Raw genomic sequence first — 42,545 nt, 5'->3', positions numbered from 1 at the left:
GTGGTGTGGTGGGCGGGAGGGGACAGGGCACATGAGGTGGGAAGAGATGGGCGAGACGCCCCGGGAGGACAGGCGCGGAGGCAGGGACGGCGGTACGAAGGCGTCCTCCGGTCGCCCCTCCCTGCTGGCCGTGCTGGCGGAGAAGCCCTCGGTGGCGCGCGACATCGCGCGGGTGCTGGGGGCGAACGAACGCGGTGAGGGCTGGCTGCGCGGCAATGGCTACGTGGTGACGTGGGCCATCGGGCACCTGGTGGGCCTGGCGCAGCCCCATGAGATTCGCGCGGACTGGAAGAAGTGGAGCCGCGCGCTGCTGCCCATGCTCCCGGCGGACTGGCCGCTGGTCGTCTCCAAGGAGACGCGCAGTCAGTTCGAGGTGGTGAAGCAGGTACTCAACGCGCCGGAGGTGTCCTCGGTGGTGTGCGCCACGGACGCGGGGCGCGAGGGCGAGCTCATCTTCCGGTACATCTACGACGCGGCGAAGTGCCGCAAGCCGGTCCAGCGGCTGTGGGTGTCGTCGCTGACGGAGCGGGCCATCCAGGACGGCTTCCGCCGGCTCGCGGACGGCCGTGAATACGAAGCGCTGGCCGCCGCGGCCATGGGGCGCAGCCGGGCGGACTGGCTGGTGGGGATGAACCTGTCGCGCCTGTACACGCTGGCGCACGGGGGCCACGGAGAGATGCTGAGCGTGGGCCGGGTGCAGACGCCCACGCTGGCCATGGTGGTGGAGCGCGAGCTGGCCATCCGCGACTTCGTGCCGCGTGACTACCTGGAGCTCGTGGCCACCTTCGCGCCCAGGGCGAAGGGGGTTCCGCCGGACGCGCTGTACAAGGGCACGTGGTTCCGCTCGGGCCCGGATGGCAAGCCCGTGGCGCCCCCGGGCTTCGAGGGCGTGCGCGAGGCGCGGCGGCTGGATGCGAACGGCGTGGAGGCGCAGGCCATCATCGACCGGGTGCGCGCCGGGCGGGCCATCATCGAATCGCTGGAGTCGGAGGAGAAGCGGATGGCGCCTCCGCTCCTCTACGACTTGACGGAGCTGCAGCGGCACGCCAACCGGCTCCATGGCTTCAGCGCGCAGCGCACGCTGGAGGTGGCGCAGGCGCTCTACGAGAAGCACAAGCTGTTGAGCTATCCGCGCACCGCCAGTCGGCACCTGTCGCGCACCGTGGCGGACACGCTGCCGGAGGTGGTGAACGCCATTCGCGGGCCCTACGAGGAGGACCTGGCCGTCGGTACGGGGGCTCGGGCGCTGGGCAAGCGCTATGTGGATGACGCGAAGGTGACGGACCACCACGCCATCATCCCCACGCCCACGTCGCCAGGCGGGGTGCGGCTGTCTCCGGACGAGCAGCGCGTCTATGACCTGGTGTGCCGGCGTCTGCTCCAGGCGTGGCACGAGGACCACGTCTGGCGGGTCACCACGGTCATCACCGCGGTGACGTCGGCAGGGGCGCCGCCCGTGGTGGACCGCTTCCAGAGCACGGGCACCCAGGTGGAGCAGGTGGGCTGGAAGGTGCTGGACATTGGCGGCGGACAGAAGGCGCCGCGGCTGAAGTCGGAGGGGCGCAAGGGCGAGGACGCGGAGCGGGAGCCGGAGGACGAGCCCCAGACGCTGCCGTCGGGGTTGGCGCGCGCGCAGCCGCAGTCCGTGGAGGACGTGGAGGCGGTGAAGAAGCGCACGCGTCCGCCTCCGCGCTTCACGGATGCGACGCTGCTGACGGCCATGGAGTCGGCGGGGCGGGCGCTGGATGAGAAGGAGCTCGCGGACGCGATGCGCGAGACGGGCCTGGGGACTCCCGCCACCCGCGCGGCCATCATCGAGGTGCTGCTGGACCGCGAGTACCTGCGCCGCCGGGGCAAGGTGATGGAGGCCACGGAGAAGGGCATCCACCTCATCCAGGTGGTGCACCCGGATGTGAAGACACCGGCCATGACGGGCCAGTGGGAAGCGTGGCTCCAGCGTATCGAGCGTGGCGAAGGCCAGCTCGATGAGTTCATCCGCGGCATCGAGGCGTATGTCATCGAGGTGGTGGGCCATGGCGCCACCGCGCCGCAACGGCCTCCGCGCAACGATGTGTTGGGGGCTCCACCTGGAGCAGGTTGGGGGCAGGGCGGTGCGGCGCAGGTGGCGAGCGAGGGCGCGGCGCACGGCGCTGGCGCGGGAGCGCGTGGCCCTGGCGGGCAGGGGGCGTTCGCGGAGTCCTCTGCTGAGGGCTTCGGGGATGCTTCGGCGGGAGTGTCGGGGCGTGGCCGGCAGGGGGCGTTCGCGGAGGCTTCTGCCGAGCGCTTCGCGGATGCCGCGCCGGGTGTGCCGGGACAGGGACGCCCGGGTGCGTTCTCGGAGGCTTCGGAGCCGCTCTTCGGGACGCGGCGGAGCAGGACCTCGGGCTCCGTGGGGCGCTCGGAGCCTCATGGCGAGCCGCTGTCCTCCACCATGTCACCGGGCGGAGGAGCGGCCTCACGCCTTCCGCGGGCGGACGGCGCGGGCTGGAACGCCGGGGCCTGGGAGAACACGGGCGCCGCTCGCGCTCCAGTGAACCGTGCGAGGACCCCGGCGTCTGCCGCGTCCACCGGGCAGCGGCCGGAGCGCGTGCGGCGCGCACCGACGGCGCCCGAGGCGCTGCGTCCGCTGCTGAAGGAGGCGTTCGGCTTCTCGGACTTCCGGCCGTATCAGGAGGCCGTGTGCCGCGCGGCCACGGCGGGAGAGGACCTGCTGCTCGTGATGCCCACGGGCGCCGGCAAGTCGCTCTGCTACCAGTTGCCGGGTCTGGCGCGCGCGGGCACCACGCTGGTGGTGAGTCCGCTCATCGCGCTGATGGAGGACCAGGTGGCGCGGCTCCAGTCGCTCGGCTTCGCGGCGGACCGCATCCACTCCGGAAGAGACCGGGCCATGTCGCGGCAGGTGTGCGCGGACTACCTGGAGGACCGGCTCGACTTCCTGTTCATCGCGCCCGAGCGGCTCGGCGTCCCGGGCTTCGTGGAGTTCCTGGCGCGCCGCACGCCCGCGCTCATCGCGGTGGACGAGGCCCACTGCATCTCCCAGTGGGGACACGACTTCCGCCCGGACTACCGGCTCCTGGGCGCGCGGTTGCCCCTGCTGCGCCCCGCGCCCGTGGTGGCGCTCACCGCCACCGCCACGCCGGACGTGCAGCGGGACATCGTCCAGCAGCTCGGCCTGCAAGGCCCCGGGGGCAAGGCGCGCACCTTCATTCACGGCTTTCGCCGCACCAACATCGCCATCGAGGTGCGGGAGCTGAACCCCGGCGCGCGCGGCGACGCCATCCAGGGCCTGCTCGAGGACGAGGAGAACCGGCCCGCGATTGTCTACGCGGCCACGCGCAAGCATGCCGAGCAGCTCGCGGACCAGCTCGCGGGCGAGTTCCCCGCGGCCGCCTATCACGCGGGGCTCCAGCCTTCGGAGCGAGACCGGGTGCAGGCCGAGTTCCTCCGAGGCTCGCTGGAGGTCATCGTGGCCACCACGGCGTTCGGCATGGGCATCGACAAGGCGGACGTGCGCACCGTCATCCACGCGGCGCTCCCCGCCAGCCTGGAGGGCTACTACCAGGAGCTGGGCCGCGCGGGCCGCGATGGAAAGCCGTCGCGCGCGGTGCTGCTGCATTCGTACATCGACCGGCGCACGCACGAGTTCTTCCACAGGCGCGACTACCCGGAAGCGTACGTGCTGGAGCGGCTGTTCAAGTCCACGGCGCCGCAGCTCGAGCCCAAGGCCGTGCTCCAGGGCCGCGTGCGAGGAGACCCCGAGGTCTTCGACAAGGCACTGGAGCAGCTCTGGATTCACGGCGGCGTCGTCATGACGCCTGACGAGACGGTGATGCGCGGGAAGCCGGGCTGGTCCGCGTCGTACTCGGCCCAGCGCGATCGCAAGCTGCTGCACCTGGAGCAGATGGGGCGCTACGCGGAGGCCCATGGCTGCCGCATGAAGCAGCTCGTGGGGCACTTCGGTGACACCCAGGATTCGGGTGAGCCTTGTGGCCTGTGTGACGTCTGCGCGCCGGAGGACTGTGCCACGCTGCGCTTCGCCGAGCCGACCTCCGCGGAGCGGCACTGGCTGGAGCGCATCCTGGAGTCGCTCCAGGAGCGGGACGGACAGGCCACCGGACGGCTCCACCGCGAGTTGTTCGGAGAGTCCCTGCCACGGCGCGACTTCGAGCGACTGGTGGGGGGACTGGTCCGCGCCGGGCTGACGCGCTTGGAGGTGGACTCGTTCGACAAGGACGGGCAGGTCATCTCGTTCCAGCGCCTCGCCCTGACGGACGAGGGCCGGCGCACGCGTGCGGTGGACCCCCAGCGGGTGGTTTTGCCGTTGCCCCTGGAGAAGGCCGCGAAGCGCAAGCGGGGCAAGGGCGCGGAGAAGGGCACCGCGAAGCGGGCCACGGCCAAGAAGCGCACGGTCCGCGCCAAGGCCGGGGCCGCGACGCGGCGCACGGCATCCGAATCCGATGAGGAAGACTCGCCGACGCACTGGCGCGCGAACGCTCCCGCGAAGAGCACCGCCGGGGCGCCGCGTGCATCCCGGAGCACGGGGGCTCTGAGTGCCTCCGCGCCGGGCCGCCGCGCCGCGGCCGAGCCTTCTCCGAAAATGGTGGAGGCCTTGAAGGCCTGGCGGCTCACGGAGGCGCGCAAGCGGCGCGTGCCTGCCTTTCGCATCCTCACGGACCGGGTGCTGGAGGCCATCGCGGCGGCCTGTCCGGAGAATGGCTCGGAGTTGATGGCCATCCACGGGGTGGGGCCCTCCCTCACGGAGCGCTACGGCGCGCAGATTCTTTCCCTCGTGGCGCGCAGGAGCTGAGCCCGGACGCCTCGCGGAAGGAGGCGGCCTTCCCATGAAGGGAAGGGCGCTTCCCTCCGCGCGCCACGGAGATTCCAGCGCAAGTCCGAGGGCGGGGCGCAAGGGGCCGCGTCTCCACGCCCGCAGGAACGGGCAGCGTGCGTCCAGGCAACGAATCATCTTCACCGTGCTGCCGGGCAGTGCAGGCGGCGTCCGCCCATCGTCACGTTGGACCGGCCAAACCAGCGGACTTGTGCGCGGACGCAGGGCGAAGGGGGGCACGCGATGGAACTGGGCTTCGAGACGATTGGAAACGCCACGCTCATCTGCCACGACCACGGTCCGGTGCTGGTGACCGACCCGTGGACGGACGGCAGCGCATACTTCGGGAGTTGGACGCTGTCGCATGAGATTCCCGCGGCGCAGCGCGAGGCCATCCAGGCCTGTCCCTACGTGTGGCTGTCTCATGGCCACCCGGACCACCTGAGCATGGAATCGCTGGGCGCGCTGCGCTCGCGTACGCTGCTGGTGCCCAACCATTTCGGCCACCGCATGCGCGATGACCTGCGCGGGCAGGGCTTCAAGGTGCACGTGCTGGCGGACCGGGTGTGGACGCAGTTGTCACCGCGCATCCGCGTCATGTGCCTGCCGGACGTGAACCAGGACGCCGTCCTGTTGGTGGACATGGACGGGCGGCTGCTGGTCAACCTCAACGACGCGGGGGACCGCGGGGCCAGCCACTTCGTGCGCAAGGTGGTCAGCGGGTATCAGGAGTCGTATCTCCTGGCCCTGTCCGGGTACGGCGACGCGGACATGATCAACTTCTTCACCGAGGATGGGCAGCGCATCGCGCCCCATGCCGCGGCGAAGACGCCCGTGGGACGGACCATTGCCCGGCAGGCGGAGTTCTATGGGGTGCGCTACTTCATCCCCTTCAGCTCCATGCACAAGTACCAGCGGGCCGACAGCGTCTGGGCCTCCGAGTACACCACCCGGCTGGAGGACTACGGCCGGGGCTTCGAGTCGCGTACCTGCTCACTGCTGCCCGCGTTCATCCGCCACGACTTCATCCGCGGTCAGACGGAGCGCATCCAGCCCCGGGAGCGCGTCCTGCGCCCGGTGGACCCCAAGACCTTCGGTGACGACTGGAGCGATTCACTGGACACGGACGATGTGACGGCGCTCACCACCTACTTCCTCGGCGTGGAGCACCTGGGGCGCACGCTCGACTTTCTGCGCTTCCGCGTGGGCGGCCGGGAGCACGTCATCGAATTCCAGAAGCGCCGCTTCCGCCGGGGCATCACCTTCGAGGTGCCACGCGGCTCGCTGATGTCGGCCGTGCGCTACCAGGTCTTCGACGACCTGCTCATTGGCAACTTCATGAAGACGACGCTGCACGGCGACTTCGGCGCGGGGCGGCTCTACCCGGACTTCAGTCCCTATGTGGCCAAGTACGCGGACAACGGGCAGGCGCGCACGCGCAACGAGCTGCGGACCTATTTCGCGGACTACCGCAAGCGCGACCCGCTGGGCTTCCTGCGTGCCAAGGTGGAGACGCATTGCGTGCGGCCCCTGCAGACGCAGTCCGCGGAGCTGCTGCGCATGCTGCTGCCCCAGGACTCGCGGGGCTACCGTGCCGCCAAGGAGACCTTCTGGCGGGTCCGGCGCGCCCTGCTCTAGAGGTACGGCGACAGCAGCCGCGCCAGCCCATCCCGCAAGCGGATGGGCAGGGCGCGCGCGTCCACCTGCTCCAACGTGAGGGGCCGCGCGTTGCGCAGCCGCGCGGCCACCACGCCCTCCAGCTGCGTGGCCAGCGCGGTGTCGTAGCACTCCACGTTGAACTCGAAGTTGAGCCGCAGCGAGCGCGGGTCCCAGTTGGCCGAGCCGATGAGCGACCACACGCCGTCCACCACCATCAGCTTCGTGTGGTCGAAGGGCGGGGCGGTGAGGAAGATGCGGCAGCCCGGCCGCAGCACCTGCCACAGCTGCGCCCAGGCGGCCCACTGCACCAGCGGAAGATTGCCCTTCTCGGGAAGGAGGATGTCCACCTGGACGCCGCGCAGCGCCGCCACGCTCAGCGCGGTGATGAGCGCCGTGTCCGGGAGGAAGTAGGGCGTGACGATGCGCACCGACGTCCGCGCCGTGGCCAGGGCCCCCAGCAGCACCGTGCGCAGCGTCTCGAAGTCCTCGTCCGGGCCGTCCGCGATGCCCCGCGCGAGCACGGTGCCCACTTCGGTGAGCGGCGGGAACCAGGCCTCGCCTGTCAGCCGCTCGCGCGTGGTGAAGGCCCAGTCCTCCGCGAAGGTCTCCTGGAGCTGCCCCACCAGCGGTCCTTCGACGCGGAAGTGCAGGTCCACGGCGGCATGTTCGCCGGGCCAGAAGGCCTTGCGGATGTTCATGCCCCCCGTGAAGCCCACGCGCCCGTCCACCACCATCAGCTTGCGGTGGTTGCGCAGGTTGGCGAAGGGCAGCCGGTAGGGCATCAGCGACGGCAGGAAGCGCGCGGCGCGGACGCCGGCTCGGCGCAGCCGGCCCAGGATGGGCGGCCACGTGTAGCGCGAGCCCACCGCGTCCACCAGCACCCGCACCTCCACGCCTCGCTTCACCGCCGCGCTCAGCGCCTCCACGAAGTGCCGGCCCGCCACGTCATTGTCGAAGATGTAGCTGCACAGCGACAGGGTCGTGCGCGCCGCGTCAATCGCCTCCAGCATGGCGGGGTAGGCGTCCCGGCGGGACTCCAGCACGGTGAAGCGGTTGCCCGGCAGCAGCGGCCGTCCCACCACCGCGTCCCCCAGCCGCACCAGGGGTGTCAGGGGAGCGGCCTCTGGGTGGGGGCCGCTCACCGTCTCCGCCTTCATGGGCGCCACCTGGAACAGCGGCGGAAAGCGGCCGTGCTCTTGTTTCAGCATCAACGAGCGCGCCCGGCGCCGGATGCGGTTGATGCCCAGGAGGACGTACAGCACCCCGCCCAGCACCGGCACCAGCCACGCCAGCCCCACCCAGCCCACCGCAGCCCGCACGTCCCGCTTGTGCAGCACCGCATGGGCGCTGGCCACCACGCTGATGAGCACGGTCAGCGCCGCCACCACATGGGGCCAGGCCACCTCCAACCAGGCGGGGATGTCGAACAGGTGCATAGCGAACGGCGGGGTCCTCCTGTTCCGCCTATCACGCCCGCAAGGAGCGCGCAGTCCTCAGCGCCCCCGGGCGTCGGGAATCAACCCCCTCGGCCGCCATCCCCCGTGTGCCGGCGCTGGCTGAATGAATCCAGCCCTGCTGCGGTGAGAGGGTTGACGCAGGCTGTCTGGGAATGCATCTTGCCAATGTCTGGCGTTTTGCAACGGGTGGTTTTCCCCCCGGGCGCAGCGGACCTGACCCACGGGGCAGGTGACCGACAACCAGACAGCACTGTCTGGTTTGGATGCAGCTCCCTCGGAAGACGCGATTCCTCCGTGCCGACGCCACGTTGCCGGGCGCGCCGTCAGGAGCGTTTACGTCCTTTGACTCCAAACATGGAATGTCTTTAGTCCATGCAATGTCGTGAAAGCTTGATTTGTCCTCTGGGCGTCGGATTGGCGCGGCGGTTGCTCAAGGGCGGAGCGCTCCAGGCCGCGGCTGGCGGAATCGCCGGGCGGCGGGTGCGTCCCCCGAAGTAGGCGTCAGAGGAAACCCCAAGATGCTCAAGTTCCGCTCCGTTGCGCTGGTTGCTGGTGTGGCCCTTCTCGGTTCCGCGTGCGGTGGCCCGGAGGCCTCCGAGTCCGAGCCGACGAAGATGACGTGGGAGGAGTTCCGGGCCTCGGTGTACGAGGATCCCGAGGGCAAGCTGATTTTCGACGGCGACATGGCGCTGGACAGCGAGGAGGAGCTGCGCGCCTTCTTCGACAACCACGTCGCGGCGGAGACGGGCACCAGCCGGGGTGGCCTGGCCGTCTACAACACCAGCCCCACCAAGGCCCTCAGCGGGGACGTGAAGTGGAGCGCCACCCAGGCGCGCAACCTCACGTACTGCGTCAGCAGCACCTTCTCCGGCAACAAGTCGCGCGTGGTGACGGCGATGAACAGCGCCACGGCGGCCTGGGAGGCCACCGCGAACGTCAACTTCACCCACGTGACGGCGCAGGACGGGGCCTGCACCGCTTCGAACAACAACGTGCTCTTCGACGTGCGTCCGGTGAACTCGGGCGGCCAGTACCTGGCGCGCGCCTTCTTCCCGAACTCGGGGCGCTCGGGCCGCAACGTGCTGGTGGACAACACCGCCTTCGGCCCCATCTCGCCCTGGACGCTGGAGGGCATCATGCGCCACGAGCTGGGCCACGTGCTGGGCTTCCGCCACGAGCACACCCGCTCCACGGGCAGCGGCTGCTTCGAGGACAACGCGTGGCGCGCCCTGACGTCGACGTATGACCGCGCGTCCGTCATGCACTACCCGCAGTGCGCTGGCACCCAGACGGGCGACCTGGTGCTCACCACCCTGGACAAGCAGGGCGCTCGCGCGCTGTACCCGTAGTCCCACGATGCAGGACCGCCGCCCTGGCCGCGCCGTGAGGCCCGGTCAGGAAGGCGCGCTGGCTGGAGGGCACCCCGTGCTCGGGCGGGTGCCTTCCGGCCTCATCGTGCTCACGTGGGGCCCGTCGTCAGGACGGCGCGCCGATGCTCGGCTCCTCGCCCGCGCGTTGCGACTCGAAGAAGATGAGCGTCTTCACGTGGTCCGCGTCCTCGATGTCCAGGCACTCCAGCTCGCCGCTCTCGCTCTCGTCCGCGTAGATGTGGTCGGGCTTGAGGATGCGGTGGGTGACTTCTCCGCCCGGCCGGCCCACGATGATTTCCACGGAGCCCTGGTCGCTCCCCTTCGACTCGAGGGCAATCTCCACCAGCGGCAGCCTGCCGGCGAGCGGCTGGTCGCCGAAGTCGACGCTCTCCGTCTCGATGCGCACCCAGTGGTCGCGCTCCAGGTTGCTCAGCAAGGCGAGGTAGTCCCCCCAGCCTTCCCTGGGTATCTCCCGAGTGTGATGCATGTGTCTGCCCTCCGGATTCCGTTGCTCAGCAAAACCGTAAGGCTTGTGCGTGCGGGGTGTGGAACGGGCCTGCTTCCCTGGCACGTCACCTGGCCGGGAGGCGCGCGGCTACACCCGCCGCGCCTGGACCTCGCCGCCCTCCAGTGTCAGCCGGAGCGTGCCGTCGTTGTCTCGCTGGCCAAAGTGCTCGTAGGCGGCCCGCTCCAGCAAGGGGGCGAGCGTGGTGCGCAGCCCTCGCGCGCCCGTCTCCCGCTTGAGCGCGCGGGCCACGACGAACTCCCGCACCTCGGTGTCCACCTGCAGGCGCAGCCCTTCCTGCTCGAACTCGCGCTCGTAGGCACGCAGCACGTTGTGCTGGAGGATGTCGCCCAGGGTGCCCGCGTCCAGGGGCGAGAAGGAGACCAGCCGGTTGAAGCGGCCAATGAGCTCCGGGATGAAGCCGTAGCGCGCGAAGGCGGTGGTCTGTTCCAACTGCTCCTCCGTCACTCGCGTGGCGATGCTCTCCGCCCGCGCCGGGAGCGGTTCGCGGCCGAAGCCCAGGTGTTCGCTCCGGGCCAGCCCCTCCGCGGTGGCGCCCAGGCCACTGAAGGCGCCGCACGCGATGAAGGTGACGCAGGCCAGCTCCATGGTGTCGGGCCGCTGGCGGCTGGTGAAGCCGAAGTCGGGCGGGAAGTCCGCGCTGGGGGCGGACAGCATGTGCAGCAGGCTGCGCTGCACGCCGAAGCCGCTGACGTCCTTCGTGGTCTGCTGGCCGGCGAAGCGGCTGTCGGAGCGGCTGGTGGCGAGCTTGTCGAACTCGTCCATGCACACCACGCCGCAGCCGGCCCAGGCCGCGTTCCGGTCCGCGGCTTCGTACAGGCGCGACAGCAGCGTGCTCACGTCGTCGCCCACGTAGCCCGTTTCGGAGAACTGCGTGGCGTCCGCCAGCACGGTGGGCACGGCGAGGATTTCGCGGAACAGCAGCTCCACGAGGAACGTCTTCCCCGAGCCGGTGGGCCCCAGGAAGAGGCAGTTCTCCCGCATGCCCGGTTCGGGGGCGAGCCCCTCCAGGAACAGGTGACGGATGCGGCGCAGGTGCCGGTACGCCAGCACGGATGCCGCGCGGCGCGCCTCCGTCTGCCCCCGGTAGCCCAGGTCCGACAACCGCTCGTCGATTTCGCGGGGAGAGAGGACCTCGATGGCGGCGACGCGCGCGCGCACGTCCTCGTCAGGCGATTCGGGCAGCGGCTCCAGGCCAGGGTGGGTGATGCTCATTCCAGGGGACTCCAATCAGGGGCGGGTGGCCGCCGGCGGGCGCATCATCCTGGCGGGGAGCGGGGCCGACAAGACGGCCCGTGCGCCTGCTCACGGTCATCTTCCAGCCGGGGTGTCGTCGTCACGAACACCGTCGGCCGGTTCCCATTCCTTTCGGGCGCCATGCCTACCCGTGAACATCCGCCGCGCGGCGGGCGCGGCTGGCCTCACGGAGTGCTCCTCAAGGACAGGGGTGACGCATTACAGGGACATGCCCATGGGTCCAGCGGATGAGTCTCGGGCAGCGCGGTCGAAGGCCCCTCTCTTGGGGGCGTGGGTGGAGGCGGACGGGCGGGTGCGGTGGCGTGTCTGGGCGCCCGGCCACCAGCGCGTGGAGGTGGTGCTGCACGACGCGCAAGGCAATCCCGGCCGCGTCTTGCCGATGACGCCGGAGCCCGGCGGCTGCTTCGGCGCGGTGCTGGAAGGGCAGGGCGCGGGGCTTCGCTACAAGCTGCGCGTGGACGGAGAAGGCCCCTTCCCGGACCCGTGGTCGCGTTCGCAGCCCCAGGGCGTGCATGGGCCGTCCGAAGTGGTGGTGCCCGACTTCGCCTGGACGGACGCGGGCTGGAAGGGCGTGGCGCCGCAGGCGCTGGTCATCTACGAGGTGCACGTGGGCACGGCCACGCCCGAAGGCACCTTCGAGTCGCTCATCCCGCGGCTGGCCGGCCTCAAGGCGCTGGGCATCACCGCGCTGGAGCTGATGCCGGTGGCGTCCTTCCCGGGACGCCGCAACTGGGGCTACGACGGCGTGAGCCTGTTCGCGCCCCACCAGGCCTACGGCGGTCCGGAGGGGCTGCGCCGGTTGGTGGACGCCGCGCACGCGCACGGGCTCGCGGTGCTGATGGACGCCGTCTACAACCACTTCGGACCGGATGGGAATTACCTGCGGGTGTATTCGCCGCACTACTTCACCGGCCGCCACCACACGCCGTGGGGCGACGCGGTGAACTACGACGGCGAAGGCAGCGCCCACGCGCGGACCCAGGTGCTGGCCAACGTGGAGATGTGGATTGCCGACTACCACCTGGACGGCCTGCGCCTGGACGCCGCGCACGCCATCATCGACGACGGCACGCCGCACCTGCTCACCGAAATCGCCGTGCGGGCGCGGGCCTGCGCGCCGGGCCGGCAGGTGCATGTCATCGCCGAGGACGAGCGCAACGAGCGGCGCCTGATGCGCCCCGCGTCGGAGGGCGGCCTGGGGCTGGACGGCGTGTGGGCGGATGACTTCCACCACCAGCTGCGCCGCGCCTTCGCGGGGGACAGCGAGGGCTACTACCAGGACTACACGGGCAACACGGAGGACCTGGCGCGCACGCTGAACCAGGGCTGGTTCTACGAAGGGCAGGTGTCGAAGAACCTGGGCCATGCGCGAGGCACGAAGGCGGATGGGCTGGAGCCCTGGCGCTTCGTCCACTGCATCCAGAACCATGACCAGGTGGGCAACCGTGCCTTCGGCGAGCGGCTGGGGCACGACGTGAGCCCCGCAGCCTTCCGCGCCATGAGTGGACTGCTGCTGCTGTCCCCCTACACGCCCATGCTCTTCATGGGGCAGGAGTGGAACGCCAGCACGCCCTTCCTCTACTTCACCGAGCACAACGCGGAGCTGGGCAAGCTCGTCACGGAGGGCCGGCGAAAGGAGTTCGCCGGCTTCGCGCGCTTCTCGGGCGCGGAGGTGCCGGACCCGCAAGCGGAGGACACCTTCACCCGCTCCCGACTGGACTGGGCGGAGGCGGAGAAGCCAGGGCACGCGGGCGTGCGAGCGCTCTACCGGGAGCTGCTCCGTCTGCGCGCGTCGGAGCCCGCTCTGCGCGAGACGGGGCGGGGCTCGTATGCGGCCCGGGCCCTGGGGCCGGACGCCCTGGTGCTCGAACGGCGCGGGGGCGGCCAGCGCCTGCAGGTGTTGCTCAGCCTGCGCGGCGCGCTGGATTATCCGGTGCCCGCCGGCTCGGAGCTGGTGCTGTGGACTGAAGACGCTTGCTTCGGCGGCTCCGAAAAATTGCAGCCATTGAAGCAAGACGCCGTGCGGTTGAATGGTTCGGCTCTGGCTGTGATAAGACTTCCCGCCAAAGACTGATAAACTCGCCGTGTTTCATTGCATGTATTGCCGCAGGGCGAGCGGGCATGGCTGAAAACATGCTCAAGAAATGTCGTGGGAATTCCATATCGACTCAAAGGGTATTGGGGCCCGCAGTCCGACGTTGAGTCGGTAACACCTCCGGCCGCTCCTGAAGAGAGCCTCCGCGCGTAGGCGCGGGTGCCTCCTTCCGGGCGGACGGGGAGATGGAAGTCCACGCGCCGCGGGGGGAACGCGGCGCTCCGGAAAGGCCCTTGGCCGCTCCGATGTGTCGCGGAAGCTCGCGGCCTCACTTGAGGTAGTCACTTGAATCGACAGCACTCGACTTCGTCCCTGGGGGGATGGAAGCGCTTCCGTACGTCTGTCACCGCGTTCTCGCTGGCTGTCGGCGCGTTCGCGACGCCCGCGCTGGCCGCTGGAGGCTTCGTCTCCGCCACCGCCAGCTCCTATGACGCTCCCACCCCTCCCTCGATGGCGGTGGACGGCAACAAGGCCACGCGCTGGTCGGCCTCGGGCGCGGGCCAGTGGATTCGCGGCGACATGGGGGCGGTGAAGCCGCTGAACGGCCTGGACATCGCCTGGTTCCGTGGCAACGAGCGCATCAACCTCTTCGACATCTCCACGTCGACGGACGGGACCACGTTCACCCGCGTCTTCGTGGGCATCTCCTCCGGGAAGACGGCTGAGTTCGAGCGCGTCACCTTCCCCACGGTGAACGCCCGCTACGTGCGCGTCACCTTCTACGGCAGCACCCAGACGACCTGGGGCAGCATCACGGACATGGCGGCCCTCTCCGGCGCCACCATCCCGGACCCGGACCCGGAGAATCCGGACCCGGAGAATCCGGACCCGGAGAATCCGGACCCCGGCCCCACGCCCACGCAGGACAAGTTCGGCGTGACGATGATCTACCCGACCAGGTCGGGCGGCGAGCAGTGGTTCCTGGCGGACAACGCGACGTCCGACAATCGCTTTGACCCGCAGAACACCATCACTCGCAACTCGGACGGCTCCTGGAAGATGAAGAACAGCAAGGTGCGCATGTCCGTGTTCACCTCCACGGGCTACAGCGCGTCCAAGATTCCGACCTACGACCGTGACGTGCTGGCCAGCCGAGGCTACATGCAGGCGGCGAACGACTGGCGGAACGTGGAGATGACGGGCTTCATCAAGGTCAACTCCACGTCCGACAACTCGGACAACTTCGCCTGGTACGCGCGTGGCGGAAAGCACAACGACAACCACTCGGGCTGCGAGGGCAGCGCCTACAAGGGCTCGCTGCACTATGACGGCCGCGTGCGCTGGCAGAAGGAGACGTGGCACGTCTCCTACGAGCAGGCGTCGTACAAGACGGGCACGTCCGCGCTCCGCGGCCGCTGGGTGGGCTTCAAGTCGGTGATGCGCAACACCAAGGTCAACGGCAAGGACGCCGTGCGCCTGGAGATGTACCTCAACGAGAACGCCGACAAGAAGACCTGGAAGAAGGTCTACGACATGGTGGACTCGGGTAGCTGGGGTGGCGACGCCAGCCACTGTGGCGGCGGGGTGAACGCCATGCCGATTACCTGGGGCGGCCCCATCGCGGTGTTCCGCTGGGACAGCGCCACCGACGTGGACTTCAAGTGGCTGTCCGTGCGCGAAATCCCCGCGGAGCAGTAAACGGCTGACGACAGTTGGCGCCCCGCCCCGGTACTCCCAGGAGTGCCGGGGTGGGGCGTTTTCAGCGCATCCGATGGGGGCCATCAACGCCATCCGGCCTCCTGGTGGATTCCCCCTGTCGACAGGGGCCCCTCTCCCGTGTTCTGGATTCGGCCCGATATGGCCATGAACGTCCAGACCGCCACCGACTCGTCCGACCGCATCTGGGAGCAGGAAATCCTCCCCGCGCTCGAGCGCTACATCCGTATCCCCAACAAGTCGCCCGCCTTCGACCCGGACTGGGTCCGCTCCGGCCACATGGAGGCCGCCGTTCAGCTCGTCGCGGACTGGTGCCTCGCGCAGGCCCAGCACCTGCCCGGGCTGGTGCTGGAGGTGGTGCGCCTCAAGGACGAGAAGGGCCGCGAGCGCACGCCGGTCATCTACATGGAGGTGCCCGGGACGAAGGGCGACGACACCATCCTCTTGTATGGCCACCTGGACAAGCAGCCGGAGATGACGGGCTGGCGCGAGGGCCTGACGCCGTGGACGCCGGTGCGCGAGGGCGACAAGCTCTACGGGCGCGGCGGCGCGGATGACGGCTACTCCGCCTTCGCGTCGCTCACCGCCATCCGCCTGCTGCGCGAGCAGGGCCTGCCGCACGCGCGCTGCGTGGTGCTCATCGAGGCGTGCGAGGAGAGCGGCAGCTACGACTTGCCGGCCTACATCGAGGCGCTGGCGCCGCGCATCGGCAAGCCGTCGCTGGTGGTGTGTCTGGATTCCGGCTGCGCCAACTACGAGCAGCTGTGGATGACCACGTCGCTGCGCGGCATGGTGGCCGGCAACCTGCGGGTGGACGTGCTCACGGAGGGCGTACACTCCGGGGACGCGAGCGGAATCGTCCCGTCGTCCTTCCGCGTGCTCCGGCAGGTGCTGTCTCGCGTGGAGGAGGAGGGCACGGGCAAGGTGCTGGTGGAGGCCCTGCACACGCAGATTCCGGAGGCGCGGCGCGACCAGGCCCGCGCGGCGGCCAAGGTGCTGGGGGAGGAGGTCTTCACCAAGTTCCCCTGGGTGCCCGGCATCCGCCCCATGTCGGACGACGGCGCGGAGCTGGTGCTCAACCGGACGTGGCGTCCGGCGCTGTCCGTGACGGGCGTGGACGGCATGCCGGCGCTCAACAGCGCGGGCAACGTGCTGCGGCCCTTCACCACGGTGAAGCTGTCCATGCGCATCCCGCCGCGCGTGGACCCCAAGGCGGCCATGGAGGCGCTGACGCAGGCGCTGGTGAAGGACCCGCCTTACGGCGCGACGGTGACGTTCGAGGGTGAGAAGTCCAGCACCGGCTGGGACGCACCGCCGCTGGCCTCCTGGCTGTCGAACGCGGTGGAGTCCGCGTCCGACACCTACTTCGGCCGGCCGGCCATGGCCATGGGCGAGGGCGGCACCATCCCCTTCATGGGCATGCTGGGCGAGCGCTTCCCGGAGGCGCAGTTCCTCATCACCGGCCTGCTGGGCCCGGGCAGCAACGCCCACGGCCCCAACGAGTTCCTCCACATCCCCACGGGCAAGAAGCTCACCTGCTGCGTGGCCAGCGTCATCGCCGACCACTTCAAGCGGTAGGCGGCTTCCGCCGTGCCCGCTTCCCAGGCCGGGGAGCGGGCGCTTCATCCAGCGCCTCGTCGGTGAGGCGCACGGTACGGCGGTTCCAGGAGAACGTCAGGCGCTTGCCCGTCTCCGGCCAGTCGAAGGACACCGCGCCCGTGCGGCGGTCCTTCGCCAATGACAGACGCACGCCCCATTGGGGCGCCTCCTGGACGCGGTGGCGCAGGTCCTGGGCGACGGCGTCCACCGCGTCCCGCAGGGCCACGCCCAGGTTCATCAGGCCGAGCTGTTCGCCGTTCAGGATGTGCGGGGCAGGGGGCGGCGTGGACCCCAGGAACTGTTGCTCGCCCACGGGCCGGAAGGCCGCGGACGTGGGCGGCGCATCCATCATCAGCAAGGGACCGCCGTCCGCCTTGCGGAAGAAGTACGGCACGTCGTAGCGGCCCAGTTGCTCGCGCTCCTCGGTGCTGAAGCGCACGCGGCCCCGGTTGCTGGCGCCGGGCACCTGCCCTGGGGACGCCAGCATCATGTGCTCCAGCGGCGCGTCATACGCGTCCGAGGGTTTGACGAGCACGCGGACATGGTGCCGCCGCGCCGCGCGCGCGAGGAAGGCCGTCACGCGTTCGTGCTCCATGAGCAGCTTGGTCCACACGTCGAACATGCCGCGCAGGAAGGGCAGCAGGTGGGCCGCGTAGCCTACGTGGCCGTCTGTGTCCGCCACCACGGAGCGGGCCTCCTCCCGGGCCCACGCGCGCCTTCGCGGGCGAAGCTGGAGCGCGCCGTTCCGGGTGGGGAAGAAGCACAGCAGCGGACCGCCGGTGGTGCACCACCAGGCGCGCCACTCGAAGCCGACGTGGTGGTTGCCGCGCCGGTTCCCCGCTGAAATGAGCCCTGTCTCCGGGAGCCGGCGCACGGGACAGAAGAACAGCTCCAGGTCCACCAGGTAGGGCAGGGGCTCGCGTTGCCCGCGCCGGACGCCCACCACCAGGTTGCTGCCCTGCAGGTCCGCCGCGCCCACGGCGAAGCACGTGCCGGTGAGGGCGCCCGCGTGGTGCCAGTAGCGCGCGGCCTGGGGCGGCGGCAGTTGGCAGCCGTGGAGCTTCAGTTGGGGCGAATCGCGGAGGACGCCCCACTGGCGGGGACGTTCAATCCAGTCCTGCCAGCTATACGTGAAGGCGTCCCTGCCTCGTCCCCGCAGGACGCGCAGGGTGGGGAGCCGCACCGCTCCGGAGGCCGCCGGGAGCTGGTTGACCCAGGCGAAGAAGGCGCGTGGGCCACGCCGCTCCGGCTCCGCCAGGAAGAGGGCCTCTCCGCTCGCGGGCCGGGGCTTGTACGCCAGCGCGCCGCCCCGGCGGAACTGGACGCGCAGGACGTGCTGCCGCCCGTTGTGCGTCTCCTCGGGGTTGGCCCAGAGTCGGGTGACGGGGCCCTCGAAGCCCGCGCGGCGGAAGACGCCGGCCTTCAGGTCGCGTGCGAGCCGCTTCGCGAAGAGGCCGAAGAAGGCCAGGAACCCGTCCCTCAGGCAGAGCAGCCCTGGGTGGGGCCCCTGTGTCGCCGGGGTGGCGGCGCACAAGGCGAAGGCATCCGTCAGCACCGGGCCGAACAGCGCCGCGTTGGCGAGCCGCACGACGCGCGCGCTGAACAGGCCCGGGTGCCGCCGGGCAATGGCGTCGCACCCGTCGCCCAGGGCTTCATAGAAATCCACCAGCGGCTGGAAGGCGGGCTGTGAGAGCAGGGCGCCCAGCCGCGCGGCGTCACTGGCACCTTGGAAGGCGCGGGCCGCTTGCAGCACACGCTCGGGGCCGGGCCGGACAATGGGCGGGAAGCAGTCGCTGGCCTCGGGGCCCTTGCGGACGGCCTCCAGGAGGCGGCGGGTCTGCGGAGGAAAGCGGGGTGGGGCGGCTGGAGGTGTTGGTGCAAGGGATGGCAGCACATGCGCCCTTCGCGTCATCAGTCGGCCCTGGCCCGGTGGGGCGAAAATAGAAACGCGCGGCCCGGCGAGGCCGGGACGCGCGTGTGACGTGTTCAATCAGGCGCCAGCGGCGCGTGTCCTAGACGCAGTACATGAAGCGCGAGCAGGTATTGAACACGTTGGCGGAACCCGCGGGCTTCGTCGTCTTGTTCAGCTCCCGAAGCGCCTGGGTCAGCTTCTTGGTCTGCTTGGACGCCTTCGTCTTCGTCTTCGCCTTCACCATGGGAATCCTCCACACGTTGGGGTCAGACAGCTCAAGCATGGTAAAGTGTGTAATTCGCTTGAGTCAAGTTGAGATGTCTTTGCTTGCTACGTCATCGGCCCGCCAGTTGGATGGCTCGAAATGTCAGTAGAATTTCCAGCATCCGACGCATGCCCGCCCGCGTCGCGGGCAGCGGTTTCAAGGCGCGGAGCGGCAGGTCGCCTCGCGAGGGGAAAGGGTGCAAGAGTTCACCCACGCTCACCGTGCGCGCCGTGTTCAATGTCGCGACAAGTTTATTCACCGGCTGCCGAAGGCCTGAGACATGCAATGTGTTGCCGTTGGCTGAGCAACACCAACCCGTGCCTGTTTTCTCCAGCAGGATGGGGAAACTTTTATTCCCTTGAAGAATGTCTGTGTCCTCGAGGGGCCGCCGCCTCGCGGGAGGAGGTGGGGGCTCGAAGCCGCCCGCGGAGCGCCGGTTGAGCCACAGGGTGCGGATGTGGGCCTGCGTTCGTGCATCGCGGCTGTTTTCACGCAAGGTGTTCGCGGCCTGCCGCAGGGCCGCGGGCAGCTCACGCGGCAGCACGCCGTCACCGTCGAGCACACCCGGTACCAGCGCACGGCCACGCGCCGTGTCGCGAGCGCGTGCTGCGTTGCCGCGGCCTGGGCCCACGAGGTCCTCCACGTCATAGCGGGCCTGGTGTCCGGTGACGGGGATGCCCACGTTGACGCTGGTGGCGACGTCCCGGCTCGCGCTCTCTCCGACGTGGTAGTAGCTGGCGGGCCAGTAGAGGATGTCGCCGGGCCCCACCTCCGCGGTGAAGGACTTCGCCAGGTAGGGCGCGTAGTCCACCAGGGTGGTGACGGGCATGCTCCAGGGACGCCTGGCCCAGAAGCGCATCCGCTTGCGGCCCCGGATGGCGAAGAGGAACGTGGTGAAGCGGTCCAGGTGGACGCCCACCGGACTGTGCTCGTAGTTCCCATGGAACAGCGTGGTGATGCCGCCTGACAGGGGCAGCCCCACGCGCCGCCAGAGGTCGGAGAAGAAGGCCCGCTCGCGGGACCAGAGTCCGAAGCCGTGGGAATGCAGCAGGGAGATGATGAGCGCGTAGCGGCGTGTTCCCAGCGCGTCCGCGAGCCGCGAGTCGTAGCCGTCCAGCGAGCCGTCGGTGTCGCGAGGAAGCCAGGGCCCGAGTTGGACGGGCTGCCCCTGGTCGATGGTGAACTGGACGTCCGTGCGCGCCTCGAGCGCCGTGGGCGGGGCCATGGCGCCGCGCGAGGCCCCGAGCGCCGCGTCGAACACGTCCGTGTCCATGAACGGATTGACGCCCGTCGCCTCGTAGAGCACCGGCCGCTGGTTCCAGTAGCGCGTGACGAAGGTGTCCCAGTCGAACCGGCGCTGGATGTCGATGCGGGCCATCCGTCATGCCTCCTTCGACGGCACGCGCTCGATACCGCGCAGCGCATGAAGGGTTTCCAGCAAGGCCCGCACCTGCTCGCGTTGGGACGCGCCTCGCCCCAGGCCGCACAGGGCGCCCACCCGCACGGGAACGCCCGGTGCCAGCGCGTCCAGTACGTGCGCCGCGAAGGGGCCTGGACCGGCGAAGGCGTGGCCGTTGACGGCCCACAGCCACTGCCCCGGGCTGTCCAGCATCCGCACCACGCGGCCCGGCGGCGTCTTGCGCACGTAGGCGTCTTCTTCCAGGGGCTCGTGGGCACGCGGCGGAGGCACCGGCTCCAGCGCGGAGGCGCTGACGCGCTGGGCCCACGCGATGCGCAGCAGTTGCCGCAGGTCCGGGCCGTGCGTCACGGCTCGCAGCGCGCTCGCGGCGTGCGCCAGTCGTGGCACGGGCGTGCGTCCACGCGTCCCGGGAAAGGGCAGGTACGGGACGGCGTCATCCGCCTCGCCCTGGGTCTCCAGGAGCTTCACCGCCAGGGCCTTCACGGCCTCCAGGGGCTCGCTGCCGCGCACCGGAATCCACAGCCGCAGCACCAGGGCGCCCTCGTCGCTCGCCTCCTCCTGCCAGACGTGGGACGGCGCATACAGCACGTCCCCCGCCCGGGCCCCCACCGTCCGGGCCTTGCGGGCGTCCTTCGTCCACTGGCGCACGCGCAGCCGCCCGTGGAGCACCGCGGTGAAGCGGGCATGGTGTTCCCGGCGCGCGGCGCCCTGCGGCGGCTCGGTGAAGCGTCCCAGCCACAGGTCGCTGATGATGGGCAGCACGGGCACGCCGACTCGCGTCAGCACGCCATCGACGAAGGCGCGCACCCGCTCCCACTGCGCGTAGTCCAGCATGAGCGGCTGTTCCACGAAGCACTGGAAGCCGCGCGCCGCGCCGAGCTCGCGGCCGACGCGCTGGAGATACGCGGCGGCGTCTGCGTCCTGCTCCCCGGGCAGGAGCGTGCCGGGCGCGCGCATCCGCGCGGTGTCCGCGAAGAAGCGCACGTCGGGCAGGGCGCGGAAGCGCGTGCCGAAGCGGAAGGGCGCGCTGATTGAGACGAGCCCCTGGAAGGCCTGCCCGGGCGGAATGAGCGGGGTGCCCAGCCGCAGCCGCGTGGGGGACTGCTCCCAGTGCGTGCTCGCGAAGCGGGCCCAGTCTTCGGGTGCGTGTCTCATCGGCGGGGATTCCACCATCGAAGTCTGACGGGTGGGCGAGCGCCCAGCGGCGGATTTCTTCACGCGCATGATGCCGTGCCCCGTGCCGGCGTTCTGGTAGGAGACAGCGCTGTCCTCCATCCGAAAGTTCAGGTCCGACGATGAAACTCTATTTCAACCCCAGAAGCCGCGCGGTCATCGCCAAGTGGATGCTGGATGAGTGCGGCGCGCAGTATGAAATCGTCCCCATCGACCTCGAGAAGAAGGAGCACAAGTCGCCTGAGTTCTTGAAAATCAACCCCGCTGGGAAATTGCCGGCCTTGGTGGACGGAGACACGCGGCTGTTCGAATGCGCGGCCATCTGTCTCTACCTGGCGGAGAAATTCCCGGACGCGCAGCTCGCGCCGAAGCCGGGTGACAAGGACTGGGGGCGCTACCTGTCGTTGATGGTGTACTCCTCGTCGCAGCTGGAGCCCTCCATGGGTGACCACCTGATGAAGCTGCCGACGGGGCCCGCGCGGGGCTGGACGGACTTCGAGACGGTGCTGAACGTCGTCGAGGGCGAATTGGGACAGGGCCCCTACCTGTTCGGTGAGCGCTTCACCGCGGCGGATGTGATGGTGGGTTCGATGTTCATCTGGATGCGCATCTTCGGCAGCCAGACGGGGCGTCCCGCGCTGGAGGCCTACATCGAACGGCTGCTGGCCCGCCCGAAGAGCATGAAGCTGGGCTGAGCGGCGCCTCGCGCGAGGTCGAAGGCCCGGACCTTCCGATGGGAACGTGTCCGGGCCTCCTGGTGGCCCAGGTGGGCCCGTGCGTCAGTCCAGAACGCCGATGGTCTTCGCGCGCGTGACGGAGCTGCCCACGCTGACGTAGCCCTTGTACCAGGACGTGTTCTTCGTCCCCAGCTTGTCCTGCTGGAGGTGCGCGTGGGGGCCGGTGGAGTTGCCGGTGCCGCCGATGTTGCCCACCTGGCAGCGGTCACACGTGCGGCTGCGGGAGTCCGCCGTCTTGATGAAGTGCCACTGACGGAACGTCCAGCCGCTCGCCCAGACGTGGCGCGCCTCGTTCTGGTTGCCGCTGCCGCTGCCGTTGCAGACGACGCCGGTGGTGCGGATGGTCACCGCCCAGTAGACGGAGCCCACCACGCCCGTCTCCGCGCCCCAGTAGTTGCAACGGCCGCCCGCGCCGATGTCCACCGCGCCGTGGAACTTGCCGCTGCTGTAGTTGGTCAGGGCCGTCACCGAGCCGGTGTGGGTGCCCTTGACGGTGTGCGCCGTCACGGACGCGGGGATGAGCGCCAGCGCGGCCAGCGCGGCCAGGGAGTTCTTCCAGGTGCTGCTACGCATGAGGTGTTCCTTTCAATGGACTGCCTGTCACGGAGCCTGCTGCAACCGCTGCTTCTCCCTCAGGAGCAGGCTCCACTCCTGAAGGCCCATGCCGAGAACCTGAATCCACGCGTCGGCCTCCTGCGCCAGGCGCGGGTCCATGGCGCGCAGGCGTTGGAGGTCGGGAATCGCGCCCTCGAAGCCGAGCTGCGCGACGCTCTGGAGCAGCGCCTTGCGCACGCCCTCGTCCGTCTCCTCGCGGTACATGGCGAGCAGGGACTCGCGGGCGCCCTGCATCTGCCCCGCCGGGACGCCGCCCAGCGCGTTGACGGCGGCCTTGCGCACGCTCGCGTCATCGCTGCGCAGCAGGGACGTGATGCGGTCCGCGGACTCGGCGCTGATTTTCTCAGTGGAGAGGTTGTCCAGGATGCGCGCCGTCACCGCCGGGTCCGTGGAGGCCACCGCGGCCGTCACCGCCGTGTCCGCCGCCGGGCCGTACTGGCCGGCGTACACGTGTGCGTTGTCCTCGATGAGGTTGGTCGCCGCCTCCTGCCGCACCTGGGGCGACTCGTCCCGCACCATGCGCTCGTACAAATCACCGGTGCGCTCCAGCGCGCTGGTGCGCCGCATGGCCCGCAGCGTGGCGGCGCGCACGGACGGGTCCGCGTCGTGCAACGCGCGCTGCGCCACCACGTCCATGGCCTGGGTGTCCGCTTCACGTTCCGCGCGGGCCACCAGCGCCGCCGCCAGGTGTTCGGCCATGACGGGGTCTGTCTCCCGCGCGAAGGCGTCGCGCAGCTCCGCGTCCGGCAGCGTGACGGCGGCCTCGCGCAGCAGGGTGCGCAGGTAGCGCTGGTAGGACGGTGAGCCGGAGCCCAGTCCGCGGCGGATGTCATCCATCAACCCGCGCACGGAGCAGGTGCTGGCTCGGAGCGCGGGCTGAGCGTCGGTGGAGGCCGCGTGCGCGTGGGTGGACAGCAGGGGGAAGAGGGGCAGCGTGAGCAGAAGGCAGAGGCGTTTCATGGAAGCTCCCGTGCTCAGTCGTGACCGACGAGACAGCCGAAGGGGTCCTGGTCGGGCAGGCTGTTCCAGAGCCGGACGAAGTCGTGGAGCCCGCTCGCGTAGAGCTGTTCGAAAACCTGGTAGATGGGCTGGAAGCGCGGGTCGGCCATCGCCATGTTGGCCATGACGGGCAGGGCCTCGCGGCCGGATGCGCGGGCGGCGAAGCGGAAGAGGGCCCACCGCACGCACGTCTCCTGCTCCCGGGCAAAGGCCTGGGCGAACAGCTCCAGCACCTGCTGGTTGTCTCCGGAGATGGAGAGGTTGTGCGCGGCGGCCTCGCGTCCGTCCGGGCTGCCCTCCTGCGTGAGCACCTTCGCGTACTGCGCGCGGGTGCGCTCATCCAGCACGGGCGTGGCGTGCATGGGCGTGGACAGCGCCAGGTAGCGAATCTGCTCGTCGGGGGACTCGGTGCCGATGGTGAGCAGCGCGTCCATGTAGGGCGCGGCGTTGCCCTTCGCCTCGAAGTCGCGCTTCATGACGCGGGCGATGGTGCGCGTGGCGGCCCAGCCCGCCTCGCCGGAGACGGGGTCCTTCGCGAAGGACGTCAGGGTGTCCAGCGCCGCCGGCTCGAAGCGCTTCTGTGTGTCCAGCGCGGACAGGAGGCCCGCGCGCCGTCCGCCATCGAGCGTGGCGTCCATGCCCTGGGCCAGCAGCCGGGTGGCCACCTGGGCGTGGTGCACCGCCTCCGAGCCACGCAGCGCCGTCAGGAGGACGTCGAACTCGTCGGGCCCCGCGGTGCGCGCCCAGGACAGCACCTCGCTCGCTCGGCCCGGGTCCTGGCCAATCAGCTCCGTCAGGCGCCCCGCCAGGTAGTCCGCGACCAGCGAATCCCCCGACGCGAGCAGCGGCGCGGCCCACGCGCGGAAGTTCTCCAGCGTCACCGCCGCGTCGAAGCGCTCCAGCTCGCGCCAGCACACGGCCTCGTCGAAGCGAGGGGGCGGCGGCTCTTCGTCGTGCGTCCCACCCGCGCCCGCGCGCCCGCCGTGGCCTCGCCCGTCGGAGGCGGCCTCGCGGGCCGCCGCGGCGGTGCCGCCGGCTTCGGCATCGGACGACGCGCCATCGCCGCCACGCGACGACAGCAGCGCCACGCCTCCCGCGAGCAAGGCCGCGCCCGCGAGCCACGCCAGCGCCTTGGGCACGCGACGGCCCGGAGCGGGGGCGGCGGAATGGTGGAGGGATTCTGGAGTCATGGCGCCTGGGCCTGTGAGGGGGTCCAATCCCCCTGAGGGCCCAGCGCGCGTGCCGTCTCAGAAAATCATTTCGCGCGGATTTTCCCGCGCGAGGCTCAGCGGCCCGTCTTGATGCCCAGCCCGCCGCCGCCCTGGCCGGAATTGGCGGGCCGCTTCGTCCCGGCGGTCGGCGTGCCCGGGACGGACTTGCCGCCTCCGGCGCGCCGCAGCTCCAGGCGCAGCTCCTCGTCCGTGGCGGACACCTGCCGTGTCACGGGCTCGTAGCCGTTGAGGGCCAGTGTCACCGACACCGGGGCGGCCCCGGCCTCGAGCTCCAGGCGCAGCGGTGTCTCGCCGCGCTCCTCGCCGTTGACGCTCACCCGGGCTCCAGGGGGCTCGGTGATGACGGGCAGCTTCACGTGGCGCACCGGCTCGGGGGACCTGCGGGGAGGCGGCTGCACTTCCGGCGCGATTTCCGGCTGGTGCGGCACGGCCACTTCCACCGGCGGACGGACCGGGGTGGCGTCCGCGGGCGAGCGGAAGAAGACGATGCCCGCGCCCGCGATGACCAGGCCCAGCCCCGCCGTGGCCACCGGGAGCCAGGGAATGCGCCGGGCCGGCTCCGGAGGGGGGCGGGCCAGGGGCGCGGTGCCTCGCGTCTTCTCCTTCGGCTGCGGCGGGGCGGCGGCCTGCCGCGAGCGCGTCCCGGGGACGACGCCATGGGGGGAGCCGCGCATGGCCCGCGACGCGGAGGAGCGCCCCGCGGGGCCCAGCAGCCCCGGCACGCCGCTGAGCGACGAGTTGGAGCGCGAGTCCAGGTCCGCGTCCTCCGCGAGCTGGTCCAGCTTCGCCGGGTCCGTCTCATGGGCGATGCGGTCCGCGTAGAGCTCCCGCAGGAAGGCGGCCAGGTGCGCGCTGCTGGAGGGCAGCCGCAGGTTGAGCGCGTAGTCCTCCAGCGCCAGCCGGAAGGCGCCGCAGTCCGGGTAGCGCTGGTCCGGCGAGGGCGCCAGGGCCTTGAGCACCACGTCATCCAGGCCCGGCGGCAGGCGCGGGTTGAGCTGCGACGGCCGCGGCACCTGGCAGTCCTTCACCAGCCGCAGCGTCATCATGTCCGACTCGCCCTTGAAGAGGCGCTTGCCGGTGAGCAGCTCCCACATGACGACGCCCAGCGCGAACAAGTCACTGCGCGCGTCGATGGCGAGCCCGCTGGCCTGCTCCGGGGACATGTACGGGTACTTGCCCTTGAGGACGCCGGTGGCCGTGTTCTGGCTGCTGGTGGCCGCCTTCGCCACGCCGAAGTCGATGACCTTCACCCCGCCGTCGAAGCCGACCAGGATGTTCTGCGGCGACACGTCGCGGTGCACCAGCCGCAGCGGCTTGCCCTGGGCGTCACGCGCCTGATGCGCGTAGTGGAGCCCGGCGGCCGCGTCCGCGATGATGCGGAGGATGAGTCCCACCGGCAGCGTCTTGCCCTGCGCGCGGGACGTCTTGTCCAGGCGGCGCACGTCGTCGCCCTGCACGTACTCCATCGCCAGACAGTGGCGGCCCTCAATCTCTGTCAGGTCGAGGATGGTGATGAGGTTCGGGTGCGTCAGGCGCGCTACGAGCCCCGCCTCGTCCAGGAACATGGAGAGGAACTCATCATCCTCCGCGAGGTGGGGAAGGATGAGCTTGAGGACGACAAGTCGCTCGAACCCCGTCCCATGTTCGCGGGCCAGGAACACCTGACCCATTCCCCCAGAGGCAATCTTGCGCAGCAGCTCGTACTTACCGAATGGCACAGCCATGTGTGCCCGCCAGGATATCGCTCTTTCTTAGCTCGTGGGAATTGCTCAGTCGCGAATTACCCCACAGGGTTGGGAGCGAGCAGGCAGGCAGGCGTGAGTGGCCTGCCCGGCTTTCCGGGGTGAGTCAGGCTTTCATCTTGTAGCCGGAGCGCAGGACGGCGTAGGTGAGCGCGGTGGCCCCCACGGCGACGGCGAAGAGGATGCTCCCGGCGCCCAGGGGCGAATAGATGCTGCGGCCGAGCATGCCGTAGCGCAGCCCTTCCACCATGTAGACCATGGGGTTGAAGAGGCTGACGGTGTTCCAGGGCGCGGGCAGCTCGCGCACGGAATAGAAGACGCCGCCCAGGAAGGTGAGGGGCAGCATGACGAAGGTGGGGAAGAAGTTGATCTGCTCGAACTTCTCCGCCCACACCGCCGCGAGCATGCCCAGCACACTGAAGACGTAGGACGACAGGATGAGGAAGTACGCGGCCACTCCCGCGTGCTCCAGGCTGAAGCCGGTGAAGAAGGTGGCCACGGCCCAGGTGAGCAGACCCACCACGAGCCCGCGCACCATGGCGCCACCGATGAAGCCCGCCATCAGCTCACCGGGCCCCAGCGGCGCCACCAGCAGGTCCACCACGGTGCCCTGAATCTTGGTGATGAACAGCGAGGAGGAGCTGTTGAGGAAGGCGTTGTTGGCGATGCCGAGGAACACGAGCCCCGGCACGATGAAGTGCAGGTACGGCAGTCCCTCCACCGTCTGGACGCGGCCGGAGATGGAGACGCCGAAGACGATGAAATACAGCGTGGTGCTGATGAGAGGCGACAGGACGGTTTGCCCCGGCACGCGCATGAAGCGCCGGACCTCCTTCGCCAGAAGGGTCTTCATCCCAAGGACGTTCATGATGAGGGCTCAGGCGGCCTGCTGTGGGCGGCCACGGAGGATTTCGATGAGCACGTCCTCCATGCGAGAGCGGCGCGTCTCCACGTCGGAGATGAGCTGCCCTTCGGCATAGAGGGCGCGGAGCAGCTCGCCGGACGGGGCGCAGCCGTCGCGCTCCACGTAGGTGAGGGTGCGGCCGTCCTCGCTGAGGCGGGCGGCGAAGCGCTTGCCAGCCTCGGACAGGCCCGGCTGCGGCTGCTCGAAGGTGATGATGACGCGGCGCTCGCCGAAGCGGCGCAGCAGGGTGGCCTTGTCCTCCACCATGAGGAGGCGGCCTTCGTTGATGATGCCCACGCGGTCGGCCAGCTCCTCGGCCTCTTCCAGGTAGTGCGTGGTGAGGACGATGGTGGTGCCCTCCGCGGCGAGCTTGCGCACGTAGGTCCACAAGTCACGGCGCAGCTCCACGTCCACGCCGGCGGTGGGCTCGTCGAGGAAGACGAGGCGGGGCTTGTGCACCAGCGCCTTGGCGATGAGCAGCCGGCGCTTCATGCCGCCGGACAGCGCGCGCGTGTATGCGTCCTTCTTCGCGTGCAGGTTGAGGGCGGTGAGCACCTCGTCGATGCGCGCGTCATCCGTGGGGCGGCCGTAGAAGCCCAGCTGGATGCGCAGCGATTCGGCCACGGTGAAGAAGGGGTCGAAGTTGATTTCCTGCGGCACCAGCCCGATGTCGTAGCGCGGACCCACCGGGTCCTGGTCCAGGTCCTTGCCGAAGACGCGGATGCTGCCGGAGGACTTCTTCACCAGGCCGCAGACGCTGCCAATCATCGTCGTCTTGCCCGCGCCGTTGGGGCCCAGCAGGGCGAAGATTTCACCGGGACGGATGGCGAGGTCCACGGTGTGAAGTGCCGTGAACTCTCCGTAACGCTTGGAGAGTCCCTGGAGTTCGAGGGCGGGGACGGACATGGGGCCCTTCCTGTAACACCTCCGGTCGCGCCGCGCTCGGCTTGTGTGCGGGCGTGGTGTCCGTCCCCGGCGGCTCGCCAGCGCACGTCGGGCAGGGTGGCGCGTCGCGTTGTCCACCCGGTGTCACTCCGGCATGGCGACTTCCTGGAGCGTGCCCTCGCGGCACTGGAAGACCGCGAACGCATCCGCGCCCTGCTCCACGCTGGCGAGGCACCGCACGAGCGAACGCTGGCCGCCGGGGTGCTGGACGGTGCCGGTGTAGCGCCGGTGCAGGTGGCCACAGAGGACCAGCCGGGGTTGGAGCGCGTCCACCAGCAGCCGCGCGTACGCGTTGCCGACGAGGTCGTGGCTCGCGCCGCGGCGCTGTCCCTGGAAGTCGGCGGCCTCCTCGGGCGGGATGATGCCGGAGGGCCAGTCATGCAGCAGGAGCACGTCCGCGCGCCCGAGCGCCAGGACTCGCTCGACGTCCTGTTCGTTGAAGAAGGTGAAGTCCTTGGTGGACACGTCACCCATGGAGGCCAGCGGCGGGCGGGACTTGCAGAAGGTGGCTTCTCGGTGGATGCCGGACAGGCCCGCCACGCGGAGGCCGTTCAACTCCACCACGCCGCTCCGGCCCAGGTAATGGCAGTGCGGCGCCAGCGCGAATCCCTCGGGGTGCAGGTCGAGGTGGCCGTAGGGCTCGTGGTTGCCGCCGATGAAGTAGACGGGCCAGGGGAAGCGGCGCCGTCGCTGGTGGTAGGCCGCGAAGTCCCCCAGGTGCCTGTACTTCGTGGGGGCGGCCATGGTGGCCAGGTCGGCGTCGTGACGGTGGGGCTCGAAGTCACCCACCTGGAGCACGAAGTCGAGCGGCCTTCGGCTGCGTTCCTCCCAGGCGGTGAGGTGACTCACCATCCGGTGCATGTGCCCGTGGACGTCGCCCACCACGGCGAAGAAGAACGTCTGGGAGGAGGACATGGCGGTTTCCGTTCCGGTTCAGGCTCGAGTCGCGGGCGAGGACGGGGGCGGTGCTTCGGGACTGACGGGAGGCGGCGCGTGCGGTGGCCACAGAGGGCTCCTGGCGGCGCCGTTCGCTTTTCCACGCCGGCGGAGCGGGCCAAGGGGGCAACGGCTTGTTCCGGGCTGCCCCCACCTGCCGGGGCCGGTCGTTCGAGCCCCACGGGGTTGGGGGACGCTCCCGCCTTGAGTGCGTTGTTGCACCCTGGTATCCGCAGAGCCCCTCACTCCACCTTAAGCAGGAAGGCCCAGATGGCCCAGAATTTCATCTTCACGATGCAGGACCTGCGCAAGGTCAAGAACGGCAAGGAGATCCTCAAGGGCATCTACCTCTCGTTCTTCCCCGGCGCGAAGATTGGCGTCATTGGCCCCAACGGCTCCGGTAAGTCGACGCTGCTGCGCATCATGGCGGGCGTGGACACGGAGTTCTTCGGTGTCGCCAAGCCGGACCCCAGCGCCAAGGTTGGCTACCTGGCGCAGGAGCCACAGCTCGATGCCTCGCTCGACGTGAAGGGCAACGTGGAGCTGGGCCTGAAGGAGATTCGCGCCACGCTGGACCGCTTCAACGAGGTCAGCGCGAAGTTCGCCGAGCCCATGAGCGACGCGGAGATGGAGAAGCTGCTGGCCGAGCAGGGCCGGTTGCAGGACGCCATCGACGCGGTGAATGGCTGGGAGTTGGATCGCACCATCGAGATGGCCATGGACGCGCTGCGCCTGCCGCCGGGCGACGCGGACGTGACGAAGCTGTCCGGTGGTGAGAAGCGCCGCGTGGCGCTGTGCCGCATCCTGCTGGAGAAGCCGGACCTGCTCCTCCTGGACGAGCCCACCAACCACCTGGACGCGGAGAGCGTCGCGTGGCTGGAGCAGGCGCTCAAGGAGTACAAGGGCACCATCGTCTGCATCACCCACGACCGGTACTTCCTGGACAACGCGGCCGAGTGGATTCTGGAGCTGGACCGCGGCGAGGGTGTGCCCTGGAAGGGCAACTACTCCAGTTGGCTGGAGCAGAAGCAGAAGCGCCTGGAGCTGGAGGAGAAGTCGGAGAGCCACCGCCAGAAGACGCTCAAGCGCGAGCTGGAGTGGGTGCGTGCCTCCCCGAAGGCCCGTCAGGCCAAGAGCAAGGCGCGCATCGCGGCCTACGAGGAGCTGCTCAACCAGACGCAGGACAAGCGCGACGCGACGGGCGAGGTCATCATCCCGCCCGGCCCGCAGCTCGGGGGTCTGGTGGTCGAGGCCAAGGGGCTGCGCAAGGCGTACGGCGACCGGCTGCTCATCGAGGACCTGAACTTCAAGCTTCCTCGCGGTGGCATCGTGGGCGTCATCGGTCCCAACGGCGCGGGCAAGACGACGCTGTTCCGGATGATGACGGGTGTGGAGAAGCCGGACGAGGGCGAGCTGAACATCGGCGAGACGGTGAAGCTGGCCTACGTGGACCAGAGCCGCGACGCGCTGGACGGCGACAACTCGGTGTTCCAGGAGGTGAGCGGCGGGCTGGACCACCTGGACCTGGGCAAGGCGGGGCAGGTGCCCAGCCGCGCGTACCTGGCGGGCTTCGCCTTCAAGGGGCAGGACCAGCAGAAGCGGGTGAAGGACCTGTCCGGTGGTGAGCGCAACCGCGTTCACCTGGCGAAGATGCTCAAGAGCGGCGGCAACCTCCTGCTGCTCGACGAGCCCACCAACGACCTGGACGTGGAGACGCTGCGCAGCCTGGAGGACGCGCTGCTCGGCTTCGCGGGCTGCGCCGTGGTCATCAGCCACGACCGCTGGTTCCTCGACCGCATCGCCACGCACATCCTGGCGTTCGAGGGCGACAGCAAGGTGTTCTTCTTCGAGGGCAACTTCGAGGACTACGAGGCGGACAAGAAGAAGCGCCTGGGCCCCGAGGCCCTGGAGCCGCACCGCATCCGCTACCGCCCGATTACGAAGAGCTGAGCCGCTGGAAGTCCGGAGCCACCGTACCGGCAAGGTGCGGTGGCTCGACGGCACTTCACTTCAGCAGGCGTCGATGCACTCCACCGTGAAGAACGGCGTCACGTCCTCGGTGGCGTGGCAGTCCGGGTTCGCGCAGGAGCAGCGCAGCGTCATCACGTACTCCGTGAGCGCCTCGTCATTGTAATACGTGTACGTACACGCCAGCCGGGACGACTGCGCCTCGGCCGTGGGCGTGTAGCCCAGGCCGCCAACGACAACGCCAGCGGGAGCCGCCAGCACCGCGAACGTCAAGAGCAGCTTCTTCATGTCACTCTCCTGTGTCAGGGCCGGTATTCCCAGTGCCAGGGCTCGGACGGGACGGTGCGCACGAAGCCGAAGTTCTTCGCGTTGTTGGCCAGCCACCGGTACGTCGAGGTGCCCGTGCCGCCCGTGTTGATGTCCACCGCGATGCCGCCCTGGTGGTTGGAGTAGCCCGGAGCCGCGGCGAGGTTGCCCGTGCCGTTCTTGTACGCGCGGTACAGCGCTTCCTGCTCCGCCATGCTGCGGAAGCCGCTGTTCACCTTCAGGGTGATGCCCTGCGCCCGCGCCGCCGCGTGCATGCGGTTGAACGCCGCCGCCGCGTCCGAGCGCATCTCCTTGCCGTTCGGGATCGACGAGAGCGAAATCTGCCGCGGCTTCCCGTTCACATAGCCCGTGACGACCCGACCGCCACCGCCACCGCCCGGGTTGGTGACGGGGCCCTTCACGTTGATGCCCAGCTTGTCCCACGTCTTGGGACCGACGATGCCGTCCGCCACCAGACCGCGGGACTGCTGGAAGGCCTTCACCGCCGACTGCGTCTTCGGACCGAACACGCCGTCCGCCGTGCCCGACTTGAAGCCCAGCACGTTGAGCCGCTGCTGGAGCGCACGCACCGGCTCACCCCGCGCGCCATTGCGCAGCGTGGGACCCGAGCCGCCCGTTCCGCCCGCCGAGTTGAGCGCGTTCCACGTCTTGGGACCGACGATGCCGTCCACCTGGAGCCCACGCGCACGCTGGAAGGCCTGCACCGCCGACTGCGTCTTCGGACCGAACACGCCATCCGAGGCGCCTGGGTTGAAGCCCGCGGCCCTGAGCTTGTTCTGGAGTTGCGTCACGGCCGCGCCGCGAGCGCCGCTGCGCAGCGTGGGCGAGGCGGAGCGAGACGCGCTGCTGGACGCAGTCGCGGAGGAGCGGGCAATGGCTACCATGGGGGGCTCTTCCCTTGAAAGAAGAATGGAGTTGGAGCCATTTTCCCAACCGCTCAGAGAAAGTTGCCTGGGATTCCGTCAAAAACGCGTGTCAATCCAAGCGCGCGCTCATGATTGAGCTGTGTTTCGTGGCGTGACGGAAAATTTGCGCGAAGGTGACAGCGGGCAGACGGGATTCGTGGCATTCATTGTTGTGGAAATATTCTGCCTTTGCCGTCTGGTTTGTGATTGGCGGTGCGTGAGGTGGGCGGTGGGGTCGCATGTTTGGCGCCCTGGACGCACCCCTGGTGTGGAGCCGCATGCGCAGGCCCCCAGGCCCCCAACCCGGCGGCCAAGCAAGCCCCGGGGAAACGCCCGCCAAGGCCGTTTCATAGAGAAAATCTCAGGTTCCTGAAGGAACAACCTTGGGAAGTGCCCCGCCGGAAGGCTGTTCTAGTCGGGTCGGGACAAGAAGTGGCCGACGAAGCTTGCATTCGTCCCACGCTGCTGAATGTTGTCCCCAAGGTTTTTTCTAGGGAGAGAGAGAGAGAGAGTCATGAAGGGAAGCTTCGCCAAGCGCATCACACTTTTCGTCCTGACCAACCTCGCGGTGGTCGCGATGCTGGCGATCGTCGGGCAGCTCATCGGCGTGGAGAACCTGCTCGCCCGCCGCGGCGTGGGGCTGAACCTCCCGGGCCTGCTCATCATGGCGGCGGTGATGGGCTTCGGCGGCGCCATCTTCTCGCTGCTCATCTCCAAGCCCATGGCCAAGTGGAGCACGGGGGCGCAGGTCATCACGTCGCCGCGCTCGGAGGACGAGCGCTGGCTGGTGGAGACGGTGCACCGGCTGGCCCGCGACGCGGGCATCGGCATGCCCGACGTGGCCATCTACGACAGCCCGGACATGAACGCCTTCGCCACGGGCGCCAGGCGCAACAGCGCCCTGGTCGCGGTGTCCACCGGCCTGCTCCATGGCATGAAGCGGGACGAGGTGGAGGCCGTGCTCGGTCATGAGGTGGCCCACGTGGCCAACGGTGACATGGTGACGCTCACGCTCCTGCAGGGCGTGCTCAACACCTTCGTCATTTTCCTCAGCCGCGTGGTGGGCTTCTTCGTGGACCGCTTCCTCAGCCGCTCCGAGGATGGCGAGGAGAGCGGCGGCTCGGGGCCGGCCTACTTCATCACCAGCGTCGTGCTCCAAATCGTGTTTGGCATTGGCGCCAGCATGATCGTGGCCTGGTACAGCCGCCGGCGTGAGTTCCGCGCGGATGACGGGGGCGCGCAGCTGGTGGACCCGGGCGCCATGGCACGGGCGCTGAACCGGCTGCGCATGCAGCAGGGGGAGCCGGCCATGCTGCCGTCCAACATGCAGGCGTTCGGCATCCGGGGCGGCGGGATGATGGCCCTCTTCTCCAGCCACCCGCCGCTGGAGCTGCGCATCCAGCGCCTGATGGACGGCAGCTGGAAGCGCTGATGCGAGCGCGGTAGTCGTCACCCCGGCGCATGTCACGAACTGGTGACATGCGCCGGGCTGTTCTGTGACGCGGCGACGGGGCCTGTGACGGTGAGGCAAAAACGAGGACCCGTGCGTTGCGGTCGTGCATTCCGTCCTGTAACGGGACTGCAAACTCGAGTTCGTGCGCGCTTTCGCGCGCTGCTGGCAGTTCCGCGCCGTCATGACCCCCACTGCTTCGTTCCGCGCTGCTCTCCAGGTCCTGTTGTCCGGCTCCGCGCTGCTTCTGGCGCCCCTTGCCCACGCGCAGCAAGACGAGGCCGCGCCCTCGTCCGCCACCGAGCAGCCTCCCGCATCAGAGTCCACGCCGACGCCGGTTCCCGAGGCGGCGATGCCCGAGTCGGAGGCGAAGCCCGAGGCGAAGAAGGAGGAGCGGGCCTGGTACGACCGCATCCGCATCCGGGGCTATACGCAGTTCCGCTACAACCGGCTGCCCAGCTTCCGGGTGAATGACGAGCTGATCAACGACCAGGGCGACCGCTTCCTCGGCAAGAACACCGGCTTTGGCATCCGGCGCGCGCGCCTCGTGCTGTTCGGTGACGTCCACGACCGCGTGTCCATCTACCTCCAGCCGGACTTCGCGTCGGTCATCGGGGACCAGTACAACGTCACCATCATGCGGGACTGGTACGCGGACATCTTCCTGGACGCGAAGAAGGAGTTCCGTCTGCGCGTGGGCCAGTCGAAGGTGCCGTTCGGCTTCGAGAACCTCCAGTCCAGCCAGAACCGCCTCGCGCTGGACCGCAACGACGCCATCAACAGCGGGCTCAAGGACGAGCGCGACCTGGGCGTCTTCTTCTACTGGGCGCCCGACGAAATCCGGAAGCGCTTCAAGTTCCTCGTGGACAACAACCTGAAGGGCTCCGGCGACTACGGCGTGGTCGGCCTCGGCGTCTTCAACGGTCAGACGGCCAACCGCGCCGAGCGCAACGACACGCCGCATGGTGTCGTTCGCGTCACGTGGCCCTTCCTATTCGGCTCGCAGTACGTGGAAGCAGGCGTGGGCGGCTACTACGGCCGTTTCAACCTCAATGCCTCGCCGCGTGACGGCGCGCCCTACGCGCTCGCCCGGGGCTCCGACATGGTGGACGCGCGCGCCATCGTCAGCCTGGTCATCTACCCGCAGCCGCTGGGCCTCCTGGCCGAGTTCAACCTGGGCCGCGGTCCCTCGCTGGGTGAGGGGCCCGTAGAGGGCCTGCTCATCGACAGCCGCCGGCTCCGGGGCGGCTATGCGCAGCTCATGTACAAGCTGGACGGCGTGCTGGGCATCTCCCTCATCCCCTACATCCGGGGCACCCTCTACGACGGCGGCAAGAAGTTCGAGACGAACGCGCCGCTCTACGACGTGCGGGAGCTGGAGATGGGCGCCGAGTGGCAGCTCAACAAGGCCTTGGAGCTGACGGGCACCTACCTCATCTCGGACCGCACCTCGTCCCGCTATCCGTATATCCAGGAGCAGGGACACGTGACGCGCATCCAGCTCCAAGTCAATTATTGAGCAATTCTGGAGGCTGCCGCGGGAGGGGCTGTCACAGTCCTGTGACTGGTGCGGCGCGTCAGGGTTTGTTCATGGATACTGGATTCGAACACCCTGGCTGTTGTTTGGTGGCTTGCGCAACTTTCGGACATTGATCCGGAAAATCATGGAGGCGTCTGACTTACTTCGCCCCCATGGAGCCGCTGATGACTGGTAGCAACTCCTATCGAATCCGCCAGGGTGATTCGCTCAGCGCCATCGCCCGGCGCCACAACACGACCGTCGATGCGCTGGCGCGAGCGAACAACCTCCAGAGCCCGGACCGCATCATCGCCGGGAAGACCCTGATCATCCCGGGCGCCAACGATGGTTTCGAGGCCAATGCGCCTCGGCCGATGCCGCGCCCGGCCAACCGGCCGACGGGGACGTCACAGAACCGTGACAGCTTTGAGCCCGGCACCGCGCAGGGCACCGCGACGCAGGGCGTCACGCCGGCGGGGACCGCTGGGGTGTCTGGCACCCAGAATGGCTATCGCAACGTCGACCTGACGGCCTTCCGCCAGGGCGGGTCCAACTCCGAGTCCGCCATTGTCGTTGGCACCTCGGAAGGCAACCGCACGCCGAACGGTGGCTTCACGGCGAGCTACGGGGGCCACACCGACCCGGGCAATGCCAAGCACAACCGTGGCTCGTTCTCCTACCAGGGGGGCGGCGCGAACTCTCCGTCGCACGCGGACGAAATCTGGAACCGCGAGCTGGGCCGCGTCACGCCGCAGTACCAGCGCGCCGCCGAGCGTGCGGGCCTGGACCCGAACAACGCGCTGCTGGCCTCCACCTTCTACGACCTGCACACGCAGTCGCCCCGCGCGGCGCAGAACTTCCTCAAGCGCGAGCTGCCCAAGCTGGCGCAGGACCCGCGTGGCGTGACGCCCGAGGCGCTCGTCGACGCGCGCGTGAATGCGTACCGCACGGACAACGGGCAGATCAGCGCCTCCGGCTTCGACCACAACGAGCAGCGCCTGCGCGCCGACCAGACGCGGCGTGAGACGGCGCTGGTCCGGGCCCTGGACGCGCGCGGCTACCGCGACGGTGGTGGTGCGGTCGAGAACGCGCCCATCCCGCGCCCGCGCCCGGAGAACCTCACGTCGGGCACCACGGCGCTGCCCGCCGAGGTCCCCATCCCGCGCCCGCGCCCGGAGAACCTCCAGGCCTCCAACACCACTGGGGGCGCGACGCCCACTGACTTGAACGACACGGCGGAGATCGCACCCGCGGCGGACCGCCCGGCGGTGCAGACGGCCACGCCGTGGGTCAGCCAGTACAACGCGTCGAAGGTGGAGCGCGCCGGTGACAAGGCCTGCTTCCGCGCCGCGGTGGTGATGGCCGCGGGCGCCGGGGCCACCGTGACGGGGCCGGACAACCGCATCCAGGTGGCCACCGGAGATGACCCGAACGGCGGCGTCACGGTGAACGCCGCGGCGGCGCGCCGGGGCCGCGAGTACATCGATGGCCAGCTCGACGCGGGCAAGCCCGTCGTCGTGGGCGTGGACCACCGCTCGGGCCGGAACTCGGACAACGTGGACGGCATCACCGACCACTTCGTGGTGATTACGGGCCGCGGCACGGACGAGCAGGGCCGCACGTACTACACGTTCCACGACCCGGCGACGAACCACCAGCAGCGCGGCGCGGACACCAACCCGAACAACCGCTTCTACGTGGACCAGGACACGGGCAACCTCTACCGGGAGGGTCCCACCACGGGCAACGTCGTCCAGCGGCACTTCGAGGTGTCGATGGTCCGGCCGAACGCCTAGTCGTTCCGCTGAGTGACGGGCGGGGCGTTGGGAAGCCCAGATTCCAGGCGCACCCGGGGCGGGGAGGAGTGACTCCCCGCCTCCGGGCGTTCAGTCAGGAACTGGGCGCGGGCGCGCGGCGCGATATGGTCGCCTGTGCCCCGAGGAGCCATGAACTTCGTCTTCATCTCCCCCCACTTCCCTCCGCATTACCTTCACTTCATCTCAGCGCTGCGGGAGCGGGGCGTCACGGTCCTGGGCATCGGTGACGCGTCCTACGAGTCGCTCCGTCCCGAGTTGAAGGCGTCCCTGCGCGAGTACTACTTCGTCCCCAGCCTCATGGACGAGGATGCGCTCACCCGCGCGGCCGGCTACCTCACGTGGCGGCACGGCCGCATCCACCGCATCGACTCGCTCAACGAGTCCTGGCTGGAGGTGGAGGCGCGCTTGCGTGGGGACTTCAACGTGCCGGGCCTGCAGCCGGAGGACATCCACCGGCTGCGCTCCAAGTCCGGCATGGCGGAGGTGTTCCACGAAGCGGGCGTGCCGCACCCGGACCTCATCCGCGTCCGGGACGCCGCGCAGGTGAAGGCGTTCGCCGCGCGCGTGGGCTACCCGCTGGTGCTCAAGCCGGACGTGGGCGTGGGCGCCGCCAACACCTTCAAGGTGGCCAGCGACGCGGAGGTGGACGCGGCCCTGTCCCATCCGCTGCCCACCACCTACGTGGCGCAGCCCTTCGTGCGCGGCACCATCGTCACCTACGACGGCATCGTGGACCGGCACGGCGTCATCGTCTTCAACCTCAGTCACGAGTACAGCGACGGAGGCATGGAGACGGTGGTGGAGCAGCGCGACATCTCCTTCTGGAGCCACAAGGAGATTCCCCCCGCGCTGGACGTGCTGGGCCGGCAGGTGGTGGCCGCCTTCGGCCTGCGCGAGCGCTGGTTCCACCTGGAGTTCTTCCGTCTGCCGGATGGCCGCTTCATGGTGCTGGAGGCCAACCTGCGGCCGCCCGGCGGCTTCATGGTGGACATGATGAACTACACGTGTGACATCGACGTGTACCGGCTCTGGGCGCGGGTGGTGACGGGCGACCCGGTGGCGGACTTTCGCTTCACGCCGCGCTACCACGTCTGTCACAGCGCGCGCCGCAAGTCCCGCCGCTACCGGCACCCGCACGCGGACGTGGAGAAGAAGCTGGGCACGTCGCTCATCCTCCATCGCGAGCTGCCGAGCATCTACCACAGCCTCCTGGGCGAGGAGATGTACCTCACCCGCCACGCGGACATGGACGCCCTGCGGGACACGGTGCGCTTCATCCAGGACAAGGCGTAGCGCGCTCAGCGCTCCGTCCAGGTGAGCTGGTAGGTGGTGCTGTCCGCGTCCTCGTGGATGCGCGCGACGCGGGGGGACTCGGCGCCGCCCAGGCGCAGCAGGGATTCGAAGAGCGCCTCCGCGTAGCCGGGCGCGTCCACCCGCGAGTTCATCCGCATGGTGTAGGTGGTGGGGCCCTGCTCGGTGAGCTCCACCTCCGTGTAGTTGTCGGTGGCGCGCAGCGTCTGCGGCAGGCGCTGCACCATGCGGCGGGGGCCCAGCAGCCGCATCACGCCGTACACCGCGCGGCCCACGACGGTGCGCCCGTAGCCCTGCACGTGGCGCTCGGCGAGCTGGCGGAAGGCCTCCTCCCGGGGCAGGCCCGGAAGCGTCTCCTCGACGATGACGTCGAGGCACTTTCCCCACAGGAGCACCGGGTAGCCCGGCAGCAGTGGCCGGTCCAGGTCGATGCCCGCCTGCCGCAGCCGGTGCTTGAGGCGGGGCGACACGCTGCCGCGCAGCCCGTGCTCGAGCAGGCCCTCCACCACCTGGACGTAGACGAGCCGCTGCTCCAGGGGGACCGCCCCGCGGTGCTTCATTCGAAGCACCTCACCCCAGCAGCCAGCGCATGGCGGATGGCAGGCGCCGCTGCCAGTCCCGCTCGTGGTGCCCGCCGTGTGGATCCAACACCAGCGCCAGCTCGTGGTCCGCGTAGCCCAGGTGCTTGAGGTGCTCGTAGAAGGCGCGCGTGGATTCGCCGTAGTAGACGGGCACTCCGCTGGCGTCCGTGTACTCGTGGGCGCCCGCGTCCAGGTAGATGCGCGTCCAGCGGCGGCTGTGCGCCGACCAGGCGCCGAAGAGCTGGTTGGCGCCCCACGTCACGGTGGGAGACAGGGCGCCGATACGGCCGAACACCTCCGGATAGCGGCACCCGAGGTAGAGCGAAATCAGACCGCCCAGCGACGAGCCCATGGCGCCCGTCCACTGCGGCTCCGGCCGGGTGCGGTAGGTGCGGTCCACCAGCGGCTTGAGGTGCTCCACCAGGAAGCGGCCGTAGGCCTCGCCGCGCGCGTGCATCGGGCTGCGCGGTTCATTCCACGGCGAATAGTCGTGCACGCGCCCCGCGCCCGAATCCACGGCGACGATGAGCCACGGCTCCAGGCTTCCTTCGCCCACGCCGTGCTCCAACGCGAGGTTGGCGCACCAGGTCTCGAAGAGGGCGGATTCGGGGTGGGCGAACACGTTCTGCCCATCGTGCATGTACAGCACGGGGAACCGATGGCCCGGCATCGCATCGTATGCGTGGGGGGTGTAGACGCGCACGGTGCGCGCGAAGCCCTCCTGGGGGGAGGGGAAGTCTCGGACGATGTGGACGTGGCCCATGGGAACCGGGTGCCAGCATACCTGGAGGGGGTGACCGGTCGGGAAGCGCTGGCCCCGGGGATGCACAGGCGACGGGCGGACCGCGCGGTGCTCCCAATCTGCGCGGAATACTGTTTAATCTGGAGTTCCATCATGGAGCTGGAACATCCGCATCTGGCGGTCCTGCTGCTCACCACCGAGGCCGACTTGCGCGAGGCGCGCGAGGCCTTGGATGGCAGCGAGGAGTCACGCCTTCGCTACGTCGCCGCGGAGAGCCGCGCGGAGGCCGCGTACTTCCTGGCGTGGGACCTGCTGGAAGTCGACCCGCGCATGGGCCGGGCCTGAGCGCCTGGTCCGCGTGTCCCGCCTTTGGACGGCGCGTCCGCCTGCCGGACGACCTGTGAGCAGGGTGCTGCTGTAGGGAATCGTGGTCCCGGATGTGCACAAGGCGCGGTGCGTGCGTCGGGTGCTCTGGGTGGGATGGTGTTTGGGTTGGTGGCTGGCGGGCGCGCTGCCCGTGCATGCCGCGCCGTATGAAGTGGAGCCCGAGTCCGTGGGCGTGCAGGACCTGCTCGCGCTCGTGGAAGAGGGTGCCATCTCCGCCGAGACACTCTCCGCGCTGCTGGCCTTGCGACGGACAGGCGTGGACCTGGGGCTGGCGTCGCGTGCCTCGCTCTACGGCTTGCCGGGGCTGACGTACTCGGACGTGGACGTGCTGCTGCGGTCGCGGGGAGAAGGCAGCGCCGCGGGGGGCGCGTTGACGGAGGCGGCGTCGCGGCGGCTCACGCCGTTCCTGGACGTGCGGACGCCGGGGCGGTTGTCGGGTGATGCGCGGTTGATGATGGCCTTCGCGGCGTCGGATGGGCTGCCGCCACCGCTGGCGTTGCAGGTCCGCGCTGGAGGGCTCGCGGGGCTTCGGGTGGGGCTGATGACGACGCTGGCCCGGCGGACGCTGGCGCCTCCGCGCAGGGACGCGCGGCGGCGTGCCTTCGTGGTGGAGGCGCCCGAGACGTCCATCACGCTGCCCAAGCTGTACGTGCAGTGGACGGGCGCGCGCGCGTCGCTGCTGGCGGGGACGTACCGGCTGGGCTTCGGGCAGCGGCTCACGCTGGACACCACGGCGCTGCCGTCACCCGACGGGTTCCTTCCTGACGATGACGTGCGTCCTCCGGCGGGATTGGAGCGCGCGTGCCTGGTGGGCAGTGCGGGTTGCGAGCCCGAGGAACGTCTGTCGGACGTCACCCCGGACTTCCGCTGGGACGAGGGCTTCCGGGGCGTCGCGGGCACGGTGCGAGGCTCGCTGGGGACGTGGGCCGCGCTGTCGCTCACCGGCTTCGGCTCGTATCAGTCCCGTGCACTGGCACGGCATGCGGTGCTGGACCGCTCGCTGTGTCCGTCGTCCGCTCGTGGCGTGTGCAAGGCCCCTGACGTCTGGGTGTCCGTGGCGGAGGGCCGGTGGGAGAAGCTCACGGCGCGGACGCTGCCGGGGATGTTCCGAGAGCTGGCGGGCGGTGGCAACGCGACGCTGGCGCTGTCGTCGCGGAGCCATGTGGGGCTCACCGGTTGGATGGCTCGGCCCGTGTGGGGTCAGGAGGGGGCGAAGCTCGACTTCCAACCCAGCGCCCGCTACCCGGCGGGCGGTGCCTTTGGCGCGGTCGGGCTCGACGCCGCGTGGGGGCGTGGCGCGCTGGACGTCTTCTTGGAAGGCACGCGCAGCTTCGATGCCGCGCCGGGTGGCGGCGGGGACTTCGGTGCGGTGCAGCGCACCGTGTTGTCAGGGGAGTCGCGCGAGCTGGAGCTGTCGCTGCGCTACTACGGGCGCGGTTTCGCCAATCCCTACAGCGGCGCGCCGTCTGGCCCGGATGCGCTGGAAGGCCTGCGCGTTCGCAACGAGCTGGGCGCCCGGCTGCGCTACCTCCACCGTGAGGAAGGCGCATGGCGGCTGCGAGGGCAGGTGGACGCCTGGACGCTGCCCTCGGATGGGGTGGTGTTCGGGAGCGCGGGCACGCTGCACGCGCGTGCCTCGGTGCGCGGGGACCTTCGGGTGCGGCCCTGGCTGCAACCCTCGCTCCAGGTGGAGTTGCGTGACAACGGCGTGGGCGGGATGGGGGCGTGCGCGGATGACTCGCTGTCCGAGCAAGAGGTGGCGGACCTGTGCGCCAGCGCGCGGTACGGCGTCACCGCCCGGGTGCGCTCCGACGTCGCGAAGGGGCTGACGGTTTCGCTCCAGTACGGACACGCGCGCGTGCAGGCACCCGAGACGAAGGGGCTTCGCTACGACGCGCAGGCCGTGCTGGATGTCCGCGCCCAGCCGCTTTCGTCGCTGAAGTTGCATGGGCGATTGGTGTGGAAGGACCAGGACCTCTCCGAGCGCAGCCGGCTCCAACAGGAGCTGCGGACCGCGCTGGATGTCGCGTGGAGGGTGTCGAGCGCCGTGTCCGCCCGGGGCCGGTACGCGTGGGTACTCGACTTGAAGGATGCGCGCGTGGCGCGTGTGCCTCCCGACCCGCCGCGCCACCTCTTCCACCTGGAGTTGGAGACGCGCTTTTGACGGAGCTGAACGTGAGGGGGCAGGGAATGAAGGGTTGGGGCAGGTAC

General features: G+C 69.7%; 32 protein-coding genes. 14 read left to right on the top strand and 18 right to left on the bottom strand.

The window, feature by feature from the left end:
- Nucleotides 1-31: 31 nt before the first annotated feature.
- Both FMP39_RS27135 and FMP39_RS27130 read left to right on the top strand, forming a co-directional pair.
- Entirely contained in the window at nt 32-4,807 is a 4,776-nt protein-coding gene (locus FMP39_RS27135) for a DNA topoisomerase 3 (protein ID WP_228558371.1), read from the top strand.
- A 264-nt stretch (nt 4,808-5,071) separates the two neighbouring features.
- Complete coding sequence (locus FMP39_RS27130; protein WP_194858585.1) at nt 5,072-6,466, top strand: MBL fold metallo-hydrolase; 1,395 nt, start codon at nt 5,072-5,074, stop codon at nt 6,464-6,466.
- Here the strand turns inward: FMP39_RS27130 and FMP39_RS27125 are convergent.
- Complete coding sequence (locus tag FMP39_RS27125; protein ID WP_141593049.1) at nt 6,463-7,923, bottom strand: phospholipase D-like domain-containing protein; 1,461 nt, start codon at nt 7,921-7,923, stop codon at nt 6,463-6,465. The genes FMP39_RS27130 and FMP39_RS27125 overlap by 4 nt on opposite strands.
- Nucleotides 7,924-8,462: 539 nt before the next feature.
- Here FMP39_RS27125 and FMP39_RS27120 point away from each other — a divergent pair.
- Nucleotides 8,463-9,293 carry a M57 family metalloprotease gene (locus FMP39_RS27120; RefSeq protein ID WP_194858584.1) on the top strand — a complete coding sequence of 277 codons (831 nt, stop codon included), beginning with the start codon at nt 8,463-8,465 and terminating at the stop codon, nt 9,291-9,293.
- A gap of 127 nt (nt 9,294-9,420) precedes the next feature.
- On the opposite strand, the gene FMP39_RS27115 is transcribed toward FMP39_RS27120, so the two are convergent.
- Together FMP39_RS27115 and FMP39_RS27110 are read right to left on the bottom strand one after the other, a co-directional pair.
- Nucleotides 9,421-9,801, bottom strand: a complete 381-nt coding sequence (locus FMP39_RS27115; protein WP_194858583.1) for a DUF5335 family protein — start codon at nt 9,799-9,801, stop codon at nt 9,421-9,423.
- Between the two features lie 108 nt (nt 9,802-9,909).
- A complete protein-coding gene (locus FMP39_RS27110) occupies nt 9,910-11,055 on the bottom strand; it encodes an AAA family ATPase (protein ID WP_194858582.1) in 1,146 nt (381 codons plus the stop codon).
- A 250-nt stretch (nt 11,056-11,305) separates the two neighbouring features.
- Here FMP39_RS27110 and treZ point away from each other — a divergent pair, with 250 nt between their 5' ends.
- The 3 genes from treZ to FMP39_RS27095 all read left to right on the top strand — a co-directional run bounded on the left by treZ (nt 11,306) and on the right by FMP39_RS27095 (nt 16,426).
- A complete protein-coding gene (gene treZ, locus FMP39_RS27105) occupies nt 11,306-13,171 on the top strand; it encodes a malto-oligosyltrehalose trehalohydrolase (RefSeq protein WP_141593045.1) in 1,866 nt (621 codons plus the stop codon).
- A gap of 306 nt (nt 13,172-13,477) precedes the next feature.
- Nucleotides 13,478-14,830 carry a discoidin domain-containing protein gene (locus tag FMP39_RS27100; RefSeq protein ID WP_141593044.1) on the top strand — a complete coding sequence of 451 codons (1,353 nt, stop codon included), beginning with the start codon at nt 13,478-13,480 and terminating at the stop codon, nt 14,828-14,830.
- 159 nt (nt 14,831-14,989) lie between these two features.
- Entirely contained in the window at nt 14,990-16,426 is a 1,437-nt protein-coding gene (locus FMP39_RS27095; protein ID WP_194858581.1) for a M20 family metallopeptidase, read from the top strand.
- On the opposite strand, the gene FMP39_RS27090 is transcribed toward FMP39_RS27095, so the two are convergent.
- The 4 genes from FMP39_RS27090 to FMP39_RS27075 form a co-directional block, all read right to left on the bottom strand.
- On the bottom strand, nt 16,416-18,341 hold the full coding sequence (locus FMP39_RS27090) for a type 2 lantipeptide synthetase LanM (protein ID WP_228558370.1): 1,926 nt from the start codon (nt 18,339-18,341) through the stop codon (nt 16,416-16,418). The genes FMP39_RS27095 and FMP39_RS27090 overlap by 11 nt on opposite strands.
- Nucleotides 18,342-18,459: 118 nt before the next feature.
- The gene (locus FMP39_RS27085; RefSeq protein ID WP_011550677.1) at nt 18,460-18,642 is read right to left on the bottom strand and encodes a hypothetical protein; all 183 of its coding nucleotides are present in this window, start codon (nt 18,640-18,642) and stop codon (nt 18,460-18,462) included.
- Between the two features lie 52 nt (nt 18,643-18,694).
- Complete coding sequence (locus FMP39_RS27080; protein ID WP_141593041.1) at nt 18,695-20,002, bottom strand: cupin domain-containing protein; 1,308 nt, start codon at nt 20,000-20,002, stop codon at nt 18,695-18,697.
- Nucleotides 20,003-20,005: 3 nt separating this feature from the next.
- On the bottom strand, nt 20,006-21,319 hold the full coding sequence (locus FMP39_RS27075; protein WP_141593040.1) for a hypothetical protein: 1,314 nt from the start codon (nt 21,317-21,319) through the stop codon (nt 20,006-20,008).
- 20 nt (nt 21,320-21,339) lie between these two features.
- Here FMP39_RS27075 and FMP39_RS27070 point away from each other — a divergent pair, with 20 nt between their 5' ends.
- Nucleotides 21,340-21,912, top strand: coding sequence for a glutathione S-transferase family protein (locus tag FMP39_RS27070; protein ID WP_141593039.1), 573 nt, complete (start codon nt 21,340-21,342; stop codon nt 21,910-21,912).
- A gap of 84 nt (nt 21,913-21,996) precedes the next feature.
- On the opposite strand, the gene FMP39_RS27065 is transcribed toward FMP39_RS27070, so the two are convergent.
- From FMP39_RS27065 to FMP39_RS27035, 7 genes are all read right to left on the bottom strand, one after another.
- The gene (locus FMP39_RS27065) at nt 21,997-22,527 is read right to left on the bottom strand and encodes a hypothetical protein (RefSeq protein WP_141593038.1); all 531 of its coding nucleotides are present in this window, start codon (nt 22,525-22,527) and stop codon (nt 21,997-21,999) included.
- 27 nt (nt 22,528-22,554) lie between these two features.
- Nucleotides 22,555-23,529: a HEAT repeat domain-containing protein gene (locus FMP39_RS27060; RefSeq protein ID WP_141593037.1), complete on the bottom strand. Its 975-nt coding sequence runs from the start codon at nt 23,527-23,529 to the stop codon at nt 22,555-22,557.
- A 14-nt stretch (nt 23,530-23,543) separates the two neighbouring features.
- Nucleotides 23,544-24,758 carry a hypothetical protein gene (locus FMP39_RS27055; RefSeq protein WP_228558369.1) on the bottom strand — a complete coding sequence of 405 codons (1,215 nt, stop codon included), beginning with the start codon at nt 24,756-24,758 and terminating at the stop codon, nt 23,544-23,546.
- A 95-nt stretch (nt 24,759-24,853) separates the two neighbouring features.
- A complete protein-coding gene (locus FMP39_RS27050) occupies nt 24,854-26,524 on the bottom strand; it encodes a serine/threonine-protein kinase (RefSeq protein WP_141593035.1) in 1,671 nt (556 codons plus the stop codon).
- 124 nt (nt 26,525-26,648) lie between these two features.
- The gene (locus FMP39_RS27045) at nt 26,649-27,395 is read right to left on the bottom strand and encodes an ABC transporter permease (RefSeq protein WP_194858580.1); all 747 of its coding nucleotides are present in this window, start codon (nt 27,393-27,395) and stop codon (nt 26,649-26,651) included.
- A 24-nt stretch (nt 27,396-27,419) separates the two neighbouring features.
- On the bottom strand, nt 27,420-28,352 hold the full coding sequence (locus FMP39_RS27040) for an ABC transporter ATP-binding protein (RefSeq protein WP_141593032.1): 933 nt from the start codon (nt 28,350-28,352) through the stop codon (nt 27,420-27,422).
- Nucleotides 28,353-28,475: 123 nt separating this feature from the next.
- Nucleotides 28,476-29,306 (bottom strand): metallophosphoesterase, encoded by an 831-nt coding sequence (locus FMP39_RS27035; protein ID WP_141593031.1) that lies wholly within the window; start codon nt 29,304-29,306, stop codon nt 28,476-28,478.
- A 291-nt stretch (nt 29,307-29,597) separates the two neighbouring features.
- On the opposite strand from FMP39_RS27035, the gene ettA reads away from it, so the two are divergent.
- A complete protein-coding gene (ettA, locus tag FMP39_RS27030) occupies nt 29,598-31,277 on the top strand; it encodes an energy-dependent translational throttle protein EttA (protein WP_090486328.1) in 1,680 nt (559 codons plus the stop codon).
- A gap of 60 nt (nt 31,278-31,337) precedes the next feature.
- Here the strand turns inward: ettA and FMP39_RS27025 are convergent, their stop codons facing one another.
- Together FMP39_RS27025 and FMP39_RS38590 are read right to left on the bottom strand one after the other, a co-directional pair.
- Complete coding sequence (locus FMP39_RS27025) at nt 31,338-31,583, bottom strand: hypothetical protein (RefSeq protein WP_141593030.1); 246 nt, start codon at nt 31,581-31,583, stop codon at nt 31,338-31,340.
- A 14-nt stretch (nt 31,584-31,597) separates the two neighbouring features.
- Complete coding sequence (locus FMP39_RS38590) at nt 31,598-32,506, bottom strand: peptidoglycan-binding protein (RefSeq protein ID WP_141593029.1); 909 nt, start codon at nt 32,504-32,506, stop codon at nt 31,598-31,600.
- Between the two features lie 535 nt (nt 32,507-33,041).
- Here FMP39_RS38590 and htpX point away from each other — a divergent pair.
- From htpX to FMP39_RS27000, 4 genes are all read left to right on the top strand, one after another.
- Nucleotides 33,042-33,959: a protease HtpX gene (gene htpX, locus FMP39_RS27015; protein ID WP_141593028.1), complete on the top strand. Its 918-nt coding sequence runs from the start codon at nt 33,042-33,044 to the stop codon at nt 33,957-33,959.
- 163 nt (nt 33,960-34,122) lie between these two features.
- Nucleotides 34,123-35,496 (top strand): porin, encoded by a 1,374-nt coding sequence (locus FMP39_RS27010; protein ID WP_141593027.1) that lies wholly within the window; start codon nt 34,123-34,125, stop codon nt 35,494-35,496.
- Nucleotides 35,497-35,669: 173 nt separating this feature from the next.
- Nucleotides 35,670-37,292 (top strand): LysM peptidoglycan-binding domain-containing protein, encoded by a 1,623-nt coding sequence (locus tag FMP39_RS27005; protein ID WP_141593026.1) that lies wholly within the window; start codon nt 35,670-35,672, stop codon nt 37,290-37,292.
- 150 nt (nt 37,293-37,442) lie between these two features.
- Nucleotides 37,443-38,606: an acetyl-CoA carboxylase biotin carboxylase subunit family protein gene (locus FMP39_RS27000; protein ID WP_194858579.1), complete on the top strand. Its 1,164-nt coding sequence runs from the start codon at nt 37,443-37,445 to the stop codon at nt 38,604-38,606.
- A gap of 5 nt (nt 38,607-38,611) precedes the next feature.
- Here the strand turns inward: FMP39_RS27000 and FMP39_RS26995 are convergent, their stop codons facing one another.
- Both FMP39_RS26995 and FMP39_RS26990 read right to left on the bottom strand, forming a co-directional pair.
- Nucleotides 38,612-39,184 carry a DUF2378 family protein gene (locus FMP39_RS26995; RefSeq protein ID WP_194858578.1) on the bottom strand — a complete coding sequence of 191 codons (573 nt, stop codon included), beginning with the start codon at nt 39,182-39,184 and terminating at the stop codon, nt 38,612-38,614.
- 10 nt (nt 39,185-39,194) lie between these two features.
- Nucleotides 39,195-39,968, bottom strand: a complete 774-nt coding sequence (locus FMP39_RS26990; RefSeq protein ID WP_141593023.1) for an alpha/beta hydrolase — start codon at nt 39,966-39,968, stop codon at nt 39,195-39,197.
- Nucleotides 39,969-40,100: 132 nt separating this feature from the next.
- Between FMP39_RS26990 and FMP39_RS26985 the strand changes: the two genes are divergently transcribed.
- Both FMP39_RS26985 and FMP39_RS26980 read left to right on the top strand, forming a co-directional pair.
- Complete coding sequence (locus FMP39_RS26985; RefSeq protein WP_090486295.1) at nt 40,101-40,292, top strand: hypothetical protein; 192 nt, start codon at nt 40,101-40,103, stop codon at nt 40,290-40,292.
- Nucleotides 40,293-40,404: 112 nt separating this feature from the next.
- Nucleotides 40,405-42,498, top strand: coding sequence for a hypothetical protein (locus FMP39_RS26980; protein WP_228558368.1), 2,094 nt, complete (start codon nt 40,405-40,407; stop codon nt 42,496-42,498).
- The last annotated feature ends 47 nt before the right edge of the window (nt 42,499-42,545 follow it).

Origin of the sequence: Myxococcus sp. AB056 (genome assembly GCF_006547365.1) — a bacterium.
GTDB lineage: Bacteria > Myxococcota > Myxococcia > Myxococcales > Myxococcaceae > Myxococcus > Myxococcus virescens.
The sequence above is the reverse complement of the archived record's forward strand: the minus strand, read 5'-3'. Positions and strand labels throughout refer to the sequence as shown.

Excerpts from the sequence above, each read along its gene's own strand:
- FMP39_RS27135 (WP_228558371.1), top strand. The coding sequence starts at position 32 with ATGAGGTGGGAAGAGATGGGCGAGACGCCCCGGGAGGACAGGCGCGGA.
- FMP39_RS27130 (WP_194858585.1), top strand. The coding sequence starts at position 5,072 with ATGGAACTGGGCTTCGAGACGATTGGAAACGCCACGCTCATCTGCCAC.
- FMP39_RS27125 (WP_141593049.1), bottom strand. The coding sequence starts at position 7,923 with ATGCACCTGTTCGACATCCCCGCCTGGTTGGAGGTGGCCTGGCCCCAT.
- FMP39_RS27120 (WP_194858584.1), top strand. The coding sequence starts at position 8,463 with ATGCTCAAGTTCCGCTCCGTTGCGCTGGTTGCTGGTGTGGCCCTTCTC.
- FMP39_RS27115 (WP_194858583.1), bottom strand. The coding sequence starts at position 9,801 with ATGCATCACACTCGGGAGATACCCAGGGAAGGCTGGGGGGACTACCTC.
- FMP39_RS27110 (WP_194858582.1), bottom strand. The coding sequence starts at position 11,055 with ATGAGCATCACCCACCCTGGCCTGGAGCCGCTGCCCGAATCGCCTGAC.
- treZ (WP_141593045.1), top strand. The coding sequence starts at position 11,306 with ATGCCCATGGGTCCAGCGGATGAGTCTCGGGCAGCGCGGTCGAAGGCC.
- FMP39_RS27095 (WP_194858581.1), top strand. The coding sequence starts at position 14,990 with ATGGCCATGAACGTCCAGACCGCCACCGACTCGTCCGACCGCATCTGG.
- FMP39_RS27085 (WP_011550677.1), bottom strand. The coding sequence starts at position 18,642 with ATGCTTGAGCTGTCTGACCCCAACGTGTGGAGGATTCCCATGGTGAAG.
- FMP39_RS27080 (WP_141593041.1), bottom strand. The coding sequence starts at position 20,002 with ATGGCCCGCATCGACATCCAGCGCCGGTTCGACTGGGACACCTTCGTC.
- FMP39_RS27075 (WP_141593040.1), bottom strand. The coding sequence starts at position 21,319 with ATGGAGGACAGCGCTGTCTCCTACCAGAACGCCGGCACGGGGCACGGC.
- FMP39_RS27070 (WP_141593039.1), top strand. The coding sequence starts at position 21,340 with ATGAAACTCTATTTCAACCCCAGAAGCCGCGCGGTCATCGCCAAGTGG.
- FMP39_RS27065 (WP_141593038.1), bottom strand. The coding sequence starts at position 22,527 with ATGCGTAGCAGCACCTGGAAGAACTCCCTGGCCGCGCTGGCCGCGCTG.
- FMP39_RS27060 (WP_141593037.1), bottom strand. The coding sequence starts at position 23,529 with ATGAAACGCCTCTGCCTTCTGCTCACGCTGCCCCTCTTCCCCCTGCTG.
- FMP39_RS27055 (WP_228558369.1), bottom strand. The coding sequence starts at position 24,758 with ATGACTCCAGAATCCCTCCACCATTCCGCCGCCCCCGCTCCGGGCCGT.
- FMP39_RS27050 (WP_141593035.1), bottom strand. The coding sequence starts at position 26,524 with ATGGCTGTGCCATTCGGTAAGTACGAGCTGCTGCGCAAGATTGCCTCT.
- FMP39_RS27045 (WP_194858580.1), bottom strand. The coding sequence starts at position 27,395 with ATGAAGACCCTTCTGGCGAAGGAGGTCCGGCGCTTCATGCGCGTGCCG.
- FMP39_RS27040 (WP_141593032.1), bottom strand. The coding sequence starts at position 28,352 with ATGTCCGTCCCCGCCCTCGAACTCCAGGGACTCTCCAAGCGTTACGGA.
- FMP39_RS27035 (WP_141593031.1), bottom strand. The coding sequence starts at position 29,306 with ATGTCCTCCTCCCAGACGTTCTTCTTCGCCGTGGTGGGCGACGTCCAC.
- ettA (WP_090486328.1), top strand. The coding sequence starts at position 29,598 with ATGGCCCAGAATTTCATCTTCACGATGCAGGACCTGCGCAAGGTCAAG.
- FMP39_RS27025 (WP_141593030.1), bottom strand. The coding sequence starts at position 31,583 with ATGAAGAAGCTGCTCTTGACGTTCGCGGTGCTGGCGGCTCCCGCTGGC.
- FMP39_RS38590 (WP_141593029.1), bottom strand. The coding sequence starts at position 32,506 with ATGGTAGCCATTGCCCGCTCCTCCGCGACTGCGTCCAGCAGCGCGTCT.
- htpX (WP_141593028.1), top strand. The coding sequence starts at position 33,042 with ATGAAGGGAAGCTTCGCCAAGCGCATCACACTTTTCGTCCTGACCAAC.
- FMP39_RS27005 (WP_141593026.1), top strand. The coding sequence starts at position 35,670 with ATGGAGCCGCTGATGACTGGTAGCAACTCCTATCGAATCCGCCAGGGT.
- FMP39_RS27000 (WP_194858579.1), top strand. The coding sequence starts at position 37,443 with ATGAACTTCGTCTTCATCTCCCCCCACTTCCCTCCGCATTACCTTCAC.
- FMP39_RS26995 (WP_194858578.1), bottom strand. The coding sequence starts at position 39,184 with ATGAAGCACCGCGGGGCGGTCCCCCTGGAGCAGCGGCTCGTCTACGTC.
- FMP39_RS26990 (WP_141593023.1), bottom strand. The coding sequence starts at position 39,968 with ATGGGCCACGTCCACATCGTCCGAGACTTCCCCTCCCCCCAGGAGGGC.
- FMP39_RS26985 (WP_090486295.1), top strand. The coding sequence starts at position 40,101 with ATGGAGCTGGAACATCCGCATCTGGCGGTCCTGCTGCTCACCACCGAG.